75 protein-coding genes and 4 pseudogenes are annotated in these 55,210 nt (G+C 37.3%); 74 read left to right on the top strand and 5 right to left on the bottom strand.

Annotated features, from left to right (window positions below; all coding sequences use genetic code 11):
- The 49 genes from F9U64_RS01300 to F9U64_RS01070 form a co-directional block, all read left to right on the top strand.
- On the top strand, positions 1-788 hold a 788-nt coding region (locus tag F9U64_RS01300; RefSeq protein ID WP_323125810.1), incomplete at its 5' end, for an ATP-binding protein.
- Between the two features lie 204 nt (positions 789-992).
- Complete coding sequence (locus F9U64_RS01295) at positions 993-1,337, top strand: hypothetical protein (RefSeq protein WP_228275542.1); 345 nt, start codon at positions 993-995, stop codon at positions 1,335-1,337.
- 18 nt (positions 1,338-1,355) lie between these two features.
- Complete coding sequence (locus F9U64_RS01290; RefSeq protein ID WP_153400967.1) at positions 1,356-1,520, top strand: DUF6011 domain-containing protein; 165 nt, start codon at positions 1,356-1,358, stop codon at positions 1,518-1,520.
- A 5-nt stretch (positions 1,521-1,525) separates the two neighbouring features.
- Positions 1,526-1,753 (top strand): hypothetical protein, encoded by a 228-nt coding sequence (locus F9U64_RS01285; protein WP_153400966.1) that lies wholly within the window; start codon positions 1,526-1,528, stop codon positions 1,751-1,753.
- A complete protein-coding gene (locus F9U64_RS01280) occupies positions 1,746-2,177 on the top strand; it encodes a YopX family protein (RefSeq protein ID WP_153400965.1) in 432 nt (143 codons plus the stop codon). The genes F9U64_RS01285 and F9U64_RS01280 overlap by 8 nt, the downstream gene beginning before the upstream one ends.
- On the top strand, positions 2,174-2,509 hold the full coding sequence (locus F9U64_RS01275) for a hypothetical protein (RefSeq protein ID WP_153400964.1): 336 nt from the start codon (positions 2,174-2,176) through the stop codon (positions 2,507-2,509). Before F9U64_RS01280 ends, F9U64_RS01275 begins: the two co-directional genes overlap by 4 nt.
- Before the next feature lie 116 nt (positions 2,510-2,625).
- A complete protein-coding gene (locus tag F9U64_RS01270; RefSeq protein WP_153400963.1) occupies positions 2,626-2,895 on the top strand; it encodes a hypothetical protein in 270 nt (89 codons plus the stop codon).
- A complete protein-coding gene (locus tag F9U64_RS01265; RefSeq protein ID WP_153400962.1) occupies positions 2,879-3,220 on the top strand; it encodes a hypothetical protein in 342 nt (113 codons plus the stop codon). Before F9U64_RS01270 ends, F9U64_RS01265 begins: the two co-directional genes overlap by 17 nt.
- Positions 3,221-3,239: 19 nt before the next feature.
- Complete coding sequence (locus F9U64_RS01260; RefSeq protein ID WP_153400961.1) at positions 3,240-3,632, top strand: DUF1064 domain-containing protein; 393 nt, start codon at positions 3,240-3,242, stop codon at positions 3,630-3,632.
- Positions 3,632-3,838 (top strand): hypothetical protein, encoded by a 207-nt coding sequence (locus F9U64_RS01255; RefSeq protein WP_153400960.1) that lies wholly within the window; start codon positions 3,632-3,634, stop codon positions 3,836-3,838. The genes F9U64_RS01260 and F9U64_RS01255 overlap by 1 nt, the downstream gene beginning before the upstream one ends.
- Positions 3,839-3,925: 87 nt before the next feature.
- On the top strand, positions 3,926-4,405 hold the full coding sequence (locus F9U64_RS01250; RefSeq protein WP_153400959.1) for a sigma-70 family RNA polymerase sigma factor: 480 nt from the start codon (positions 3,926-3,928) through the stop codon (positions 4,403-4,405).
- Positions 4,395-4,925 (top strand): NUMOD4 motif-containing HNH endonuclease, encoded by a 531-nt coding sequence (locus tag F9U64_RS01245; RefSeq protein ID WP_194287260.1) that lies wholly within the window; start codon positions 4,395-4,397, stop codon positions 4,923-4,925. The genes F9U64_RS01250 and F9U64_RS01245 overlap by 11 nt, the downstream gene beginning before the upstream one ends.
- 184 nt (positions 4,926-5,109) lie before the next feature.
- The gene (locus F9U64_RS01240; protein ID WP_153400957.1) at positions 5,110-5,328 is read left to right on the top strand and encodes a hypothetical protein; all 219 of its coding nucleotides are present in this window, start codon (positions 5,110-5,112) and stop codon (positions 5,326-5,328) included.
- Positions 5,329-5,421: 93 nt separating this feature from the next.
- On the top strand, positions 5,422-6,129 hold the full coding sequence (locus tag F9U64_RS01235; protein ID WP_153400956.1) for a hypothetical protein: 708 nt from the start codon (positions 5,422-5,424) through the stop codon (positions 6,127-6,129).
- 149 nt (positions 6,130-6,278) lie between these two features.
- Positions 6,279-7,046 carry a phage terminase small subunit gene (gene terS, locus F9U64_RS01230; protein WP_228275541.1) on the top strand — a complete coding sequence of 256 codons (768 nt, stop codon included), beginning with the start codon at positions 6,279-6,281 and terminating at the stop codon, positions 7,044-7,046.
- Positions 7,039-8,322, top strand: a complete 1,284-nt coding sequence (locus F9U64_RS01225) for a PBSX family phage terminase large subunit (protein WP_153400955.1) — start codon at positions 7,039-7,041, stop codon at positions 8,320-8,322. The genes terS and F9U64_RS01225 overlap by 8 nt, the downstream gene beginning before the upstream one ends.
- A gap of 6 nt (positions 8,323-8,328) precedes the next feature.
- A complete protein-coding gene (locus F9U64_RS01220; RefSeq protein WP_153400954.1) occupies positions 8,329-9,675 on the top strand; it encodes a DUF1073 domain-containing protein in 1,347 nt (448 codons plus the stop codon).
- Positions 9,676-9,687: 12 nt separating this feature from the next.
- On the top strand, positions 9,688-10,485 hold the full coding sequence (locus F9U64_RS01215) for a phage minor head protein (RefSeq protein WP_153400953.1): 798 nt from the start codon (positions 9,688-9,690) through the stop codon (positions 10,483-10,485).
- A gap of 59 nt (positions 10,486-10,544) precedes the next feature.
- Positions 10,545-11,660: a DUF2213 domain-containing protein gene (locus tag F9U64_RS01210; RefSeq protein ID WP_153400952.1), complete on the top strand. Its 1,116-nt coding sequence runs from the start codon at positions 10,545-10,547 to the stop codon at positions 11,658-11,660.
- Positions 11,660-12,127 carry a structural cement protein Gp24 gene (locus F9U64_RS01205; RefSeq protein ID WP_153400951.1) on the top strand — a complete coding sequence of 156 codons (468 nt, stop codon included), beginning with the start codon at positions 11,660-11,662 and terminating at the stop codon, positions 12,125-12,127. The genes F9U64_RS01210 and F9U64_RS01205 overlap by 1 nt, the downstream gene beginning before the upstream one ends.
- Positions 12,128-12,151: 24 nt before the next feature.
- Positions 12,152-13,036 carry a DUF2184 domain-containing protein gene (locus F9U64_RS01200; RefSeq protein WP_153400950.1) on the top strand — a complete coding sequence of 295 codons (885 nt, stop codon included), beginning with the start codon at positions 12,152-12,154 and terminating at the stop codon, positions 13,034-13,036.
- Positions 13,036-13,389, top strand: coding sequence for a hypothetical protein (locus tag F9U64_RS01195; RefSeq protein ID WP_153400949.1), 354 nt, complete (start codon positions 13,036-13,038; stop codon positions 13,387-13,389). The genes F9U64_RS01200 and F9U64_RS01195 overlap by 1 nt, the downstream gene beginning before the upstream one ends.
- Before the next feature lie 14 nt (positions 13,390-13,403).
- Positions 13,404-13,739 (top strand): DUF4054 domain-containing protein, encoded by a 336-nt coding sequence (locus F9U64_RS01190; RefSeq protein WP_153400948.1) that lies wholly within the window; start codon positions 13,404-13,406, stop codon positions 13,737-13,739.
- Positions 13,739-14,353, top strand: coding sequence for a hypothetical protein (locus F9U64_RS01185; RefSeq protein ID WP_153400947.1), 615 nt, complete (start codon positions 13,739-13,741; stop codon positions 14,351-14,353). The genes F9U64_RS01190 and F9U64_RS01185 overlap by 1 nt, the downstream gene beginning before the upstream one ends.
- Positions 14,346-14,711 carry a hypothetical protein gene (locus F9U64_RS01180; RefSeq protein WP_153400946.1) on the top strand — a complete coding sequence of 122 codons (366 nt, stop codon included), beginning with the start codon at positions 14,346-14,348 and terminating at the stop codon, positions 14,709-14,711. The genes F9U64_RS01185 and F9U64_RS01180 overlap by 8 nt, the downstream gene beginning before the upstream one ends.
- Positions 14,695-15,204 carry a phage neck terminator protein gene (locus F9U64_RS01175; protein WP_153400945.1) on the top strand — a complete coding sequence of 170 codons (510 nt, stop codon included), beginning with the start codon at positions 14,695-14,697 and terminating at the stop codon, positions 15,202-15,204. Before F9U64_RS01180 ends, F9U64_RS01175 begins: the two co-directional genes overlap by 17 nt.
- Positions 15,205-15,208: 4 nt before the next feature.
- On the top strand, positions 15,209-16,210 hold the full coding sequence (locus tag F9U64_RS01170; RefSeq protein ID WP_153400944.1) for a DUF3383 family protein: 1,002 nt from the start codon (positions 15,209-15,211) through the stop codon (positions 16,208-16,210).
- Positions 16,211-16,255: 45 nt separating this feature from the next.
- On the top strand, positions 16,256-16,648 hold the full coding sequence (locus tag F9U64_RS01165; RefSeq protein WP_153400943.1) for a phage structural protein: 393 nt from the start codon (positions 16,256-16,258) through the stop codon (positions 16,646-16,648).
- A gap of 14 nt (positions 16,649-16,662) precedes the next feature.
- The gene (locus F9U64_RS01160) at positions 16,663-16,935 is read left to right on the top strand and encodes a hypothetical protein (protein ID WP_153400942.1); all 273 of its coding nucleotides are present in this window, start codon (positions 16,663-16,665) and stop codon (positions 16,933-16,935) included.
- Between the two features lie 49 nt (positions 16,936-16,984).
- Positions 16,985-17,146 carry a hypothetical protein gene (locus F9U64_RS01155; protein WP_153400941.1) on the top strand — a complete coding sequence of 54 codons (162 nt, stop codon included), beginning with the start codon at positions 16,985-16,987 and terminating at the stop codon, positions 17,144-17,146.
- 42 nt (positions 17,147-17,188) lie between these two features.
- Positions 17,189-19,225: a phage tail tape measure protein gene (locus F9U64_RS01150; protein WP_153400940.1), complete on the top strand. Its 2,037-nt coding sequence runs from the start codon at positions 17,189-17,191 to the stop codon at positions 19,223-19,225.
- Positions 19,226-19,235: 10 nt separating this feature from the next.
- Positions 19,236-19,658 carry a phage baseplate protein gene (locus tag F9U64_RS01145; protein ID WP_153400939.1) on the top strand — a complete coding sequence of 141 codons (423 nt, stop codon included), beginning with the start codon at positions 19,236-19,238 and terminating at the stop codon, positions 19,656-19,658.
- Positions 19,655-19,963, top strand: a complete 309-nt coding sequence (locus F9U64_RS01140) for a phage baseplate plug family protein (RefSeq protein WP_153400938.1) — start codon at positions 19,655-19,657, stop codon at positions 19,961-19,963. The genes F9U64_RS01145 and F9U64_RS01140 overlap by 4 nt, the downstream gene beginning before the upstream one ends.
- Complete coding sequence (locus F9U64_RS01135) at positions 19,956-20,741, top strand: phage protein (protein WP_153400937.1); 786 nt, start codon at positions 19,956-19,958, stop codon at positions 20,739-20,741. The genes F9U64_RS01140 and F9U64_RS01135 overlap by 8 nt, the downstream gene beginning before the upstream one ends.
- A complete protein-coding gene (locus F9U64_RS01130) occupies positions 20,738-21,373 on the top strand; it encodes a Gp138 family membrane-puncturing spike protein (protein WP_153400936.1) in 636 nt (211 codons plus the stop codon). Before F9U64_RS01135 ends, F9U64_RS01130 begins: the two co-directional genes overlap by 4 nt.
- On the top strand, positions 21,370-21,732 hold the full coding sequence (locus F9U64_RS01125; protein WP_153400935.1) for a contractile injection system sheath initiator: 363 nt from the start codon (positions 21,370-21,372) through the stop codon (positions 21,730-21,732). The genes F9U64_RS01130 and F9U64_RS01125 overlap by 4 nt, the downstream gene beginning before the upstream one ends.
- The gene (locus F9U64_RS01120; RefSeq protein ID WP_153400934.1) at positions 21,722-22,861 is read left to right on the top strand and encodes a baseplate J/gp47 family protein; all 1,140 of its coding nucleotides are present in this window, start codon (positions 21,722-21,724) and stop codon (positions 22,859-22,861) included. The genes F9U64_RS01125 and F9U64_RS01120 overlap by 11 nt, the downstream gene beginning before the upstream one ends.
- Positions 22,858-23,619, top strand: a complete 762-nt coding sequence (locus tag F9U64_RS01115; protein ID WP_153400933.1) for a hypothetical protein — start codon at positions 22,858-22,860, stop codon at positions 23,617-23,619. Before F9U64_RS01120 ends, F9U64_RS01115 begins: the two co-directional genes overlap by 4 nt.
- Entirely contained in the window at positions 23,619-23,924 is a 306-nt protein-coding gene (locus F9U64_RS01110; protein ID WP_153400932.1) for a hypothetical protein, read from the top strand. Before F9U64_RS01115 ends, F9U64_RS01110 begins: the two co-directional genes overlap by 1 nt.
- Positions 23,925-23,937: 13 nt before the next feature.
- Positions 23,938-25,440 (top strand): phage tail fiber repeat family protein, encoded by a 1,503-nt coding sequence (locus F9U64_RS01105; RefSeq protein WP_153400931.1) that lies wholly within the window; start codon positions 23,938-23,940, stop codon positions 25,438-25,440.
- Position 25,441: 1 nt separating this feature from the next.
- A complete protein-coding gene (locus tag F9U64_RS01100) occupies positions 25,442-26,512 on the top strand; it encodes a LamG domain-containing protein (protein ID WP_153400930.1) in 1,071 nt (356 codons plus the stop codon).
- Positions 26,513-26,526: 14 nt separating this feature from the next.
- On the top strand, positions 26,527-27,096 hold the full coding sequence (locus F9U64_RS01095) for a hypothetical protein (protein ID WP_153400929.1): 570 nt from the start codon (positions 26,527-26,529) through the stop codon (positions 27,094-27,096).
- Positions 27,096-29,144 carry an exo-alpha-sialidase gene (locus tag F9U64_RS01090; RefSeq protein ID WP_153400928.1) on the top strand — a complete coding sequence of 683 codons (2,049 nt, stop codon included), beginning with the start codon at positions 27,096-27,098 and terminating at the stop codon, positions 29,142-29,144. Before F9U64_RS01095 ends, F9U64_RS01090 begins: the two co-directional genes overlap by 1 nt.
- Positions 29,144-29,377 (top strand): hypothetical protein, encoded by a 234-nt coding sequence (locus F9U64_RS01085; RefSeq protein WP_153400927.1) that lies wholly within the window; start codon positions 29,144-29,146, stop codon positions 29,375-29,377. The genes F9U64_RS01090 and F9U64_RS01085 overlap by 1 nt, the downstream gene beginning before the upstream one ends.
- Positions 29,377-29,487: a CD1375 family protein gene (locus tag F9U64_RS23335; protein ID WP_266095229.1), complete on the top strand. Its 111-nt coding sequence runs from the start codon at positions 29,377-29,379 to the stop codon at positions 29,485-29,487. The genes F9U64_RS01085 and F9U64_RS23335 overlap by 1 nt, the downstream gene beginning before the upstream one ends.
- 43 nt (positions 29,488-29,530) lie before the next feature.
- Positions 29,531-29,671, top strand: coding sequence for a CD1375 family protein (locus tag F9U64_RS22575; protein WP_194287243.1), 141 nt, complete (start codon positions 29,531-29,533; stop codon positions 29,669-29,671).
- A gap of 161 nt (positions 29,672-29,832) precedes the next feature.
- Entirely contained in the window at positions 29,833-30,132 is a 300-nt protein-coding gene (locus tag F9U64_RS01080; protein ID WP_153400926.1) for a hypothetical protein, read from the top strand.
- Between the two features lie 16 nt (positions 30,133-30,148).
- Entirely contained in the window at positions 30,149-30,424 is a 276-nt protein-coding gene (locus F9U64_RS01075; RefSeq protein WP_228275540.1) for a phage holin family protein, read from the top strand.
- Positions 30,424-31,383, top strand: coding sequence for an N-acetylmuramoyl-L-alanine amidase family protein (locus F9U64_RS01070; protein WP_153400925.1), 960 nt, complete (start codon positions 30,424-30,426; stop codon positions 31,381-31,383). Before F9U64_RS01075 ends, F9U64_RS01070 begins: the two co-directional genes overlap by 1 nt.
- 86 nt (positions 31,384-31,469) lie before the next feature.
- Here the strand turns inward: F9U64_RS01070 and F9U64_RS01065 are convergent, their stop codons facing one another.
- The 3 genes from F9U64_RS01065 to F9U64_RS01055 form a co-directional block, all read right to left on the bottom strand.
- Positions 31,470-31,772, bottom strand: a complete 303-nt coding sequence (locus tag F9U64_RS01065; protein WP_153400924.1) for an STAS-like domain-containing protein — start codon at positions 31,770-31,772, stop codon at positions 31,470-31,472.
- Positions 31,766-32,662, bottom strand: coding sequence for an ATP-binding protein (locus tag F9U64_RS01060; RefSeq protein WP_153400923.1), 897 nt, complete (start codon positions 32,660-32,662; stop codon positions 31,766-31,768). Before F9U64_RS01060 ends, F9U64_RS01065 begins: the two co-directional genes overlap by 7 nt.
- A 132-nt stretch (positions 32,663-32,794) precedes the next feature.
- Positions 32,795-33,163 carry a YhjD family protein gene (locus F9U64_RS01055; RefSeq protein WP_153400922.1) on the bottom strand — a complete coding sequence of 123 codons (369 nt, stop codon included), beginning with the start codon at positions 33,161-33,163 and terminating at the stop codon, positions 32,795-32,797.
- Positions 33,164-33,315: 152 nt separating this feature from the next.
- Here F9U64_RS01055 and F9U64_RS01050 point away from each other — a divergent pair, with 152 nt between their 5' ends.
- The 9 genes and pseudogenes from F9U64_RS01050 (at position 33,316) to F9U64_RS01020 (ending at position 43,115) form a co-directional block, all read left to right on the top strand.
- The gene (locus tag F9U64_RS01050; protein WP_153400921.1) at positions 33,316-33,606 is read left to right on the top strand and encodes a hypothetical protein; all 291 of its coding nucleotides are present in this window, start codon (positions 33,316-33,318) and stop codon (positions 33,604-33,606) included.
- Between the two features lie 70 nt (positions 33,607-33,676).
- Positions 33,677-34,078 (top strand): annotated as a pseudogene (locus F9U64_RS22760) (copper amine oxidase N-terminal domain-containing protein); the annotation flags it as partial.
- A 39-nt stretch (positions 34,079-34,117) separates the two neighbouring features.
- Positions 34,118-34,435: pseudogene (locus F9U64_RS22755) on the top strand (NucA/NucB deoxyribonuclease domain-containing protein); the annotation flags it as partial.
- 117 nt (positions 34,436-34,552) lie between these two features.
- Positions 34,553-34,660, top strand: a pseudogene (locus F9U64_RS22750) (excalibur calcium-binding domain-containing protein); the annotation flags it as partial.
- Positions 34,661-34,885: 225 nt separating this feature from the next.
- Complete coding sequence (locus F9U64_RS01040) at positions 34,886-35,851, top strand: hypothetical protein (protein ID WP_153400919.1); 966 nt, start codon at positions 34,886-34,888, stop codon at positions 35,849-35,851.
- Positions 35,852-36,663: 812 nt separating this feature from the next.
- A pseudogene (locus F9U64_RS22745) lies at positions 36,664-39,252 on the top strand (rhamnogalacturonan lyase family protein); the annotation flags it as partial.
- Positions 39,253-40,179: 927 nt separating this feature from the next.
- Entirely contained in the window at positions 40,180-40,929 is a 750-nt protein-coding gene (locus F9U64_RS01030; RefSeq protein ID WP_153400918.1) for an SDR family NAD(P)-dependent oxidoreductase, read from the top strand.
- 252 nt (positions 40,930-41,181) lie between these two features.
- Positions 41,182-42,129: a Gfo/Idh/MocA family protein gene (locus F9U64_RS01025; protein WP_153400917.1), complete on the top strand. Its 948-nt coding sequence runs from the start codon at positions 41,182-41,184 to the stop codon at positions 42,127-42,129.
- Positions 42,126-43,115 carry a Gfo/Idh/MocA family protein gene (locus F9U64_RS01020; RefSeq protein WP_153400916.1) on the top strand — a complete coding sequence of 330 codons (990 nt, stop codon included), beginning with the start codon at positions 42,126-42,128 and terminating at the stop codon, positions 43,113-43,115. The genes F9U64_RS01025 and F9U64_RS01020 overlap by 4 nt, the downstream gene beginning before the upstream one ends.
- A 115-nt stretch (positions 43,116-43,230) precedes the next feature.
- On the opposite strand, the gene F9U64_RS01015 is transcribed toward F9U64_RS01020, so the two are convergent.
- Complete coding sequence (locus F9U64_RS01015) at positions 43,231-44,775, bottom strand: copper amine oxidase N-terminal domain-containing protein (RefSeq protein WP_194287241.1); 1,545 nt, start codon at positions 44,773-44,775, stop codon at positions 43,231-43,233.
- A 334-nt stretch (positions 44,776-45,109) separates the two neighbouring features.
- A complete protein-coding gene (locus F9U64_RS01010; RefSeq protein ID WP_153400914.1) occupies positions 45,110-45,796 on the bottom strand; it encodes a YehR family lipoprotein in 687 nt (228 codons plus the stop codon).
- Between the two features lie 815 nt (positions 45,797-46,611).
- Between F9U64_RS01010 and F9U64_RS01005 the strand changes: the two genes are divergently transcribed.
- The 16 genes from F9U64_RS01005 to F9U64_RS22735 form a co-directional block, all read left to right on the top strand.
- Entirely contained in the window at positions 46,612-47,034 is a 423-nt protein-coding gene (locus F9U64_RS01005) for a hypothetical protein (protein WP_153400913.1), read from the top strand.
- Between the two features lie 11 nt (positions 47,035-47,045).
- Positions 47,046-47,438, top strand: a complete 393-nt coding sequence (locus F9U64_RS01000; RefSeq protein ID WP_153400912.1) for a gas vesicle protein GvpQ — start codon at positions 47,046-47,048, stop codon at positions 47,436-47,438.
- A 27-nt stretch (positions 47,439-47,465) separates the two neighbouring features.
- Entirely contained in the window at positions 47,466-47,729 is a 264-nt protein-coding gene (gvpJ, locus tag F9U64_RS00995; RefSeq protein ID WP_153400911.1) for a gas vesicle protein GvpJ, read from the top strand.
- Positions 47,730-47,781: 52 nt separating this feature from the next.
- Positions 47,782-48,048 (top strand): gas vesicle protein GvpO, encoded by a 267-nt coding sequence (gene gvpO, locus F9U64_RS00990; RefSeq protein ID WP_153400910.1) that lies wholly within the window; start codon positions 47,782-47,784, stop codon positions 48,046-48,048.
- Between the two features lie 21 nt (positions 48,049-48,069).
- Positions 48,070-48,987, top strand: coding sequence for a gas vesicle protein GvpN (gene gvpN / locus F9U64_RS00985; protein ID WP_153400909.1), 918 nt, complete (start codon positions 48,070-48,072; stop codon positions 48,985-48,987).
- A gap of 6 nt (positions 48,988-48,993) precedes the next feature.
- Positions 48,994-49,761, top strand: a complete 768-nt coding sequence (locus F9U64_RS00980; RefSeq protein ID WP_153400908.1) for a GvpL/GvpF family gas vesicle protein — start codon at positions 48,994-48,996, stop codon at positions 49,759-49,761.
- Positions 49,762-49,765: 4 nt separating this feature from the next.
- Positions 49,766-50,023, top strand: coding sequence for a gas vesicle protein GvpG (locus F9U64_RS00975; RefSeq protein WP_153400907.1), 258 nt, complete (start codon positions 49,766-49,768; stop codon positions 50,021-50,023).
- A 9-nt stretch (positions 50,024-50,032) separates the two neighbouring features.
- A complete protein-coding gene (locus tag F9U64_RS00970; protein WP_153400906.1) occupies positions 50,033-50,839 on the top strand; it encodes a GvpL/GvpF family gas vesicle protein in 807 nt (268 codons plus the stop codon).
- A 10-nt stretch (positions 50,840-50,849) separates the two neighbouring features.
- Positions 50,850-51,125 (top strand): gas vesicle protein, encoded by a 276-nt coding sequence (locus F9U64_RS00965; RefSeq protein WP_153400905.1) that lies wholly within the window; start codon positions 50,850-50,852, stop codon positions 51,123-51,125.
- Complete coding sequence (locus F9U64_RS00960; RefSeq protein WP_153400904.1) at positions 51,091-51,375, top strand: gas vesicle protein K; 285 nt, start codon at positions 51,091-51,093, stop codon at positions 51,373-51,375. Before F9U64_RS00965 ends, F9U64_RS00960 begins: the two co-directional genes overlap by 35 nt.
- Before the next feature lie 22 nt (positions 51,376-51,397).
- A complete protein-coding gene (gene gvpJ, locus F9U64_RS00955) occupies positions 51,398-51,715 on the top strand; it encodes a gas vesicle protein (RefSeq protein ID WP_153400903.1) in 318 nt (105 codons plus the stop codon).
- Complete coding sequence (gvpT, locus tag F9U64_RS00950) at positions 51,715-52,320, top strand: YtxH domain-containing protein (RefSeq protein ID WP_153400902.1); 606 nt, start codon at positions 51,715-51,717, stop codon at positions 52,318-52,320. Before gvpJ (F9U64_RS00955) ends, gvpT begins: the two co-directional genes overlap by 1 nt.
- Before the next feature lie 6 nt (positions 52,321-52,326).
- Positions 52,327-52,722 (top strand): gas vesicle accessory protein GvpU, encoded by a 396-nt coding sequence (gvpU, locus tag F9U64_RS00945; protein ID WP_153400901.1) that lies wholly within the window; start codon positions 52,327-52,329, stop codon positions 52,720-52,722.
- Positions 52,723-52,968: 246 nt separating this feature from the next.
- Entirely contained in the window at positions 52,969-54,021 is a 1,053-nt protein-coding gene (locus F9U64_RS00940) for a metal ABC transporter solute-binding protein, Zn/Mn family (RefSeq protein ID WP_153400900.1), read from the top strand.
- Between the two features lies 1 nt (position 54,022).
- Positions 54,023-54,793, top strand: a complete 771-nt coding sequence (locus tag F9U64_RS00935) for a metal ABC transporter ATP-binding protein (RefSeq protein WP_153400899.1) — start codon at positions 54,023-54,025, stop codon at positions 54,791-54,793.
- On the top strand, positions 54,768-55,210 hold a 443-nt coding region (locus tag F9U64_RS22735), incomplete at its 3' end, for a metal ABC transporter permease (RefSeq protein WP_228275539.1). The genes F9U64_RS00935 and F9U64_RS22735, both read left to right, overlap by 26 nt.

Below are 55,210 nucleotides of genomic sequence, written 5' to 3'. Positions count from 1 at the left end.
AATGCGAGAACTCGAAGAAGCAGAACGAGCATGGGCAAGAACTTGAATTTGAGTGTAACGATTGTAAAGATACTGGTTCAATTATAGATCGGGTGTTTGATGATGAACTAGGTTATGAGAAAGATGTGTATCGCCCATGTCATTGCCAGGAAACTAGAAATCTAAGAAACAGATTTAAGAATGCACTAATTCCTGATGAATTTAAAAAGGCAAAATTTGATAATTATGAGATTAACTCAGAGGTGCAAGAAACTCTTTATCAAGCTATCTTGGATTACTTGCGAAACATACAAGAAATCATTGAAGAGAAGCAAGAGCAGAATAGCATAGGATTTATCGCAACGATGGGTGAAGCAAGGATAAGGAGCCTTGCACCAGAACATAGATCAAGAGCAAAAGCAGAACATAATAGTTATGGATTAGGAAAAACACATTTACAGATTGCAGCTGCACGGTGGATTATGCAAAAGGTAAAGGTTCGAGATCAGATCGAAATGAATGTGAAGTCAAGAAACAATATGCTCGAAACACGTTCACGGTTCAAAAGAGGTTGCAGAGTGCTGTGTGTTTCAGATGCCACATTTATGGATGATCTTATCAATGCTAAAAGAATGAGTGATGACAGCCATACATTCAACAAGTTGATGTTAGGTGCATTAAAAGTTGATGTGCTGTTGTGGGATGACTTAGGAAAATCTAAATGGTCGGAAGCGAAAGAATCACTCTATTACCAGATTATAAATGAACGGTATCGCAATAATAAGCCAATTATATTTAGTTCCAATTAGGATGAAGGAACATTGAGCGAAAAGATCGGTTATGCAGCATTTAGTAGATTGTCTGGCATGTGTGGAGATCGATTATTCAAAGTGGAAGGTACCGACTATCGATTAAGAAAGCAGTGATTACCGAAGAAAAGACTTATAGGAGGGATCAGGTTGGAAGTCAGATTATATAAATTAGGTCTATCACTAAAAAATAGAGAGCAAGAAATGGAACTAATAGCTAACTTAGAAAACATCAAAATGTACGAGGATTTAGAATTTGGTGGATTTATCGTCATAGATGGAAAAAGTTACAGACACTGCATGTATAACGTTAAAAAAGATATATTGTGTGTCGAACCAACAGAATTAGATGAAGATCCAGATGATGTAGACGACTGCAGCGAATTCACTTGTCCTTATTGCGGTTATAAAGATCAAGATGCTTTTGAACTTAGTGATAATGGAACAACGGAATGTTCATCTTGTGGATCGAATTTAGAGTATGAAAGGACATACACCATCGAATACAATGTGCGACCAGTTAAATGTGCACCAATTACAAGAGTTTAATTCTTAGGAGGGATAGCGATGGGAAGCAACGGAGCTTGTGCCACTTGCGGCAGAAAGCTAATCGATAAGAAAAGCATGGAACGAGGTTTTGGGCCTGTCTGTTATGAAAAATATTTGAAAGCGAAGCAGCAAGAGGATTTTGAAAGAAATCAAATTACGGTGTATGAAGCGCTGGGGGAGTGATTAAGGTGAGCAAGAAGTTAAAACGATGTGAGTCTTGCAATGATCCAATCAATTGGGATGACACAGTAATCCTTGTTGAAGATGATGTATATCACAAAGATTGCGTAGAACTTTATCCGACTGGATATTTTGCAATGATAGATGGTGAGCCAATAGGAGAAACGGAGAATGACAATGGCGGTGTAGCGTGGGAATACTTTGATGATCACGAACTGGAGGGATTAGATGAATAGACCAATTAAGTTTCGTGGGTATGCAGTGGAAGAAATGGTTGGTAGTCAGTGGTTGTACGGTACTGGAATTAATCAAATAGAATCTTCAGAAGAATATGCGAAAGAAATAGGTAAGAAACATCAATATTACTTATTTACAGAATCAGGTTGGATCGAGGTCTATGGAGAATCAATCGGTCAATATGCAGGCCTAAAAGACAAGAACGGAACAGAGATTTATGAAGGGGATATTGTAGAATATAAAGATTTTAGTGGAGGAGCTTATCTTTTTGGTAAACAACCACTAGACAGGGATGTTGTTAAGTGGAATAAGGATACAGGCGGATATAAAGTTAGGGGTCAAGGTTACACCTTTAATACTAAAAAGATGGAAGTCATCGGTAATATACATCAAAATCCTGAGTTATTGGAGGAATCGGAATGATACCAGTAATAGCATTTAAAAACAAAGCAAAGGAAGATCGTTACTTAGCAAATGGACCAGATGCAGGTGATTGGGATGATGAAGAATTAGATGTACACATTGATGATATACAGAATGCATTTCTAATTTGGAGAATCGATAAGACAAAACCAACTCAAGAGGATTTGGAAAACATCATCAAGGAATCAAGAGAGCATAAGCAGAACATGATTGAAAGATTTGGGGATGCTTCACTAATTAGTTATGACGTAGAAAAATGGCTGGAAGATTATGAGGCTGCATGGATAGAAATCACGAAAGAACAACTCGAAGCAAGTAAGGAGTGGAATTAATGTTCTGGAGTCCGCCGAAGCCAAAACCAGATACAAGCAGCATGGGAGATAGAGCAGTGCCAAACGCACAGGAAACATTGCAGATGCTTTATAAGAGTGATAAGGGAGGAAAAAACATGAGAACAACAGGAAACCCTTTGACGTTAAATCCTAAAAAAGATTGGGTGTTTTGTTTAGAAAATCTTGAATTAGCTTTTGAAAAAGATGTGCTGGAACGTATCACTGATGATTGGAATAGTGGAGTGGATATCAACACTATTGCTAAGCGAGAAAGACGGTTAGAGGATGAAATCTTTTTAGCATTATACCATCAAGCAAGACTTGGCAAGATAACAAAACCTTTTGCTTTTAAACCAGGGAGTAAGGCAAATGGAAAAGTTTCATGAGTGGCGAGCAATAGCAAAAGAAAACGGAATTTATGATGGATTATACAGGAGCAGAGTCAGACAAGGATGGGATATGGAAGATGCGGCAACTCTGCCAAAAGGGGCTAAGAATCCTAACTTAATAAAGTGCGAAAGAGATGTAGCTATTTATAAAGGTGATCAATTTATTGTCTGGGGAAAAGTATCAGAAGTGGCAGTAACTTTGAATAAGACAAATCGAGAAATAAAGCAACTATGTACGCAAAGTATAAGAAAAAGAGCAGAAGGGCGCGGTAACGAATTGTACGGCATTTACATTGAAGATGATGAGGAAGTGGTTGGATGAATAAAGAGGAATTCAGCATATGATCTTAAGGCAACAAAAGAAAAGAAGAACCAAAAGCAAGTACGGTAATCGCAAAACAAAAGTGGACGGCCATACTTTTGATAGTAAGTTAGAAGCGAAATATTACGGTGAATTGCTGCTCAGAAAGAAAGCAGGAGAAATTAAAAGTTTTAAGCTGCAGCCAAGATATGAATTGCAACCAACATACAAGAAAGATAACAAGACTGTTAGAAAAATAGAATATGTTGCTGATTTTCTAATAGAGTACGCTGACGGGTCGATAGAGGTAGTAGACATAAAAGGGCACATAACGAAGGAATTTGCTCTCAAGCGGAAGATATTTGAGTTTCAGCACGATTTAAAGTTGAGTGTGCTGGCATGGGATAAATGGAAAGGATGGTATGAAGTCTAATGGAAAATAAACAGACACAGACATTAAAAACTTTTGAGATCAATTCAACAAAAGATCAGGTCATTGTGGTGAAGGATGGAAAAGCAGCTATATTTCAACCTCAAACAGGGCATGGCACAATAAATGTGGAGTTTCGAGGTGGAAGAATAAAGGATTTTAAACCACAAACTACTTACACACACGTTGATAATGAACAATTGAATTAACTTCTACCTGCAGGAGCAGGCGAAGGGCATTAACGAAGCGGGGGCGTTTTCGTTAGTGTCCTTTTTTTATTATAAGGGGTGCTATATATGGATAACTGGGCAGATGCATTGATCATTCAGTATGAAGAAGGGCGCAGAGAATTAAGGGATATGGCGGAAAGGCTATGTTATACTGAAGATGATATATGGGATAGAAAACAATACAATAGCATGATCAGATCCATGTCCGAAGCGATAGAATGGCTCAAGACCGGAAGAGAACCTGGGGATATGCATGGAGCAGACAAACAGAATATTTACCAACATACATTAGTGAAGGATATGGATATTTTTCAGTCACTTGACATATTTCCAGAAGAAAAGAAACTAAGCGAAGAACAAAAGAGATTTTTGGTTCGAGAAATATCCAGACTATCAACAAGGGAAAGACAATGCTTCTTGCTAGCTAAAGGGTACCAATGGACACATGAAGAGATAGCAGAAGAATTAAATATAAGTATAAATACTGTAAAATCTAGCATAAGAAGAGCGAAAGAAAAATTCAGAAGGGATGAGTATGTTGCTTGATGAATCATGGAGACCAATAGAAGGATATAATGGTAAGTATGAAGTTAGTTGTTATGGAGAAGTAAGAGGATATAAAGAGTCTATACACGCAGGTCATGTGTTGTGGGAACAATTCACAGTTCCAGAACAGATTAATATAAAAAATAAATCGGCTTCGGTGAAATTGCATAAAGACGGCATAGAAAAGAGTGTCTATGTTCATAGGTTAGTAGCGCAAGCATTTATTCCTAATCCATTAGCAAAGGCTGAAGTGAATCACAAAGACGGGAATAGGTTAAATAATGAATCAATTAATCTTGAGTGGGTGACAAGAAAAGAGAACATGGATCACGCATTTGATAATGATTTAATAGATGCGCATAAAGTAATTTTGGTCGATAAACAAGATGGCAAAAAGTATTACTTCAGAAGCAAGAGGGAAGCTAGTGGATTTTTAGGGAAATATAATAATTACATTTCCGACAAAATTAAAAATAAAAAGACAGAAATAGATGGTTACTTCATTTTGACACCTAAATGACACCTAAAACTATTGTTTAGTGAAGGGGTATAAGAGCACATAATAAGGGGAGAACGTATTCTTTTATTAGACCTTCGGTCTAAAATATATGCACGTTATATATTAAATACTCTATATAGAATGATGAATATTGCAGGATTTAACTTCTTCTTGTCGAATTTAAGTAGACGAGGAGGTGTTATTTTTGCATAGAGCTAATAAGGTAGTAATTATTGAGGGAATAGACGCTGATATGCTAGAACAAGAAGTGAACAAGTATCTAAGCAAAAATAGAAATTTAGAGGTAGTAGACATTAAGTATGTCGTTTATGACGCTGATGTAAGCCCGGAATTTATTGAAGATGTCGGGAAAGACAAAGAAGTTCGATATTCAGCTATGTTGATAATAGGGGAAGAAGTTTAAAAAGAATCAAGCATCCTTTAGGGTGCTTTTTTTATTGCAGGATATTCCATTTTTTTGTCGAATATAGTAGGCGGAAGGGAGGAACTAAAATATATGAATAATATATTAGAAATTTTCTTGTCAACTGTAGTGTCAACTGCAATATTAACTTTTATTATCCAACTAATCATCAAGAATAGTCTAAATCACGTATTTGATAAGAAACTAGAGAAATTTAAAACGGACTTAAATTTGATAATTGAACAAGAAAAGTATCATTACCAAAGAAGGTTTCATGACTTCTCACTATATTCAAATAGGAGACATGAGATTTATCCAAAGTATTTTTCAATGTTAGTTAAAGCCCAATCAAGAATTACAGCTATTATAGTGGAAAACCCAGATTTCACTAAGACAACTGAAAAGAATATTAGAAGAATTTTTAGTGAGGGTGACATTGAAAAATTTAAAATTGAGGATGCTATTCAATTGTGGAAAAAAGACATACGTGCAGGATCAGAAGAACTAAGCAAGCTATATACAAAAATTAGTTTCCTTGAAACAGAGAAAATGTTTATTGAGTCGCATAATTATTTATTGTTGTCTGAATTATACTTCTCGGAAAAAACATACTTTAAGGCAAAAGAAATTGATACAATGTTAAATAAAATATTGATAGATAGAAAGATGATAATTTTTGATGGAATTAGGGAAAAAGAGATAAGACAAGATATATCGAAAACAAGAGATAGCATTAATCAAGAAATTCTAGTGTTAAAGAAACTTCTGAAGGAAGATTTAGTACATATAGAAGAGATTTAACAATGATATTTTATAAAATAAGTGCCCAATTACGGGTGCTTTTTTTATTGGTCCATGATTACAGAGCAAAATGATAGGAGCAAATGATAGTTCCTGCTCTGTAATGATTGATTAAGGAAATTGAGGTTTAGGGGGTAGGTGACTATGTAATGAATTGGAATGCAATAAAAACTGAATACGAAACTACCAAAATCACATTGAAGGCACTAGCTGAGAAGCATGATGTTAAGCTGGGAACATTAAAAAGCAGGAAAAGTAGAGAAAAGTGGTCGAGAGATGCACCGAAAAAGGATGCAACCAAAACAAAAAAGGTTGCAACCCCAAAAGAGAAAGTTGCAACTAAGAAAACACAAAAAAATAGAAGTGGTAATCCTAACCCTAAAAACCAATTTACAAAACGGAACAGTGCAGCAGTTACTCATGGTCTATTCGCTAAATACTTACCAGAAGAAACAATGGAGATAATGAACGATGTAAATAGCATGTCTCCAATAGATATCCTCTGGATGAATATACAAATGCAGTTTGCTTCTATCATTCGAGCACAACAGATTATGTTTGTTGATGATAAATATGACATGACGAAAGAAGTCAAAAAAAGAGAAACTGCTACAAGTGAAGCAATGGAAATAGAAAAGGAAGAATGGGAGATTCAATTCGCTTGGGATAAACAAGCTACTTTCATGAATTCACTAAGTAGATCCATGGCTGAATTAAGAAGCATGCTTAAACAGTTTGTAGAAATGGCAGATTATGATGATTATAGATTGCTGGAGATACAGAAAATGCAATTAACCATAGATAAGACCAAAGCTGAAATCACCAAGATCAAAGGTGAAGATGACATCGAATATGAAGACGACGGGTTTATGGAAGCATTAGGCGGTACAGCAGAGGAAGTGTGGGGCGATGAGTAAGAAAAAACCTGCACTATTTTCATTTAAGCCATTCTCTAGGAAGCAGAAAAAGGTGCTTACCTGGTGGCATAGGAAATCACCAGTTAATGATAAAGATGGCATCATATGTGATGGTTCTGTTCGTGCTGGGAAAACTGTTGTAATGTCCTTATCTTTTATAATGTGGGCCATGGAGACATTCAGTGATGAGAACTTAGGTATGGCTGGTAAAACAATCGGTTCCTTCCGTCGTAATGTGGTCACACCTTTAAAAAGGATGCTCAAGTCCAGAGGGTATAAGGTCAAAGATAAACGAGCAGAGAATTATCTTGAAGTCACAAAAAATGGTGTAACAAACTATTTTTATATATTTGGCGGTAAAGATGAAGGGTCACAGGATCTTATCCAAGGTATTACGCTAGCTGGCATGTTCTTTGATGAAGTGGCCTTAATGCCACAGTCATTTGTTAGCCAAGCAGAAGCACGTTGTTCTGTGGAAGGTTCAAAGTTTTGGTATAACTGTAACCCGGAATCACCTTATCATTGGTTTAAAGAGGAATATTTAGAGAAGTTGGAAGAAAAGAATTTAATCCATTTGCATTTTACGATGGAAGACAACCCTTCTTTATCCAAACGTATAATAGAACGTTATAAGCGTATGTTCTCAGGTGTTTTCTACCAACGATATGTTTTAGGTCTATGGGTGATAGCTGAAGGCGTTATTTACGATATGTTTAGTGCAGAGAAGCATAGTATCAAACCAGTTGAAAGAAGATACCAAAAATATTATGTATCTGCCGATTATGGTACACACAATCCTATGGCCTTGGGATTGTGGGGGAAGCTGCATGATAAGTGGTACAAGTTGAAAGAATATCATTATGATGGAAGATCAACAGGGAAACAGAAAACGGATAGTGAATATCTGATTGATTTCAAGGAATTTATCGAAGGATATGATATTAAAGGGGTTGTGATTGATCCCAGTGCATCATCTTTCATTACATTACTGAAAAAAGAGGGTTATCGAGTAATTGAAGCAAAGAATGATGTGTTAGAAGGAATAAGAAATGTTGCGTCAGCCTTAAACGATGGGCTGATTTTTTATTATGACATTTGCAAGGAAACATTCAGAGAATATTCCTCTTATACATGGGATGAAAAGGCGGTTATGCGTGGTGAAGATAAACCAATTAAAGCAAATGATCACCATATGGATGCAGACCGTTACTTCGTTAATACCATTGTATTTGGTCCACAATCAAGCATATTAGAACGCTACAAGAATTGGAGGTGATCATTCATGGTAAAAGCAAACGTAGTTACAAGGCATGACTTTTTAAGCGGTCATGGAAAAGCAAATCAAAAAGATTCTTTAACCAGGCAAACAGTTAGTGCAAGAAGAAGGTTAGCATTGACTGATTTAAAAGAGTTATATGCTGGCAATCGATTAGTACAAAACATTGTAGATATACCAGCTGAGGATATGACAAGAAACTGGTTCACATTAAAATTGGATGATGACGATCTAAGACAAGCATTAGAGGATAAAATACGCGATCTGAATGCTAAACAGGCCTTTAAGAGCATGTTGGCTTACGAGAGATTGTATGGTGATGGATTTGTGTCTATCGGAACGAAAGAAACACGAAATTGGGATCTAAAAGATGAATTAAATCCTAATAGAATTAAATCTATCGATTACTTACATCCATTTTCAAGATTAAAAGTGTCTAATTTTATTACCAATGAAGATGTATTCAGTACACGATATGGCGATGTGGAATATTTCGATATCATGAGACGTAATAACTCTGGCATTGTCGATCATAATGGGCAAATATTCGGGCAAACCAAGGTACATCATAGCAGACTATTTCATCACGTTACCAGAAGGCTAGAAGATGAATATGAAGGCCAATCAATTATGGAGCCATTATTTGATACGTATACCATCTTCGATTCAACTAAATGGAGTGTTGGTCAGATACTTTATGATCTGACGTTTAAGAAATTGAAATCTCCAGGTGTAGATCAATGGAGCCGAGAAGAAAAACTTGCTGCACAAATGGAATTAGACTTTGCATTCCGAACAGAAGCATTAGCTTTATTAGGTGTAGAAGAGGATTTAACGAAAGAGTCTACCAACGTTTCTGGTGTAAAAGATCTGATTGACTTCGTGTGGGAAGTGTTATCTGGTGAATTAAGAATGCCTAAATCCATTATTAAAGGGCAAGAAGCTGGAACGATTACTGGTGCTCAGTACGATGTCATTAATTACTACAATCGCATAGAAGCGCAGCAGGAAAATGAATTGAAGCCACATCTTGAGCGGTTGATTAGGCTGCTTATGCAAAGTGAGGAATTTGGGCGATTAGATCCTGCTTCTATTGATTGGGAATTAACCTTTAATCCACTGTGGTCCGTTGATAAAAAGACAGATGCCGAAATTAATAAAATTGAAGCTGAAACGGATGCGATTTATATTGATCGTGGTGTTGCTTCACCAGATGAAGTAAGGCAGCACCGTATTGGTGATCATGGCATGAGTGATTTAGATTTAACTAATGACGAAATGGATGATGGTATTAACTTTGTTCGTGATCAGAAAAAGAAACCATGGTGGAAAAAGATGATGAATAAAGAATAAGAGGTGATTGTCATGACGAAACCGCCAAAGACGATATTTCCAAATCATTTCACCAGACAATGGTACCAACAAGTAAGTAAGTTGATTGAGCAAGATCGTAAAGCTAATTACAAAGCGTGGTCTGAGGAAATAATGCCACTTATTCATGAATACAGAAGAATCATAGGGGATAGCACCAATTTTACTTATGATAGTCCACTAGATGAGATAATGATAATCCTTGAAAGGCTTAGACAAAGGGCAGAAAACTCTATATTTACTAATGCTTTATTAACAGCAATAGCTGATCAGTTTGTCAAAGGAATCAATCGACATGAAAAAGCGAATCTCAAGAGGCAGATAAATTCTGTTAGGGGTGTTGATCCAATTGCAAGAGAATCATGGCTAGAAGGTTTTATGAAAACAGCCATTAAAGATAACGTGAATTGGATTAAATCTATCGCAAGAGATCAACACGATAAAGTTGAAACAATTGTGATGCAAGGTGTAAGACGTGGCCAATCGATTAATGAAATGGCGAAGGAAATAAGGGAAGTATCGAAGGTTAGCAAGAAAAGAGCAAGTTTCATAGCACGTGACCAAACAGGCTCTATATTGGGTGATTTAACGAAAACCAGGCAGCAACAACTAGGATTAAAAAAATTCAGATGGTCCACAAGTGGAGATAACCGTGTTCGTGATGAACATGCCGATTTAGATGGCAAGGTATTCACATGGAAAGATGGTGCTAATGGTCTTTATCCTGGTACAGATTATGGCTGTCGCTGTGTTGCTGAACCAATAGAAGATGAATTAATGGACATTCAATGATTAATCAAGTCGCTCATATGGGTGGCTTATTTTATTTTGCTTCGGAAGGAGGTGAACATTTGAAAATTCAGCGCTATGACAAAGCAATGGTATTAGATTCATATCGTGATGATGCTGGTTACTTAACAGTTACTGCATCAATCACTAAACCGGGTGTATATCCGTACCAACGTGCAGATGGATCTGTACAGTACGAATTAAAGCATCCAGATGACATATTTAGTGATCGGGTCATTAAAGGAATTAGAGCAAAGCCAATTACAGATGGCCACCCCAGCGAAAAAGTGAACGTGGGCAACATGAGTCGTTATGGTAAAGGTATGAGTCACACCGATTCTAGGGTTGAAGGTAATGCTGTTGTAGTGACGATTACTGTTTATGATCAACAACTGATTGATCAAATCGAAAGTGGAGATAAAAAAGAAATCAGTCTAGGTTTTGAGACTGAACTAATAGCTGATGAAGGAACGTATAACGGTCAAGCGTATACGTATCGACAAACGGACATTAATCCTAACCATATTGCGGTTGTGGAACGTGGTCGAGTTGGTCCCGAAGCTAGTATACGGAATGATTCAGATGCTTGGCAAATTGATACTCAAAAAAATGAAGGAGGGCAAAAGAAAATGCCAACAATTAAATTAGATGGAAAAGAATTTGAAGTGGACAGCGCAATTAAGCAACGCATGGATGCATTGGAAACAAAAGCACAAAGGTTAGATGACAAGGAGAAGGAAATTCAAAAACTTCAAGGGAAGCATGATGCTCTTGAAGGACAGGTGGGCACTTTGGAAAAACAATTAGAAGAAGCGCAAGAAAAAGAGGTAGATCAAGAAGCGATTGATGCTGCTATTGAAGAAAAATTGGAACTTGTAGGTGATTCTAAACAATTCTTAGGTGATTCTTTTGACTTCAAAGGTAAAACACCCCGAGAAATTAAAGAGTCTGTTATCAAGTCTGTTAATCCCGAATTTAAAAGTGATGAAAAGTCTGACGAATACATCGATGCTTTTTATGATGCAACAGTTAGCCGTGTGAAAGCAGATGGATTTACATCAACAGGACAGAATAACATGCGTTTCCATGGCGATGCTTCTGCAGCAAATAAAAAGGCACAGGATGACAAACGTAAAGAGCGATTAAATATGAAAAACAGAAAGAAAGGTGATCAATAATGCCAGGAATTACAGTTTATCCTCAATACATGGAAGAATCTATTGGAAAAGGTCGTCTAGCAGAGTACCCTGAAACACGCGCAGATAGTGGAGCAGCTGCAGAATCTATTAACTGGGGTGTCGGTGTAGAATACTCCGGTGATGAGCAAGTAGTGACATATGCAGGAGGTACGTTCCGAGGTATTGCATTAGCACAAACGTTTGGAGAATATCGTGTGAACAATATCAGTGATGATATCGAAGGGGCATATGAGCAATATGATGCTGTTTCTTTCTTACGCAAAGGTATCGTATGGGTGGAAGTAGAGGAAGAAGTATCAAAAGGTGATGCAGCAGTGTGTGATAGTGCGACTGGTAATTTCCGAGCAGAAGGAACAGAAGCAACTACTATCTCTGGTGTTGTTGGGGAATTTAAATCATCTGCAGTAGCTGGGGAACTAGCAAAATTAGAAATCAATTTACCATAATAAGAAAATAGGAGAGTGATAGCCATGCCACAAGTTAATTTTCAATATAGAGACTTAGAAGCAATTGACAATACATTATACGAACCAAAATATGAAGAACTAACAGCACGACAAATCTTAGATGTAAAATCAGACGTGGATCCAGGAGCAGAAACGTATTCTTACAGTGTAATGACTCGTTCTGGTGCTGCTAAAATTATGGGTAATCTATCTGATGATATCCCATTAGTAGATGTAGATATGCGTAGAGTATTTCAACGCATTTATAGTATTGTTACCGGATTCCGTTATTCAGTTCAGGAGTTGCGTAATGCTCAGATGGCAAATGTGCCATTAGAAACGACAAAAGCAGGCGTTGCCCGTCGTGTAATTGCAGAGAAAGAAAATAAAATCACTTGGATTGGCGATGCAGTGCACAATATCCAAGGCTTAGCAAATGCTGAAGGTATTCAAACTGTTGCTGTTGAACAAGGTGCATCTGCGAGTGCTAGATGGGAAGATAAAACTGGTAAAGAAATCGTTGCAGACATTCGTTCATTACGTGCAAAAGTGGAAAAGTTACCAGGTCATACTGTTGATACTTTAGTATTACCACCAGATCAATATGAATTACTAGAAGAACCATACAACGAATACAACAATGGTACGATTCGTAATTACATTCAAAATCAAAACTGGTTTCAATCCATCGTTCGTGCACCAGAATTAGCAGGTGCTGGTGAAGGCAAAACAGATGCAATGCTTGTTTTAGATTCATCCCGAGAAGTGGTTGAATTACTAGTACCTATGGATATTACACGCCATGATCCAGAATGGGCCTTTCCTAATTACAAATTTGCAGTAGAAGAACGTTGTGGTGGTACCATTATTCGTTATCCAATGGCTATTGCGAGAGGGGATGGTATTTAATGTTAGTTCATAACAAAGGGAAATATGTCCGTCACCGTAAAAATGTCGCTATTATTCCTGGGGTAAATGATATCAGTGAGAGGGATTGGGATACTTTTAAATCCCATCCTCTCAATAAAACACTGGTAGACAAAGGAGAAATCGTTGTTGTTAAGAACGAGGAAGATCAAGAAGGAGCAGGCGGTAAAATTACTGATCTGAATGCATCACAAGCGATTGAATTAGTGCAAGACACATTCTCTATCCAAGTTTTAGAAGCACTGAAAGAGGATGAAGACCGAAAGACAGTAATTGATGCTATCGATAAGCAGATTAAAGTCATCCGAGAAGGCGAAAGTGACAATGAAGAATAAGGGTGGTAATCGCTATGCCTTTAACAGATAAAGTGAGAGTAAGGGCCATTGCTCATCATTTAAAAAGAATGGCTGACGAGGACTTAGATGTTGTTATTGAGGATGCGGAAGCAGAAGTTGCAAAGCTCTCTGTCAAAAGTGAAGATAGAGAGCGCCTTGTTAGGTATCTTGCTGCACATATGGCGACGCTGAATTATAGACGAGCAACCAGCCAATCCTTAACGGACATGAGCGAAAGTTATAATGCACCACAAGGCGATGGATTGAGCAGCACCGAGTATGGGCAAGAATATATGCGCCTTGAGAAGAAGGCGCTTGGTCCCGGTGGTTTAGGTTTGGTGGTCATTTAATGGCATTGCAAATCAAAGACGACAACAATATTCCTCAGCTAGTGAAGATCATTCATGAAATGAAGAGTAAACAGGTCGAAATCGGAGTGTTTGGTGATGATGACGAGCACATGGTAATGGTTGCTAGTGTGAATGAGTTTGGAATGGACATTAAGCCTAAGAAGTCTAAATATTTAACGATACCTGCTAACAAGAAAGCAAAAGGTAAAAGTGCTGGTGATTTCAATAACTTATTCTTTATCGAGACGGAAAATGGAAATGGTCTGCTAGCGAAAGAAAAAGGAAAAGATCAGATCGAGGTGTATTTTGTTCTGGTTAAATCCGTAACTATTCCAGAGCGTTCATTTATCCGTTCCACTTATGATGAAGAAGAAAACAAGTTAGTGCGACTGGCGGATAGACTATTAGTGCAAGTATTGGAAGGTAATCTAACTGTTGAGAATTATTACGGTAGAATAGGCGAATATTTAATTAGTAAAATTCAAGCAACCATGAAAAATATGTCATCACCACCAAACAGCGGGGCAACATCTGAAGCAAAAGGAAGTTCTAATCCTTTGATCGATACAGGAAGACTAAGACAGTCGATCACATGGAGGGTTACGAATGTATAATTTTGATTTGATTATTGATAAGTATAGTTTACCTTTCATAGCTATCATTGAAACAGATGGTGGATGGAAGGATGGGCATTATGTGGAACCATCTAAGCAACCAGTAGAACACAGGGGCGCAATCCTGCCATTAAGTGATGAAGACAGACGCTTTGATGATGGTGGTACTTTTACATTCGAAGATAAGAAAATCATCACACAAGCCAATTTAAGCAAAGGCACGCATGTGCAAACATTAGATGATGAAGGTGAGCCGATTGAAGAATATGAGATTATCAATAAACGGCCATATAAACCTTATAGCAATTTTTATGTGTATCAGTGCAAGCAGGTGAATTTAAATGATCAGACACAGTGAAATAAGTGAATTTATAAGGTCCCACTTATGGGATGATCATGAAATCTATTTTACCGATGTGGAATCTGTCAAAGAGAAGCCACCATACCCATTCGTCAGTCATAAATTCACATCACCATATATTGAACAAGCACATGGTCCAAATATCGCATTTGATGGCGCTAAGGAGATAGAAACACACACCACACAACCGACAATGACCATATCCTTTACTGTTTATTCAACAGATAGGGATGAATGTTTAGACGCAGCTATTTCCTTTCGGAATTGGGTGTCTTTTTTGTTGCCCAGATATTTGGAAGATGAGCGCTTAGATGTAGTGATAGTGAATGTGGAGCAAGTGCAGGACAGAACAGTGTTTATCGAAACAGAATACGAGTTCAGACATGGATTCGATGTCATGTTACGTACAACAAACAGTATTCAGAGACAAACAGATCGTATTGATTATGTGGAAATAAATGATCGAGTGATAAGTATTAAAGGAGAGTGAGATAATGTCCACGATTAGAGATGTGCAAGTCATAATCACAAGGGAAACACAGCAGATCACACAAGCTGGATTTGGTCGCCCGTTAATTCTTGCAACAAGCACAGACAAGCCATACACGTTGTATCGCACATTAGATGCTGTAGCAGAAGATTATGGAGAAAATACAGAAGCGTACAGAATGGCAAATCGTATATTTGCGCAAACACCAAGGCCTGTCGATATCGCTATTTTGGGTGTCACGTATGATGCGGCTACAGGTGATCCAACAACATTAACAGCAGCATTAAATGATAATGAAGGTGATTTCTATTTCTTGTTATGTGAGGAACAAGGGATTGAGGAAATTACTGCACTATCAACTTGGATAGAAGCTCAGAAAAAATTATATTTCGTATCAACAGATGATCCTACCTTACAAGATCAATTTGAAGGTTATCGAACTATCCCTATGTACCATAAGGATCCATTAAGCTATCCTGCTGAGGGTTGGGTAGGTAGATGTGCACCAACTGATCCGGGTTCTATCACATGGAAATTCAAAACAATCAACGGTGTTGTAGCAAGTGGTGCAAGTGAAACGGAAATCAGCACGATCAAAGAAGGTGGCGGTAATACCTACATTGAACAAGGTGGTGTGTTAATGACGTATGACGGACGTACTACAAGTGGTGAATGGATTGATGTCATGCGTTCTATTGACTTCTTAGAAATGAGAATTCAAGAATCTGTATTCGGTATCTTGGTTAGAAATGAAAAGATTCCTTTCACTAATAACGGGATTGCGCAAATCATCACTGGTGTTGAATCACCATTAAAGCAGGGTTATTTACAAGGTATGATTGCTGATGATGCAGACGGCGTACCTTTATATAGTGTATCAGCACCAACAAGAAGTGAAGTGTCTGCTAATGATAGGGCGAATCGCATTTTGCCAGATGTTAACTTTACTGCAGAAATAGCTGGTGCAGTACATGAAACAAGAATCAATGGAGTTGTACAAGTATAAGCGCATTAGAGCGTTTTTTTATTTTAATTATAGGGGGTAGAGAATATGGTTAGAACCTATGCCGCAGAAAATTGTACGTTAGTATTTGGTGGTGTCTACATTACCGGTTTCGGCGATGGAACTTACATCACAGCAGAAAAACAAGAGGATAGCTTTACTACTCACGTTAGTGCACAAGGCGAAATCAGCACTGCTGAAACACATAATACCTTAGGAACCATCACAGCAACACTTGCGCAAACATCACCATCATTAAAATATTTAACAGATGCACATAACCGCAAAGCAGTTGAGCCTTGTTATGTTATTGATTCAAACACAGGTGAACAAATTGGCGGTAGTGAAGCGAGAATCATTAATCCTGGCAGTCGTTCCTTTGGTGGAGAAATCGAAACAAGAGAAATTGCAATTACAGTATTTGATTACGAAGTGAAATAAGGGAGGAATTTATAATGTCAAATCAACCACGACAAAAACAATATAAATCAGAAAATGGGAAAGAGTATACATTTCAGCATCCAGGTGTTTTAAATTGGGTACGAAACAAGGACAAAATGAGAGAAAAAGATGGCAAGCCAAATGAAGAAAATTTACAAAAATATGTAATGGAAAACGTCATCGTGCAGCCGAAAGTGAGTTGGGATTATTGGGATGAACATCTCGAGGATTATGAAGAAGTGATGCAAGAAGCCACTACCTTTCTTAGAGGGCTCAAACTCAAGTAAAAGTCATGATCAGCAGAAAGCCTATTATTATAAGCGCGCGAAAGATCGCATGTGGTTTTGGAAACCAATACTAGCTGATAATGGTGTGACAATTGATATTACTACTTTAACGAATGATGAAGTTATGGAGCTCAATCACGCTATGGAAATTTATGCTGAAATGGTGGAGCGAGAAAGACAAAAGAAAAAGAATCAAAAGGCATCCAAATAAGGGTGTCTTTTTTATTTACCTCTTGGAAAGGAGGTTATTTTATTGTTAAGAGATTTAGCCGTTGGTATTAGTTTCGATGTGGACAATGGAGGGTTACGTAAGGCTGATAGCATGACCGATTCACTTGTTGATTCAATCGGATTTTTAGATGAGGATTTGAAAGATGTATCAAAATCAGCAGATAAATTAGGTGATGAATTTTCCGATTCGTTTTCTGGTGCAGAATCAAGCATGGATGACTTAATGGATGATATGAAAAAAACGGACAAAAAAATGGATGATCTAGGAGATTCCATGGATGATGCAGGCAAAAAAGGAAAAATAGGATTTGGAGCAATCGCAGGCGCAGCTGCCGCATCTATTGGAGCCATCGCAAGCGCAGGGGCAGCGATAGGTGGATTAGTGGCACATGCAACAAATGCAGCAAGTGAAATAAATCAATACGCACAAGTAACTGGTATGAGCACCGAAGCTTTTCAAGAATGGGATCATGTTATGAAAACATTCGGTCATTCTGGAGAAGCAGCAGCGGGAGATATGGCCATGTTAGCTGAGAGAGCTGTTGAAGCCGCAAGTGGTACTGGTGAGGGTGCAGAAATGTTTGATCAACTAGGAGTGTCTGTTTTAGATGCATCTGGTGAATTAAAATCACAAGGGCAATTATTTGATGAAGTTATTGCTGGATTGCAAGGCATGGAGAACCAAACAGAAAGAAACGCATTAGCAACTGCGCTATTAAGCACAACGGGGGAAGAGTTAGCGCCTGTGCTTAATATGACAGCAGAAGAATTAGAGAACATGAAAAATAGCGCGAATGTCATTGATGATGATCAATTAAATCAAGCCGAGAAATTTCGTCAAGAATGGAACAATCTCACTTCTACTTTTAGTGGAGTGGCAACAGAACTAGGTATAAAATTCATACCTGCTTTGCAAGGGGTTATGGATCTTGTGCAAGACAATATGCCGGCTATCCAAAACACTCTGGATGATTTCTTCACGTTCATAGGTGATGTATTTAGTTGGTTTGGTGATGTTGTAGAAGGTGGAATGACTGAAGCTTCTGGTGTAATTGAAGGTGTTTGGAATGAAGTAGTCCAATTTTGGAAAGAGAATGGGCAAGAAATATATAATAATGCATCCATTATTTTTAATAATATTGTTAGCGTCTTGAAAACTGCGTTTGATGAAGTATGGGCAACCATACAATTTGTTGTATCGTTAATAGCGCCATTTATTTCCCAACAGTTAGCACATATACAGTCCTTTTGGCAAACGCATGGTGATACGATCATGCAAGCCATTCAAACAGCTTTTTCTTTCATTCAAGGCACAATTCAGTTTGTCATGCCATTAGTACGTGACATTATAGGCGGAGCATGGACAGCTATATCAAGCATATTTAGTGGGGCAATAGATATTATAATGGGTTTAATCGCGACTTTCTCTGGATTGCTTACCGGTGACTTTACAGCCATTAAAGATGGGTTGTTATTAATCTGGAATGGTTTATGGAATGCAATAGGTGGCGTAGTAAGCGGTGCGTGGGAAATGTTATCAGAACCATTTGCGACTTTATGGGAAAACTTAACGGGCTGGTTTACTGGTGTGAAAGAGGATGCAGTTGGATGGGGAACTGATATTATTTTAGGATTGTGGGAAGGTATTAAGTCTATGGGCGCATGGTTAGGTGAGCAAATCAGTGGATTCATTGATAAATATATACCTGATGTTGTGACTGATACATTAGGAATTCATTCACCTTCTCGTGTAGCTATCGAACAAGGTTCCTTTTACGGTGAAGGTTTAGGGATTGGTATTTTAGATAAAGCGAATGAAGTCGAAAATGCCAGTAATAAATTAGCTAATGCTACTGTCGATGGTTATAATCCACAATCACAATCTATTACACCAAACACCTATCATGATCAACAATCAAGTAATGTATTCTCCCCGTATATAAGGATTGAAGTAAACGGCGGTAGTGAAAATGCGGGAACTAATATCAGAGAAGAATTAGAAAGATTATTCCCATCTCTGATGAACGATTTTATCAGAGTAGCATCGACAAAGAATTAGAGGTGATACAATGGCACGTTTAGGCAATGTGTCTTTTTTTATTTTATCTGAATCGCATAACTATAAAAATACCATCACGGAACATCCAGTTGAAGACGGAAACGATATAGCTGATCATGTTGGATCAACACCTACTACCTTCAACATATCGGGAATGTGTACAGGTCAAGATGCACCAAGTAAATATGCTCAACTATTAGAATTGTTTAGGAAAAAAGAACCTGTGACATATGTTGGCCGGGGTCGAATTAATACAGTAGTGATTGAGAGTTTCCCAAGTGATCGGGATGCCGACATAGCAAATGGGTTTAATTTCTCACTAACTTTAAAACAAGTCCGTATTGTTAAGACAAGCACTGTAGATTTACTTGCACCAGAAGTAAGGGCGCAAGTAAAAGATGTTGGTAACGCAGGAAGGGTGCAGGCATCATGATTATGCCTATCGAGAAAGAACGTATCCCTTATCGGTTTGAAATGCGATTTGAGGATATCTATACATTTGAGATCCATTATAATTCAGAGCATGACTTCTTTACGATTGGTTTAATGCTAGGTGATGAGGTCCTTGTCTATGGTGAGAAACTAAGCTATGGCATTCCTTTATTTGAGTATGCTGACGAACGTTTTCCTGATGTCACGATTATTCCAAAGGATGAAGCAGGAAATGAGTCAGAGATCACGTATAACAACTTTATGGACACAGTATTTTTATATATAGAGGATGCTGCCGATGAATAATTTTAAACGGGAAATAAGATTATCGATTGGTGGTTTATCCTTTGAATACCCGGGATTTACGGTTTATTTTACCGTCAATTTCGGTGATGATCCCGAATCCAATGATACCGAGATACAGATTTATAATCTATCAGAGAATACCATAAATCAAATTAGAAAACATCAACCAGTGATTTTAAACGCTGGTTATCGTGGTGATGTAGGATCAATCCATTTGGGAGCGGTGCAAAATGTATCTACTTCAAAAGAAGGAGTGGATAAGATTACAACTATCACATCAACTGATGCAAGTGAAGCGTGGAATGATTTAGATGTATCTGAGACATTTGCAGCAGGAACTACTGCAGAACAAGTGTTAAATCGTTTCTTGAGCATGACAGGATTAAGTATAGGAGCATTTGTTTTACCTAATAATGTGCAATATTTACGAGCGAGGACATTTAGAGGGAAATTAAGACAAGTTTTAAAAAATATTGCTGGCGATTGTGGTGCAAAACTCCATATTCTCAACGAGAAAATATTTATAAGACCGAAAAGTGCGGGTGACGATATTGGCTTTTTACTAGATTCAGACCATGGTCTTGTAGGAACACCAGAGCGATTTGAAGACGAAGAAAATAGTGGATATAACGTTACAGCATTATTAAATCACAGAATGACTACAGATGGATTAGTGGCAATAGCATCCTCCACTGCTAACGGTAAATTCCGTATAAAAAGTGGATCCCATAAATGTGATGCTAGTCAATTTTATTCTGAATTGAAGGTGGTCGAATGAATGAAAAGAGTAATTTCAATCAATTTATACAAGGAATGATTGGCGATGGAATAAACGGCATGCATACTGCTGCCATTGCGAGAATTGAAAATTATGATCCATCGCTAATGAAAGCAGATATCACCATCATGCAAACTGGTGATGAAGTATTTGATGTGCCTGTAAGCTATTTTCATACAAAAGATTTTATCATTCGACCACCTTACCAAAAAGGGGATTTAGTGACTGTCATATTTGCTGAAAGTTCTATCGATGAATTGATTACTACTGGCGAGCAGCAGGAACCAAGGGCAAAGGAAAAGTTCAGCATTACAGATGCCATTATTACACAAGGTGTCCAGACATTCCAAGTACCTTTGCCAATAGGCCATGAAAATGATCTGATTATTGCTAAGAAAGACTTTACGTCCAAAGTGGTTATAAAAGAATCTGGTGAGGTAGTAATCGAAAGTGATAGCAATATTTATTTAGGTGAGAATGCAACAGAAGGTGTTCCATTAGGTGATCAATTAAAACAATGGTTAGATAGCCATACACATGCTTATACATGGTCAGATCCAGGTGGAAATGGCGTGACAAGTCCTCCATTGAATCAGAGTCCAGCACCTAGTAAGAAGGTGAAAACAGAATGAAGGCATTAAAAATCAACGAAGACACCGGTGATATTGTAATGGAAAATGGCGATTTTGTTTGGGTAGAAAAAGAAGAGGAACTGATGCAGGAAATAAGAAGTGTGTTAAAGACCAATCTAATGGAATGGTTTTTGGATCCATTGCACGGAACCAGATACGAAGCATTTAGGCAAAAGGCTGTAGATGAGGAAGAAGCGACTCAAGTTATCTATGAAGCTTTAGAACAAGTGGCTAGAGTCACAAGCGTAATTGAGGTGAATGTTTCATTTGATAGAAGGATAAGACTACTTGAAATTGACTTTAGATGTGTGGCAGATGACGAAATCATCGAAGGAAGCGAGGTGATGGATGTTGCTTGATGAGAGAGGGTTTAAGCGGAAAAGATATGCAGACATTATCGCATCAATGGAACAAAGAGCAAGGGAAAAGTTCGGAGAAGATGTGAATCTTTCTGAACGGCAGTTTCTCGGTATTTTAATACGTGTTGTGGCATGGTTTATGTCTTTGTTTGCTCAAGATTTAGAAAGTGCCTATAATGCTGGGTTTGTTGAAACCTCAGAGGGTGTCGCACTTGATCGTAATGCTAAGCGACAAGGAGCCACACGACAACAAGCTTTATTTGCAAGAGGATTGCTTACCATAACCGGAGAAGATAACACTGTTATTAACTCTGGTTTTTTAGTGGAAACAGCTAGAAAAATCCAATTCCAAACCACAGAAACAGCAACTATTGTGAACGGTAGTGTGAATGTACCGATCAGAGCATTAGAGCGTGGCGTAGATGGAAACGTGGAAGCTAATAGTATAACAGACATTGTCACACCAAGAGTAGGAGTGAACAGTGTTACAAATTCGGAAGCAACCTCTGGCGGCAGAGAAAAAGAAACCGATTTAGCATTTAAAAGACGTTTGGACCGAACAAAAAAAGCTGAAAATCGCCTTGTATTTCAATTGCTTAATGTTGAAGGGGTCATTGATGCTTTCTTATATGAAAACGTAACGATGGAAGAGTTAAATGGATTACCCAAAAAAAGCATCGAACCATTAGTATGGGGAGGTAATGATCAAGAAGTTGCCCAAACTATCCTGCGTTATAAAGCTGGTGGCATGCAATCATTTGGCGAGACATATGTCGAAGTGACAGATAGTAAGCAACAGCCACAGATGATTGGGTTCACAAGGCCTGAAGAGGTTGATGTTTATGTCAATGCAACGATTACTGGAAATGTGGATTTGGATGCCGTTAGAACAAAAATCATAGAGTACATTGGCGGCCGAGATGAAGATGGTACCGAATATGATGGCTTAGGCATTAATGATAACGTCATTATATTTCAAGTGGCGACACACGCAGGAACGGTTGCTGGTGTTGAGGATGCAGTAATTCAAGTATCAATAGATGGCATTGATTATAACTCCAATAATATTGTGATTAACCGTAAACAAAGAGCCGTTACGGATTGGGAAAAGGTTGTGGTATCACAATGATTATGATTAAGAAAATCACAGACCGTTATACCCAAAATCCTAATTCTAACATTGGTAAATTAATTTCAATTTTCGAGGAAGAATTGCAAGAATTTCAAGTTACCAATGGAAAAATAAAACACTATCAAGATATCGATAATGCTGTTGGTAAGGTACTAGATAATTACGGCAATGAAGTAGGGCAACCACGTTATGGTGCAGATGATGACTTATACCGATTACTGATAAAAACCAAAGACAAAGCGAACTTCTCTGAGGGTGATATTGAAACAATTAACGAGATTATGAGCATTGTTATGGGTAATGATTACATCGGTTTGAAAGAATCATGGACATCTAATGTGTATGATCATGAGCCTGCAGCTATAGAATTGTATTTATCGGAAAATGCTTCTATGATCCCAAGTCCATGGATAAATAGAGTAGTACAGGACGGAGTAAGAATTTATTGGATGATAAAAGCGGAAAGAGAAAGTCTAGTATTAACAAGCCGCGATTACTCATTTGACATCCCATATAAGATTTGTAACACATTTCAAACAGCAGGCATGCCAGGTGGGTTGTCGAGATCACCTCTTGATATACAGGAAAACGCATATGGCTTCGATGTATATTATCCTATCTGCAATACTTTCAACACTTCTCAAATTAGTGTAGAAGAAGAACAGATAAACGTAATGTTAACGGAAGAATATCGAAATAATGATGTGCTATATAAACGCGCTGGTGAGGTTTATGTAGGAGAGGGGGAAATATAATGGCGGTTGTACAACCAATATTCATTGAAAAAACAATTAATTATTGGAATGAATTAATTAAACGAGGAAAAGTAAAATTAAATGGTCAATATGTAAATTACGATATATTCAGAACAATTCAAGAAGGTAACGAACTTCGGAAATATCTTTACCTGGAAACTGAAACAGGGCATGTGGAAGAAGCACAATTATTAACAAACATGAATGAAGTATTAGCAATAAAACCATATAAGATTGATAAAGCGGAAGATGGATTAGTTTTAGTTTTTGCATTTGAATTAACTATTAAAGAAAAAGGTAATTAAGGAGTGATAACAAGTGGCTTATACTCCAACGGAATGGAAAAATAGAGTTACAGATGGTGAAGGGAATATATTACAAGAAGGTACACCTATTCATGCTGATAATATGAATAAGATTGAAGGAGAACTTACTAGGTTATCAGAAGAATCAGAAAATATATCCCAGCATAGCAATCAATTAGCGTCAATGGAAGAAGAGATAGATGGCCATGAAATAAGAATAACATCTAATAAAAAAGAAATTGATGATCATGAGTTACGTATTACCTCTAATGAAGGAGTATTATCTGGTCATGGAAATAAAATATCTACTAATGAAAGCAATATTCAAAGCTTACAAAATGAAAAAGGGAAACCTAATGGTACAGCAACGTTAGATAACAACGGTATTATTCATAGTAGTCAATTACCTAATAATCTGAAGGAAATAAAAATAGCAGCAGATATTACAGCGCGGGATACCTTAGATAAATTTGAGGGATTACGTGTTATGGTTATTGACGCTTCTGCCGATCCAACTGTTAATAGTGGGTGGGCAGAATATGTGCATGATGGTACAAACTTTATTAAAACATCTGAGGCAGAAGGTGTAGATTTAGTTATTGATTGGTCTAATATTGTCAATAAACCTCGTGAATATCCACCTGAAGCACATAGTCACACAGAAAGTGAAATTACAGATTTAGATAAATATACTAAATCTGAAGTGGAAACTAAACTTTCTGGTAAATCTAATACTGGCCATAAACATGTGGAAGATGATATTACAGACTTGGATAAGTATACAAAGGAACAAGTAGATACTAAACTAAGAGGAAAAAGTAATACAGGACATACTCACACTGAGTCAGATATAACGGATTTAGATAAGTATACGAAAAATGAAATTGACACTCTGCTTTCAACCCATACTCATAATTTTATACAAGGGGAAGATACGAGAGATGTAGATTATACTCCATTAGAATATATGGAAATGTCTGAAGTATCAACATCATTGCAAGTTGAGTTTAAAAGGACCAGCATTATCCATGTAGATGATTTTGTAAGTGGAACCTATTGTTTCCTTGAAACATACACCCCTTGGAAAGATGGTTCAGGTGGCTATCCTAGACAAATTGTATACGGAACAAATGGTATTTTATATAGGGTAGGTACAAGTAATGCGGAGTGGGGAAATTGGAGGGAAATATCATACTTTAGTGGTTCATACAATCATTTAACTGATGTACCTGCTAATTTTCCGCCGTCCCAACATGACCATTATCCTACTGATATATTACAAAATTCTACACATCGTTTTGTAACAGATGCAGAAAAATTAAAATGGAATAATAAATCAGAATTTAGCGGTAAATATAGTGAATTAACAGGCAAGCCTACCATCCCGCATAATACTAGTGACTTAGCAAATGATAGTAATTTTATATCATCTAACGCTGGTAAAATTCATGTATCTTACAGCGAATCTGATATTCCTTCAGTGTCTCCAAATGATATTGTATTTAAGGTGATGTGATATGAAAAATGTGCAGATTGGTGACAGCTATCTAAATTTTGATGGTAATAATGATTATATTTCAATTGATGCCTATGGAGAATTATCTGAAGTAACATTTGAGATTGAATGTTTTGTTAATTCTTTTGATGAACATACATCAGTGATAGGGAATTTTAATCATAGTCTTAATAAAGGTTTAAATATTATTCCTAATAAACCAGATAGAGTACAAATCTATCATGGCGATGGAGTAAGTGATTATAATGCTACTAATTCAAGGACATATATTTATACTACTGTACAATCAAAAAAATGGATGCATTTAGCTATATCTTATAGAAATAATACGATAACAATTTTTAAAGATGGAGAAATAATTGGAGTATTAAATAAGACTGTAGATTTAACCAATTTAAGTGTAATAATTGGTAGATGGGCTTCCACATATAGTGGTTATTATTTTGATGGTTATTTAACCAACGCTAGAATGTGGAATGTTGCTAGAACTCAGCAAGAAATACAAGAAACCATGTGGCAAAAATTAAGTGGTAGTGAAGCAAATTTAATTGGCAATTGGCTAATGAATGAGGGCGTTGGTGAAGTAATTAATGATAATACTTCTAATAATAAAATTGGTACCCTTCATGGTCCCACATGGAAAAAGTCGCAGTTAGATGAAATCTCAATATGGGATGGAAATAAGTATCGGAAAGTTAGAGGTTTTATTGTTAACTCTACAGGAGAATTGGTGGAATTTTATCGACCGGTAACCAATCATACTAATTTCACTACACATAGCGGTATGGCTTTACATGCCACTCAAACATTAACTAAATCTGAAATGAATACAGGGTTTGCGGTTCTATCAGTTGCAAATGCAGCTGGTTTTTTTATTGGACAAGAAATCTCCATTAATGACGGAGATCATTCAGAAGTAGTGCGGATTATAGATATTAATGGCAATGAATTAACGATCACCCCTTTACAGAATGCATATAAAAGAAATGCCATTGTGGGGCGATCCATTGCAGAAGTAAATGACAAACTGTCCTTTAAGTCAAGAATAACTTACAGTGTATCAATAATTTAAAAGGAGTGGTGCAATTGGCTACGTTGAATAAAAATCCATACATTAGGACCAATTGGCGTGATCACATCGTAGACATCGAAAATGGACAAACAATCCAGGAAGGAACACGTTTCACAGCTGGTCGTGCAAACAATATAGAAGAAGGTATTTACAACGCTTATAACTGGCTTGTTATGTATGCTAATGACTTGGAGCGAATGCGAGTCGAATTGGAAATGGTAGGGCGATCCCCAATTAACAATGGTATATTTTATGATGCGTTAGAGGGTGATGCCAAAGCATTGGAAATGGATATAGATACTGCAGTTGCACAAAATGCTTATATAGCTGGTACAACCAACATAGAACTAGATAACGTTCCATTTAATGCCGGTGAATACGTGGCGATTTACGATGATGAACAACAGGAAAGTGTAGAGGTTACATCGGTAGGTGAAGATACCATAACTGTTTCCCCTTTAGCAAATAGTTATAAAAAAGGTGCTTTTATATCAAGATCAAATTCATTAGTCAATATCGAAGAGGAAGAGTTAGCATTTGGCCAGTGGGGAACATACACTTTAAAAATTAGTGAGGTGGTTTAATGAGTACAGTAGTAAATCAGCCATATAGCACAGAAGGCAATGGTGGAAGGAGATTAGTAAGGTTAGAAAATGGAACATTAGTTGCTGGGCTATTTAAAAATTTAGCTACTAACAGTTCAAGAGTATATTTTTATAAAAGCATTGACAACGGTAGTATATGGTCATTTTTAGGAGATGAGGTCACTAGTTCAAACTACCCTTATTATAGCTTGGCGGCTGAAGGGAATAATGTACATTATATATATGTTGCAGGAACAGACGCAATTAGGCTTATTACTATATATCCGGATGGGAGTACCTCAGGTACAACTGGTATTGCTTGGGGTCTTCATTCAGTTAATAGTGTATCTTTAGCAATCGACCCAACAAACGGATATTTACACGCAACATGGAGTGCTAAAACAAGCGCATATCCGAACAATTTTAATATTTTTTACAGTAAGTCAACGGATGGGGGTAGTACGTGGAGCGGAGTTGAGCAATTAACAGACAGTACCTTTAGTGGTTATCATAATGATAAACCTTCTATAGTTGTTAGAAACGGCTACCCTATAATATTATTTCAGTCAAATAACTCTATCCATTACATTAAAGCACTAAGATCCTATGGTACATCGTGGAATGAAACAATCGTCTATAGCGCTTATGATGATGGCAACTTTGAACAAACATCTCCATCCACAGTAGTAGATAAGGATGGTGCCATTCATGTAGCGTGGAGAGGAAGGGGAAGAACATGGGTAATAATGTATTCAAAATCAATAGATGGTGGAGTTGCTTGGACCAGCGAAAGAATTATCAGTGAAAATTTAGACAACACTTCCTCTGTACCTAGTATTACCGTAGACAAAGAAAATAACTTATTTGTACTTTATGACCATTACAGATCAGGCAGAAATACGTATTTAGTTAAATCAAGCGATTCAGGGAATAACTGGAGTAACCCAGTGAATTTAGTTGATGGCGGATATAATTCTTCTACTCTTTTTGATTCGACATTTAGTGGAGTATTTGGTGATAGGCCCCCACTTATTTATCAGACATATATAAGTGTTGAATATACTGGAACATACACGACAAACAACAATCCGACATTAACACTTAATACAACAGATAATAGAACCTTATATGAAAGTGATACCTTTACTATTGGTGGTTCTGCACAAGATGTAGACAGCGGAAATGTAGCAACAGTTAAATATCAAATTAATAGTGGTGAAGTTCGTGCCATCACAGTAAAAATATCTGATGGAGCAACCTTTCCTTTTAATCGTGTATTAACATTTAAACAAGGGAAGCTATATAACGGTGATACTGCAGTAACTGGTGACTTAGCTGAAGGTAGCCAACATGTGTTAAAGGTATGGGTAGAAGATGATCAAGGCGGTAAATCGGAAGAAGAAGTAAGAAGCTTTTATGTAGTACCAAACCGTCCGGCCACATTAACGATAGATGATTTTAGTACACGTACTGATTTAATCGATAGTGATGCAGTCACCATCAGCGGTAGTGTTTCAGATCCAGATAACAACAATGTAATCGTAAAATATAAGATTGAAAATGGCTCGTTTACCGAAGTTTATAACGGTAGTAGCGGGTCATTTTCTTTTCAAGTAACGTTAGATAGGCTGAATGAAGGTGAAAACACCATTACTGTGCAGGCAGTAGACAGTTACGGAGCGATTACTAGCAAGACTTTATCCGTAACGAAAATTGAAAATAACCAACCATTGCTCACATCTGTAGCTAGATATAAATTAACGCCTCCTAATGGTACTGCATCTGGTGCCGTCCTTTGGATCCAACGTGAAACAGGTGACTTAGTTGTAGATGCTCAAATCCATATGGGGATGAATGGAGATCCGGAAAGCTACCAGCCAATGACATTAGAAAGCACAGCTTTTGTAACTGATGGAATAGAGGAAGATGAATTCACTTTTGATAATGGTGGAGTGGAGGCTGAGAATATTATTTTAAAGCTGACCTTGACTAGAACCAGTGTGACAAGTGATAAGGGGATAAAACGAATAAGTGGGGTGCTTAGCTGATGCCAGTAGTTAGACGTAAACGATTAGCCGATGGATCTTTTGGTCCTCCTGAAAAGGTTATGGGAGAAGAGACAGACCAGGAGAAAATACAACGACTTGAGTCTGAAAATACGAGTCTCATGCTTGCATTAACGGATCAATACGAAAAGAACTTGCAGCTAGAACGGGATAATACAAATACAATGTTAGCCTTAACTGACATTTACGAGCAAATGATGGGAGGGAGCAATTAATGGATAAGATCTATGCAGCATTAATCAAGAAAGAACTAAAAACAATCGATGATGTACCTAGCAATTTAAGAGAAAAAGTGCAGGCGATCCTAGATGATCAATCTAATTAAGCGAATCTATTACGCATTTATACTTGGAAGGGAGGTGCAAGATATGGACGTAATTTATGCTACTCTAATTGTGCGCGGTTATAAAACGTATGCCGAAGTACCAAGTTTAATCCAGCCACAAGTTGCTGAAGTTTTAACAGAATTAGGACAGGAAGAATTAATCACAGAACAAGCACCTCAATAGGTGTATTTTTTTATGTCAAAAACGAGGGGTAGTGCTCACCTCTGTAACACCATACGGCATAGGTTCGCATGGTGTTAGCAACATTATACAGAGATAACCAAACAGAATCTATAGATATTGCATGCATCGCAATTATATTACAAGTCATAGGGGGTACCGGGATGTCTAATCAAACAGACGAGGGGATGGAAAATATGCCTATCTGGCAGGATCATGAAAGGCGAATAACAACGCTAGAAAATACGTTTGCAAGCTTTTCGCACGAAATGAAAGAAGTAAAAACTACCGTGCAAAAAAGTAATGACGAACAAAAAAAGTTACTGAACACTTTGATTGATCATCATCTGAATACTAATAAAACAAAATTATCAAACTTATGGAAAGTTATTATCAATATTACCGGCGCAGGAGGATTACTAACCGTAATCATCTATGCGCTTTTTCAATTCTTTGGACAATAAAAAGGAGGAATTAAGAATGGAAAATCAATTTAATCAATTAATGGAGTATGTTGCACCGGAAATGCTAATTGTAATTGCAGCTTTATGGGTGTTGGGAATGTTCTTGAAAAATACACCAAGCTTCCCAGACTGGTTTATAGTATGGGCTATATTAATTGCCGGTATTGTTGCTGCACTATTTGTTGTCGGATTCTCTGTTGAAGGGGTAATACAAGGTATAATTGCTGCTGGTGTTGCAGTGTTTGTCCACCAGTTAATAGTCCAAACCAAACACCAAGAAGGTGGTCAATAATGAGTAAAGTCGCAATATTTGCTGGACACAACCATGACACATGGGAACTGACCGGGGGAAAAGGTATTTTCACTAACTTAGATGCTGATGGAGAATATGAAGAATTCGACTCGAATTATGAAATCGCAAAAGATACAGTGAAATTATTGAGAGAACACTCCAATATTACAGTATTGTTTCCCCAAGAAGGTGGAAAACGCAAAATGTCTCTTTCTGAAAGGGTAAGATATTGTAACTATCATAAAGTAGACACAGCAATCTTTATTCACTCCAATGCAGGGAGCGCAACTGCAAAAGGTGCTGCTGGATTCTATTGGTATAACAGCGAAGAAGGAAAACATCTAGCAAATTTATATAAAGAGGAAATGGAGGCCTTCAGGTATCCGTTATGGAGTAATGGAACATACCCATGTACTCCAGGAACATGGTCAGAATTCTATGTGGTAAAAGAAACAAACATGCCGGTATTGTTAACGGAAAGTTTTTTCTTTACGAATCCCAAAGAATTAAAACAATATTTACTTGATCCAGAACAACTCGACAATCTATCTTATGTACATTACGCTCTTGTATGCCGGTACTTTGGAGTACAACCGAAGAGCGAGAAAGTAGAAACGGCGACATCTGAACCAAAAAATAAAGAGGAGGGGTTAAGCGTGAGCGCAGAAAAGGAATTACAAAAGGAAATTGATGAATTAAAGCATGAAATGAAAAGGTTATTTGAACAGAAACAGGATAAACCATCTACATCTGATCAACCTTCAGAGTGGGCAAAAGATGTGTGGAAACAACAAGTAATGCAAGGTTATTTTGACGGTTCAAATCCTAAAATGCCATTAACCAGGGAACAAGCTGCAGAAGTTTTAGATCGTTTTGCTGAAAAGATTCGTGAGTATGAAATTAATCCACTTAAGAATCGAGTTGCCGAATTAGAAGGGCGAGTAGAACAATCTAAGTAAGCAGGTTTACAATATATTGATTGGTTAACTAACTATAAAAGTTGCCATCATGAAAATGATGGCAACTTTTACGTTATAAGAGTATTCTAAGCAATGACTAACTCATTTCTTTTTTTTACTTCGAAAGCATATCTCTCTTTGATCATTTTATTTATTTGTTTTGTAGTGTGGATAAACTTAATGTTTGCCTTTATAAAATCAAAATTATAGTTATCAAGCAACTCAATAAAGGCAGTGTTTACAAAAGATGAAGTAACACCTGAAACTCCTTCAAACGAAAGCGTTAAAGAGACATTTTTTTCTAAATTAGATTTAATTAAGTTTTGTATTATTTTGCCTTCTTCGTTGGAGTAACAACGTTCTACGTGGCTAGCTATTTTTATTACCATTCGAACTCCTCCTCAATATCAGTTATATTTTGAATACTATCTGTTTTAAGGATAGTTTCAATTAGTGTTCCTGGGTAAAAGCTCCCTTTTAGGGAAGCAAACTTTTCCACTTCATTACTAACTATACCCTTTGTACAGTTTAATATACCATAATTTGAGTGTATGTGAACAGATCCGTTATTATTTTTCACAACGTTCTCAATCAAAGTGTGTAAACCAGCACCTAAGTTTCTAGGTGAAGTTTGTGAAGTGAACCCCTCTGTTGTTGCTATCATTACTGCCTCATCGTCTTGTAAAGATGGTCTTACTCTGCGTATGTTCTCAGGTATCCCTACTCCGAAATCCGATATGGTGATCTTAATTTCATTAGAACCAGGATAATGCTGAGCAAATATACAACCTATATTTTCTTGTGCATGATCTCGGATATTATTAAAAATTTCACCAAAACAAATTCTAATAGTGGCTAAGGATGTCAGAGGGATATTTAGCTGGTTTGATAACCAAAAAGAAAACTCTCTTTCTAGCCACCTGGGTCCGTCGCTATACGCCACTAATTTTAATGGAATTGTAGTCGGTCGAGGATTTGGATTCCTAGTAAGATTTTTGCCTGCATATCTCATAAAAAAATTGGAGTCATCAAGGAATTGTATTGGATTTTTTTTGCCAGAACAATTTTCTGGATAAATGATTCTGGAAGAAACCCCTCGTTTATGTAACCATTCGAATAAATTACTTAAAATTGTTACTCCTGCTGGTTCAATAAATTTCAACTTAGTAAAGTTAAAGGAAATCACAGTGTCTTTCGGATTTAAGTCATTGTCTATAACTGAAGATAGTAGATCGTACATAGTAAATCTATTGAAATTACTTGGTATCAATACTTCCATTTCTTCCACCCCTAAAACAATTAAAGATTTTTATGTCTCTTATTTTCCATATAGTTCATAATACCTTTATTGGGAAAAATTATCTATATTATTTTAGAAATTATGAATTTAACTGATTAGAGGGAAGTTAACTTAAGCCATCTTATTATCTTGTTTCATCCACTCATCCAATATATTCTCCACTTTTTTCTTTATATTTGGATTAAAATAACTTCTTTCTTCTTTTGCCCCTTTGCAAGAAAATAAGTAATAGGTAAAGGATTCCTCTTTTTTGTTTTGAACTACCCCAATATTCTCCTGATACATTTTCTTCTTTAATGCTTTTCTTTCAGCAGTACCAATCTTCTTTGTTCTCTCCAACAGAGTAATATACGGCTCACTAATTTTAAATGGTGATGACTCTTTCAGCATTTTTAGATCTCGATCGATCACTTTCAAAGTTAGATCCACAAATAAAAACCGCGAAGCAATTTGCCATTCATCTTTATCTAAATTTTTCAACCTTTCCACCCCTGTTTAGAACATTTGTTCTTATTATATATCCGATAGAGAAATTAATGCAATACCAAAAAAATTACAGATTCCTACAAGGATTATTTATTATTATGTCGAATATAGATATTATGAACTATCTAAAAGGAAGGAGGGGGAGAATGGATTCATTTATTAACAGATCGGATCGTTATAAAATAGAAACAAAGTATGACAAAAAGACAGAATTAATCATTATTAGAGTTCATGACCATTTACATGATAAAACATACGTTTACCATGAAGATGAGATATTTAACTTGCCAGCAGATCTATTTGATATGCAGTGTTATATCTATAGTGTGTGGGATCAAATAACAACAGGACATTTTAGTATAAGAAATTTTGATCCAGGCTATAACTATTGTCGCATAACGATGTTGTATCCAAGTGATAAAAACAAGTATGTCTGAATTATAGGGGTTATTTACTTACTATTTTGGTGAACAATTTTATTTATTATATTATTAGGAGGGAAAATTTATGAAGAAGCTACTAAACGCCTTAATTGCACTTGTTATGATTTCCACTTTTTCTGGAATCAGTGTATCAGCTGCTGATGGAGTATCCATTTTAATTAATGGAGAGAAACAATATTATGATCAACCACCAATCGTTCAAGATGGACGTACGCTTGTACCATTACGTGGGATATTTGAGGCATTGGGGGCAGATGTAGGCTGGGATGCTAAAAATCGAGTAGTAACAGCTGAAAAAGACGACATAGATATATGGTTAAAAATTGGATCGAAGTATACAAAAGTAAATGGTCAGACTGTAACCATTGATGTACCGGCACAAATTAAAAATGCTCGCACGTTGGTACCGTTACGATTTGTAAGCGAATCTCTTGGGGCAGATGTAGGCTGGAATGCTTCTACTAGAACAGTGGATATTACATATAATGGTGAGGTCATTGCTACTTACGATGTGACATTACATTTCCCTGTCAGCGAATATCCAGAAACTGCTGCACATATTGAAGAAGCTATCGCAAACGGAGAATCAGCTATCTGTACAATTGATCGTAACGGAGCAGATGAAAATCGAAACGATTCTTTAGCTGGAATTCCAACAAGAGATGGCTACGATAGAGATGAATTCCCTATGGCTATGTGTGAAGAAGGTGGAGAAGGCGCTAGTGTTAAATACGTAGAACCATCTGATAATCGTGGTGCTGGTGCTTGGGTAGGGAATCAATTAGAACAGTATCCAGATGGTACAAGAGTATTATTTGTATTAGATGGTGATCCTGTTGAAGTAGTTGTTCCACCTGTTACTACTCCTGTTGTAGAAGAAGGTAACAATAGTGGCTACAACGGTCCGTATAATCCAAACGGAGCAGACCGAGACTGTGGAGACTTTAACTCGCACGAAGAAGCACAAGCTTTCTTTGAAGCAGCAGGACCAGGTGATCCACATCGATTAGACGGTGATGGAAACGGATTGGCTTGTGAAAGTTTATAGAAGAAAAGCTACAAATCGTATAGGCGCTTCCTTAATTACTATGAAATACAAACATTAGTCAAGAATCAATGTATAGAATAAAAAGTTATTAAATATAAAATTCATAATATATTGAAGGGGATTAATGAAATATGTAATATTTAAATAGAAACTATTAATGGCGCCTATTCCTCCTTAAATACTCCATAAACAAAATAATTAATAGACAATACGAGGGGTAGGTAAATGGATAATAAAAGGAAAATGAAGTGGGATTTATCGTTCAAAGAAACTATAACATCTATAATTGTTCCCATAATTGTGGCGGTTATAACAGTTATTGTGGCTGGAATATTTCAATTGAAAGCAATAAATGAATCAAGTAAAGTTCAAATGGAAGCAGCTATAAAGGCGGCAGAAGCGCAAATAGAAGCTGCTGAGATCACTAAGGTCAATAAAATTGAATATGATTTTAAAGACTCCTATAAATGGAATGTAAATGAATCGGATAATTATATCCCTTTGAAAAAAGGGAATTATTGGATGTATTCAGGTGAATATTACGGATTCTCCCCAAGATATAGGGAATATTTCAAAAAAAAAATAACAATGAAATTAGAGATTTTAAAAGAAATAAAAAATGAAAAATTAAATATTAGTTTTTATATAGTGAATAATTATCCAGTTAACATAAGAAGTACTATAAAACAGAGATTTGATGAAATGAATAAGAATGAATTAACATCTGTGGAACCTATAGAATTAATAAATAATGAAAATAAATCAGGATTATTATTAGTTGCTAATAAGTTATTTCATATTCCAAATAAAGAAATACAAGGTGTAGTAGATTTTTTAAATGATCCACAAAAAGTTGTAAACCACAAATTGTCAAATCCATCCCCTTTGTTAACATATGATGACTTGCTTTTTGAGTTTCCATTGTTTGAAGGTCAAAGATTCGGAGATATTGAAACTATTACGAATCCGAATTTGTCGTATTTTTGGTACGTCAATGATGTTACGGAAATTAATGCACTAAACGAGAATAAGTTTGAAAATGTTCAGATATTTAACTTAATTTATAATACTAATCCAGATCAACAAAATATTGAATTTCGACCATACCTTGGCATTATTAGATATAGTGTTACTCATAAAGGTGTACCAGATGACTTATATCTAGACCTCGAAGAGTTTGAATTAAAGTAATTACTGATGGGTGCCATTAGAAGTTAGACTATGATAAATATATTAATTTTGCGTGCCGAAACTTGCCGACATCCTGCCGACCAACATTTACATTTCTAACATTAATGTTCTTAGTTTATTCGGTTTAATCACCTTTCATAACAAGGGTTTTCTAACTTATCAAAACGTGTACATTTGTACTTTGTCACCTTGACAGGGTGGAGGTCGCTGGTTCGAGACCAGTCGGAATCATTGTTTATAGCCCTTTAAATATAGCGATTCTTGATAAAATTCAAGGATCGCTAATTTCATTATTTAATATTCTCACAACCTGTTGATTTAAATAGATTTGCAATTTTGATAGATTGGCACATAGAAATATCTGATTTTTAAATCTTTTTCTCTGTTTTTTATATATTTTGTATACTAAATCTTTGTTAAAATTTATTTTAACTAATTATTCTATTTTTTGTTAACACATTTATGTAAGCGCTACCTAAAAAGCAGGTGGATTTGCAAACAATTTATTAGAAAAATTTCAAACTGATAATGTTTTTCCTTCATAAGAATCAACGATGAAATATGCCCCTATTGATTTTACAACAACATATTGCAGATGTTCAGGTTACTGCCAGCTCCATATAATTAAATCAAATCAATAGATGACTCAAGTCAATACCCACATACATCAAATGATTAATGTATTGAAAGGAGGTGAACTTGCTGTTTTGGCTATCGTTAGAAAATTAAAGATACCACCACCAAATACTTAATTTCATGAAGGGAACGAAGCCAGTTACTTATTTTCAATCCATTCTAAGGAGGTTTATTTTATGTTAAGACAATGGAAGAAACGATGGAAGAAAAGTGCAGTTATCGTTAGTGCTGCGGTACTTGCTACATCATTTGCTGGCACAATTTCTTTGCCATCCGTTCATGCAAATGAAGCTGGAGAAACACCATACCAAATGGAGTACCTGGAAAGAGGTGTGGTAGCTGTTCATACAAATGACGGCATCTTTGTGAGCTGGCGTTTACTAGGAACAGATTCAAAGGATGTTGCTTTTAACCTTTATCGAGATGGCGAAAAGGTAAATGAGGAGCCAATAACAACAAGCACAAACTATTTAGATAAAGAAGGAACAACTGATTCGACATATAATGTAAGCGTTATCTCTGGTGGTGAAGAGGTTAATGAATCAAACGAAGTGAAAGTATGGGGTAACCAATATCACTCCATTCCGCTTCAGAGACCAGAAGGCGGCACAACTCCTGATGGGGTAGAGTATACTTATCATGCAAATGATGCAAGTGTGGGAGATCTTGATGGTGATGGTGAATATGAAATCGTCTTAAAGTGGGAACCGTCCAATGCAAAAGATAATGCACACGAAGGCTATACTGGCGAAGTTTTTCTGGATGCTTATGAATTAGATGGTACAAAACTTTGGAGAATTGGTTTAGGTAAAAATATTCGAGCTGGAGCTCATTATACCCAATTTTTAGTTTATGATTTTGATAGTGATGGCAAAGCTGAAGTTACACTAAGAACAGCAGATGGTGCAACAGATGCTGCTGGTAATGTAATAGGAGATCCGGAAGCGGATTACCGTAACAATTCTGGATATATTTTGGAAGGACCTGAATACTTAACTGTTTTTGATGGAGCAACAGGTGAAGAACTTGCTACAACAGACTTTTCACCAGCCCGGGGAAATATGGGGGACTGGGGAGACACCTATGGTAACAGGGGAGACCGATTCCTTGCAGGCGTTGCTTACCTTGATGGACAGAAGCCTAGCATAGTAATGACACGGGGTTATTATGAAAAAACAATGCTCACTGCTTTTAACTTTAGAAATGGCGAGCTGAAAAAACTGTGGACGTTTGATAGTGATGATGCTGGTAATGAGGCATATGCAGGTCAGGGAAATCACAATTTAAGTATTGCTGATGTAGATGAAGATGGGAAAGATGAAATTATCTTTGGAGCAATGGCAGTGGATCATGATGGCAGCGGTCTGCATGCAACAGGCTGGGGACATGGAGATGCGATGCATGTAAGTGATCTAAATCCAGCTCGACCGGGATTAGAAGTTTTCCAAGTGCATGAATCATCTAATTCACCATACGGTCTATCGTTCCGTGATGGGGAGACAGGCGAAGTGATTTGGGGTGTGCATACAGGTGCTGATACCGGACGGGGAGTATCATCTGATGTGGATCCCAGGTATCCTGGTGCAGAAGCATGGGCCGTTGCTGGAGAATGGAATGACCGTAAAGGCGGTATTTATACAGCTGAAGGTGAGAAAATAGGTGATAATATTCCTAGTTCGAACTTTGCCATCTGGTGGGACGGCGATTTATCACGTGAACTGCTGGACCATGACTGGACAAATTACGAGATCGGCATTGGTACACCAAGAATAGATAAATGGGATTACGAAAATGGAGAGCTTAACAACATTCTCACATTGGAAGGAACTACTTCTAACAATGGAACAAAAGGAAATCCGGCATTACAAGCGGATATCGTTGGTGACTGGCGGGAAGAAATTATCGTAAGAGATATTGAGAGTACGGAACTGCGTCTCTATACAACAACCGATCTAACAGAACACAGGATTCCAACACTTATGCATGATCCAGTTTATCGCTTAGGAATTGCTTGGCAAAATGCTGCTTACAACCAACCACCACATACAGGCTACTTTTTAGGAAATGACATGGAGGAAGCACCACAACCAGACGCAGACTATATTGTTCCATCAACTGTCGAAATAAATCCTGAAAAACTGGCTGGAAAGTTAAAAGGAGATCTTACTATTCAGGTGAAAGTTCCAGATAATGCTGCGGACTTAGTAGATGGTGATTCTGCCAAACTTTCTATCAATGGTGAAGAAGTTAAAGGGGAAATTTCAGCAGTAAATGAAGGGTATCAAGTGAAAATGGAGCGTAGAGACTTTGCCAGGGCCCTTGAAAGACAAATCGGTGAAACGGAAGTAAGAGTTAGTATTACTTCTGCGAATGGGGAGATCTTTGTTGGCTCCGATGTGCTTAATCTTCGAACATTGGAGCCTGATTTATCTGTTCAAGAAGCAGAGGCGGTAAAAGCAGGTGATTCGTTTGGTCTTACCTATGCGATTAGCGGTGAAGGAGATAATCTCCGCTCTATTGAAATGAAGCTGAACTATGATCCAGAACAAGTGGAGTTTGTTTCTGTTGATCCTTTAGTCAAAAAGGTGAAAATAACTCATGATTCTGAGCAGCCAGGTGAGGTACATGTTATGGTTGAAGGTGCACCAAGTCGCTTTTTTCATGATCCAGAGTTGTTTAAAGTAAATATGAAAGCGAAAGAAACAGAAGCGTTGACTACTGACATTACTCTTACGGATATTGCCTATACAAGTACTAGTAAGGAAGTTGTGTCAATGATTGATATAGGCCAGTCTGTCGATTTGTATGATGATGTTGCCAATATTACAGTGAACAGTGAAGATGGTGTGCAGTCCATTAATTCAAATGGCGGGACATTAAAATTAACGTCACAGGTTTTCCCAGCAAATGCGACGCAAACTGTTGAATGGTCTGTCACTGATCTGGATGGGTCAAATACGGACATTGCTACTATTACTTCAGATGGAGTGTTGTCAGGTAATAAGGCAGGTTTAAATGGGGAAGTTAAAGTGATTGCAGAGGCGACAGATGGATCCGGAGTTGTTGGTGAGCTGGTCATTGATATCTCGAACCAGTTGGAATTAATAACAGGAGATCTTTTTGGAACAAACCCGCCATGGTCAGAAGGGACAGAGTATGATAAAGCATTTGACGGCGATACCAATACTTTCTTCGACTATAAGGAAGCAAATGGCGGTTACACAGGTATGGACGCTGGTGAAGGGAATCAAGTAGAGCTTACTCAAGTCAGATTCTTTCCACGAACTGGTTTCACCGATCGAATGACTGGAGGGAAGATCCAAGGATCAAATGTTTCTTCAGATGAAGGGTTTGTTGATCTATATACGATCACTTCAGAACCGGAAGCTGGATGGAATGCCGTGGACATAACATCTGAAGAAACCTATCGTTATTTCCGATATATTAGCCCTGATGGCGGGCATAGTAATATTGCTGAGCTTGTATTCTATACTCAATAAAAAAACTATTTGGCATAAGTTCGATTTTTCGAGCTTATGTCTTTTCCTTGTTTGCTTCCTTACTAATCTGAAGTTAAATGAAAATGTTAAAAAATTGAATTGTGTTAAATAAGTCAACTTGAGAAAAACGGTTTATACAATCATAAAAGAGAGATACTTATAAAGAAATATATTAAAATGGAGGAATCTCACATGACAAAAGCAGCCATTATTACAGGAGCTGGCAGTGGTTTAGGGCAAGCAGCTGCCACACGCTTAGCTGAAGATGGAGTGAACATCTCTGTTGTGGATATTAATGAGCAAGGTGGTAAGGAAACAGTAGAAATGGTCAAAAAGCTCGGAGCTGACGCTATTTTTATCAAGGCAGATGTATCTAAACAGGAAGATGTAAAGAACTATGTTGATAAAACGGTAGAGCATTTTGGTTCCATCGATTATTTCTTTAACAATGCTGGTATTTCGGGCAGCGGGAAGTACTATTTAGAAACAGAAATTAATGAAATTGAAAAGATTGTCGGAATTAATTTACTTGGAGCATTATACGGGGTACGTTATGTAGCTGAACAAATGATGAAAAATGGTGGAGGTTCCATTGTTAATACAGCATCAAGTGCTGGTGTTATCGGTCAGGATTCTGTTGTTACTTATTCTGCTACAAAACATGGGATTATCGGTCTGACAAAAAGTATGGTTGCAGAGTATGCGAAAGACGGGTTACGTGTAAATGCCATTGCGCCAGGACCAACAGAAACTCCGATGGTTAAAGAATTTTACGAAGAGAATCCTAAGATGAAAGAAAATGCTACAAGCGGGATACCGCAAAAACGGTTAGGTACTCCTGAAGAAGTAGCAGAGTTAGTTGCATTTTTATTAACTTCAAAGGCGGAGTATATTAATGGTGAAGTAATACGTATCGATGGTGGGTTTACAAACACGAAATAAACAAAACACTGCTTAGTTAATTCATTAATTCCTGAAGGTAAACTTTATAGGCTGTCGAGGAACATCTATACTCGACAGTTTTTTTTACTTCTTCCAAACTTTCACAATCGATAAACGGATAGTGGGGATACAAAAAACCCCACTGATCAAAGTCTCGCTTTATCTGTTAATATGTCAACGTTTACATAAACGATAAAAAAATAGTAAGATAGAATTGGAGTGAATAATAAATCTTCGAAAGAGGTGTATATTTTGATCAACCTAGCTATCATTAGTGAAAATCATGAACGTGTGCATGAATGGATGAAGATTGAGCATGTGGATATTGCTGCCATTTTACTTACAGAGGGAGTTGACAGTAATCAAATTCCAAAAGAATTAAAACATAAGTTAGTACATAAACCGGAAGATATACTTTCCATGGATGTAGATCTTGTGGATCTATGTGTCCCGGCTCAGGTGAAACCTGATATGATCCGCCAGCTTTATAAAGAGGGGTTACATATTTTTACGGAAACACCTCTTGCAACAGACGCAAATCTAGCAGCAACCCTTTATAAGGAATGTAAAGATAAAATGGTAGGTTTATATGTTGGGAATACGATCCGTTTCTCTCCCGAGTTTTTAGAGGCTAGGAAACATGTTGAAAATGGTCAGCTTGGTAGAACTGGAGTTAATCGAATCTCATCAAAAGACAAACACCCTGGAGATAACGCTGACATCTTTTTAGAGCTTGGTGCCCCTGTGTTCGACTGGTTGTACTGGACATTTGGTGAGGTGGAACGAGTGATTGCAAAACAAGTTCAAAAGCAACGTAAAGACGGATCTCCCGTTGAATATGCACTTATTGATTTAAGACATGAAGATCAAACATTTTCCCATGTGGAGTTATCCTGGGCGGGCAGTGAAAAACAAATGAGTTTTGAACTTACCGGAAATCAAGGAATGTTAGAAAATGATAGTAAAAATAGCCAGCCGATCGTTGTGGAAGGTGCAGCAGACATTGCTCTTGAAGAGCAGATTCTGGGAAAAACAGCTATACAAAGAGAATTAGACCATGTTGTGCAAGTAATAAAACAATCACAAAAACCAATCGTTACGACAGAAGATGCAATAAAGGCGGTTAAGATAACAGATGCTGTGAAGAAATCTGTCTCAACAGGACAGCCTGTTGAACTGAAAGAAGGTGTTATCCTATGAAAATAGCCATCATCAGTTTCGCCCATATGCATGCTTTGAGCTATGCTTCTGCTTTGGTGAATAATCCAGAAACAGAATTAGCTGGTATTTGGGATGAAGATCAGCAACGAGGACATAAAATGGCGGAACAATTTGGGTCAACTTATTATGCCGATTTAGATCAGCTGCTGCAATCAGACATTGATGCTGTGATCGTCTGTTCAGAAAATGTGAATCATAAAAAACATGTATTGAAGGCAGCGAGTTACCAAAAACATATTTTATGTGAAAAACCAATTGCAACAGAAATTAACGATGCGATCGAAATGATTAATGCATGTAATGAGCATGATGTAATTTTGCAAGTAGCTTATCCAGTAAGATTCGCACCATCCATCCAAAAAGTGAATGAGATTATTAAAGCAGGGAAAATTGGTGAGATTATTGCCGTAAATGCAACTAACCATGGACAAATGCCTGGAGGCTGGTTTATTGAAAGAGAACTGTCCGGGGGCGGGTCTGCAACAGATCATATTGTTCATATTATGGATTTACTTCGCTGGATGTTAGAAGATGAAGTGAGAAATGTTTATGCAGAGTTTGACACACGCTTTTATGACATCCAAGTGGAAGATTGCGGTCAAGTTTTGCTGGAATTGGAATCAGGTGTGATTGTTTCCATCGATCCAAGCTGGTCCCGTCCACAAACATACCCAACATGGGGAGATGTGACAATGGAAGTTGTAGGAACAGAGGGGACCTTATCTGTAGATGCATTTAAACAGCACAATTTATTCTATAATGATAAAGATGGAAAAGTACAGCAACAGCCATGGTCAGAGGATATGGATGAAGGATTGGTCAATGATTTTATTGCATGTGTAAAAGAAGGCAGGAAACCGTTTATTACAGGAGAAGATGGCTTGAGAACATTGGAAGTTGTAAAAGCTGCTTATCAATCAGATAAACAAAAAGAAACAGTTGTACTTACACGTCATCAATTATAAAAGAAACCAATAAATCACAAAGGTATAGAGCATTGCCTAACTATGCCATTAAGTCAAGTTTCTGTACTGAAATCCCCCGCTTTACTAATCAAAGCGGGGGAGCATACAGTGATGTTTATTTAATTGCAGCAATGTTAATCGAACTCGGCAAATATGACCCGCCTGAATGCATAATATCTAGTTCTATGGAACCTTCCTTTTTCTCTACTGTATAATCAATGACATTAACGACTTCTGTATTTGGATCTAAGGCGGAGATGTTAAATACCCCGTCTTTTGTTTTAACCGTACCGCTATAGGATCCGCCTCTGCTGGCAATCCTCACTCTAACTGTTTTTTCTTTATCCGTATGATTAATATAAGGTAATTTCACTTTATAAACAGCACCATAATGTCCTTTGTTTGAAATGGATGAGGCATTTTCTGTCAAGCTGTTTTCTTCATTGAAAATGTTATCTGTTATGCCATTTGATATGTTGTAAGATAACTCCCCATCCTGCTGGACATGATAAGTTGGCAAGACAGCAATAAGTTCTGAACTGCGCCACACCCCTCTTGGATGCATGTTCGTTCGATCAGCTGGTACAGGTGTTGATTTTATTTGTGTTAAGTCACTATTATTCTGACTTACTACTGTTCTTATAACATAATTTAACTCCCCTGTTCCTGAGGTTTTGGTAACAGAAAAATCTTGTAAAAATCCTATCATTTCATTTGGTTTTATTTCGAAACTGCCTAACATTATTGTTTCTCCTGATTCAGCTTTATTCGTACTTAGATTTACAGGCTGCAATTGATTATTTAGTACAGATTCAGAAATGGGTAGACCGATGTCATAATCATACCAGCTGTTTGAGCTGATTTTATGAATGCCTTCTAATTTTCTTACTTCAATCGTATTGGTTTTAGATAAATTTTCGATCGTAATTCCAACCGTTATTTCTTTATGTAATTTATTCATGTGCCAGCCAACTACACGGTGGTCTACTGATTCTCCATTTTCTTTGACGATATCATTCCATAAAGTAGCATTTTCCTGCTTAATAGTTTTAGAGTTTAACGTTTCCGGATTATCACTTAGCATTAATCTTCTATCACCGCTCATTCTTACTTCTTTTACATTTCTAATGTTCGAAATATTGTCTTGTTCTTTGGTTAGAAAATCAGCTGTAAGATCTGACATTGTAATAGTAATTATCTTTGATTCCGGATCATATTCAACCGTTCCGCCAAATGCTTCCCCAACCAATCGTAAAGGAATCATCGTTTTGCCATTGTAAATAACTGGCGGAACAGATATCTGCCGTGGTTGTTCATTTATCATAATTTTATGAGAATTGATTTTTAAGTAGAGATCTTTGTTTCCTTTCGTTGCAAAGACAGATCTTTCTTCCTCGTTCCACTTTACAGTCGCCCCCAGTGATTCAAATGTTTCTCTTAAGGGGACTAAAGTAGTTCCATCCTTGATAATCGGTCTGACAGGATAGTTAACTTTCATACCATCAACAAATACCACTGAAGCAGATGGAGAATATTCCTCCTCCTCTGTTATAGTTTCCTGAATACCTGCAGCTGAAGCGGAAGTATTCATAAATAGAAATGAAGCAAAAAAAGTCATAAACAAAGTATAGATAAAATTAATCCTTATTGGTAATTGCATGAAAAACAAGCCTCCCATATTAGTAGATTTTTTCTTAAGACTTCTGCTGAACTATAACACTTTAAATTAATAAATTTTCTCATATAGTAATTTAGTATTAATTTTACCAGAGAAAAACTAAACATAAAATAATGAATTTCAATAAAAATAGGATAATTAGATTATATCGAATGAATAAATTTGACTGTAAAAATGCACAAATTTGAAACTGTGTCCAAACTTTATGTTCAATTCAGCTTGTGGATTTGATGATTAGTAAAGTTTTTTTGCGAAAAGACATTTCCTTACAAATAAAAAAGCTTCTCACCATCAGGGGTGAAAAGCTTTCTAATTATTATTCTGCTACGATTTCATATCCTTGTTCCTGCAGCATTTGAACCGATCTTTGGAGACTGATACCTCTGCTTGTATCTCCTTCAACCATAGAACCTGTTAATTGGGCAATCTGCTCAGGGTCTGCTGTATCATAGTTTACTTTCGTGGATTCTATTAGCTTATCTTCTTGGTAATCAATGCTATGTGTTACACCTTCAACATTTTGGTAACCTGCTACAGCTTCCGCAAATTGTGCTTCCGCTTCTTCAGGACCTGTAAGGCCGATAGAAGCATAAGTAAGAACACTTTCTGCTGTTTGCTCAATTACCTTGTCACCTTGAGCGTAATATGTAAGGGTAGATGTTGCTCCATTTTGTTCCATTTTCAGTGTGACGGTGTTTTCTCCGGTTGGATCAATATTTAATTCAGATGCAGCACTTTCATCCGTTGCGCTACTGTTTTCACTTTCCTCTTCATTCGTTGTCTCTTCTTGTTCTGCATTCTCATCAGTATTTTCTGGAGTTTCAGCAGTCTCGTTGTCTGTATTTTCAGCAGTATCATTTTCGTTAGTTTCATTTTCTGCCGTTTCGTTAGTTTCATTTTCATTAGCTGCATCCTCTTCAGTATTGCCTGTTTCACTGGAATTACAAGCAACAAGTGTAATACTGATCAGTAATGCCATACAAAATATCATCCATTTTTTCATTTTGCAGTTCCTCTCTCTTTTTAAGTTTAATAGAATTTAATAATAAATACAATTTCCACATTTTTCAATAGGATATAAATAATGGTTCATATCTACCATCATCCTTTGTTGAAACATGCTGGTTTGGTCAGTTTGACCGCTTTTTAATCTGATCGTTACCCCTTCCCATTATGATTTTAGGTATAAAGAAGCAAGGTAAGCTTCCTTTTCATTAGTACCCTTTAGAAAAAAATGAAAACATATTTTATTATTTTTGTGCATGTTTACCACTATTCGAGGTTCTCTGCTGTCCCTGTTCGGTGTTTTCTCGCATAATGCATTGGAGTCCATGGATGTTTTATTTTTTGGATCCAATACCTGCCCTGTAACAAATAAATAATAAAAGTAAGTGATCTGTAACAAATGCTGATTTGTCAGTAGTAAGCACGCGTTGTATCTAAGATTTTATATTACAAAATGTTCTAATATTGTAAAAATAGTTGGAAAATTAGCCAGTTAAATTCCATCTTTATCCTATTGATGTTTCAAGGGGGATGTGCGTGGTAGTTATAATTAACCTCAATAATGGTTTTTGCCATTTGAAGATTAGAGGTATCTTTTGTAAAGCCCATACTAAGCGGAGGTGATTGACAGAATTCTCGATATAGGCTTTGTCATTAATGTGTTTACAGATGTATCACGTGTTTTATTACCTTTAGTGGAAAGGGAAGTTACAGTGAATACGGATAATTAATGGAAGTGGGCAAAAGCAGCAAGGGTCCTTCTTAAAAGAAAATATGCGTTTAACATTTTGAGTAATAAAGGAAGGTGAACGGATGGCTGAGCAAAAGACTCATCATGCAAGTGATAACGGTAGTTCAAACTCGATAAAATATATCTTGCTGGGTGGAGTGGCAGGTGCAGGTGTTGGATTATTATCCAATCCTGGAACTGTACAAACCCTTTATCACAAGGTTCAGGTTTCAGAGACTGGACAAAAAATAACCAAAGAACTTGGTCGGAATTTGCAGCAGCTGATTACGCAACAGGCAATAGCAGCAGTCCAGCAAGCTGCACCTGACTATTTGCACAAGGCAAAAAAGAAATTTTCAAGTTCAGAGTCTGAAGGGAATGAAAAGGAAAAAGATGCGAACTATGAAGAGATAAAACAAGAGAACAGGCAAATAAATCAACGGTTGGAAAATATAGAGCAAAAGCTCGAAGAACTGCTAAAAGCGAATGATCAGCCGGTTCGGTAAAGGAGGATTTTATGAAAAATCCAGTTAAAAAAACGGCTGTGAAAATGGCAGAAAAAGCGTTCGAAAAGGCGCCGGATTCGTTAAAAGAAAAAGCAAAAGACAAACTAAAGGAAAAGGCAAAAGAAGGAATGGAAGATAAGGTACGCGAGAATGCCGAAGAGGCAACAATGAAAGTGCAGGATGCCCTGCTTTCTGCTCGTGAAAAACTGGGCAGTGTGAAGAAAGCAGGAGAAAATTTGCAAGAGCGTATTTCTTCAAGTAACAATAACCGTCAGATAAAAAGCTATCAGGATTTGAAGGGAATTCAACATATTAAGAGCTCAAAAGATATCAAAGGTGCAAATAATATCAAAAGTTCGACGGAAATTAAGTCATCAGGGAATATCAAAAAAATCAGCTCTTAAAATCTTTACAATAAAGGAGAATTAAATATGGCTATCCAAAAAACAACAGACAGTTCAAGTTTAGCAGAGGTAATTGACAGAATCTTAGACAAGGGTATTGTAATTGATGCATTTGCTAGAGTATCCGTAGTTGGGATTGAGATACTAACAGTGGAAGCAAGAGTAGTTATCGCAAGTGTTGACACATGGCTGCGATATGCAGAAGCAGTAGGCCTGTTAAGAGATGAGGTGGAAGAAGAAGGTTTACCAGCACAGCAAAATGAACGAGGAGAAGCATCGTTTAGTGTCTGATAGTCAGGGGGCTTCTATAGCCCTCTCTCCCATCGTTACGAGGAGGTAAGGTATGAAAATAAAAGAAATCATGAAAAATGTTAATGAATTTTTCTTGGAGAATGTCGCTCCTCCACATAAGATCACTTCCGTAGAAAAAATGGAGGAAGGTGGATGGAAGATAAAGATAGAAGTAGTGGAAGAAAAAGAATATATGAAAAAATATGCCAAAGATGAAATGCTGGGCACATATGAAGTTTTACTGGATGAAGACCAAGAGATAACAGCGTATAAGAGAGTGGAGGTACGTTATCGGAGTGCGGTCGGTGTAGAGAGCTAGAAATAATGGAGGGATCAGAAGATGACCGTTTTAAATGAAAAAGTGACGACAGACTACAAAGCTCTAATCCAAGATAACGCAACGAAATCATTAATAAACAGATCTGTACAATATATTAAAGCAGGTTATCCTGTTCATTTTACAGGTCCCTCTGGTTCTGGTAAAACGTCGATCGCGTTAGCATTGGCTAAAAAGATTAAACGGCCAGTTATGCTGATGCATGGTAATCATGAATTAAACAATAGAGATTTAATCGGAACTTTTAATGGATATACAAGTGAAAAGGTAGTTGACCGGTATGTCCGGTCTGTTTATAAAAAGAATGAGACCGTAACAGAATCATGGAAAGATGGACGTTTACTAGAAGCAGTCAAACACGGGTATACCCTTATTTATGATGAATTTTCCCGTTCTCAGCCAGCAACAAATAATATCTTTCTCTCCATTCTGGAAGAAGGAGTCCTGCCACTATATGGTTCAAAATTAACAGAGCCTTTCATAAAAGTACATCCCAAGTTTTCGATGATCTTTACTAGTAATCCTCAGGAATATGCAGGAGTCTATCAAACGCAAGAAGCATTATTAGATAGATTGATAACATTACATGTTGGCTTTAAGGATAAAGATCAAGAAGCTGTCATTATAAGTGAAAAACTGGGGTTAGATAAGAAAGCGGCAGAAGTAATCTCAGAGATTGTTGATGATTTGCGCCAGAAATTCGGTGACAGAAAAGGAGCTCCCAGCCTCAGAACATCGCTCCAAATAGCACAGATGGTGAAAATGGATGATATACCTGTCGACGGAACTGACCGGGACTTTCAACAGCTTTGTCAAGATGTGCTAGGCCACTCTGTAATGCAGGGATTAGAACTTTCGATTACAGAGACAAATGATCTTATCCTGGAATGCTGCAGGAAACTGAAGGAAAGAGAAAGGTGATAAAAAATGATAGAGGAACAAGAGAAAGGTATCTATATTTTCTGTGCTGTACAGACTGATGAAAAAGAAGAGTTTGCCCCCATTCTTTTTGATAATCAAGAGAGGTTTGTTTTTACCATTCACTATAAGGATGCAGCAATGGTTGCGGCTGAAGTGCCGATGAAGATCTTTCATCCCAATAAGGAAAACCTGTTGATGCATCAACAGCTTGTTTCAAAGGTAATGGCTGACAAAGATACGGTTATTCCGATTAGCTTTGGAAATGTATTTCATTCAGTCGAAGACGTAGAAGTTTTACTTGAGAACCTTTATCCCCAGTTTGAAAAACTATTCCCTGCAATCAAAGGGAAAATGGAGCTTGGTCTGAAGGTTACAGGAAAAACTGATTGGCTGAAATCGCAAGTTTATGCAAATGAAAAAGTAGGACAGCTGGCTGGACAATTGCGCGGCAAAACAGAAATGGCAGGATACTATGACAAGATTCAGTTAGGCGGGGCAACACAGGAGATCTTTTCATCAATTATCCGTGAAATAGAAGAGGATATTTATACTCCGCTTAAGGGAAGCGCAGAAGCAGCCAAGGTAAATGATCCTGTTGGAGAGAAAATGCTCTTAAATGCTTCCTTTTTAGTTGATCGCGAGAAAGAAGCAGAATTTGATGAGCTTGTAAATGCAGCACATGAAAAATGGCAGGATAAAGTTGATTTTAAATACAGCGGGCCATGGCCGGCTTACAATTTTGTCAATATTCGATTAACGGTTGAGGAGAGTTGATCATATGCTCCACAAGATAGTGACAGCACCAATGAATGTCATGGTCAAAATAGGAGAAAAAGTGAAGGAAGAAGCGGAAAAAGAATTATATGACCTTCCAACAATTCAGCGCAAACTTATCCATTTACAAACAATGTATGAGCAAGGAGAGGTTGCGGAAGATGATTACAAAAATAAGGAAGAGGACTTGCTGTATCGCTATGAACAGGCAAAACTGATCGAAATGAAGCAGTGGCAGGACATGGCAAGCAGGAAAAAGTGAGGTGGCAGTATGGAGCAATTAATCTATCTATACGGATTTATCCCGGGAATTGAAGCGAAACAAAATCCCTTATCAGAAATGAAAGGATTTGATGGTGAAACTAGTATATATACGGTTTCTGCAGGTAATATGGAAGCCGTAGTCTGTGCGCTGGATGAAACAGAATTTTCAGAGCAGGCGCTCCAGGAAAAGACAGAAAATGATATAAAGTGGCTTCAGCAAAAAGCTTTGCATCACCATCATACAATCATGAATCTTTATAAGCAATATACGTTAATTCCATTAAAATTCTGTACAATTTATAAAAGTGAAGCAAGATTGCATCAGACAGTGGAGCCAAAAATGAAGCAGATGGAAACAGCTTTAGAGCAGATCAAAGGAAGAGAAGAGTGGAATCTGAAAATCTATTGTGAGGATGCGCAATTAAAAGAAGAGATAAGCAACAACAGCTCTGTAGTAGGAGCAAAGAAAAAAGAAATCAGCCAGCTGTCACCAGGTCGCCGTTTCTTTGAAATGAAAAAAATAGACAGTTTAATTGAGGAAGAACTGGATAAGGAAAAGAACAACATTTGTGAAGACATACATGGCCAGATGAAACAGTACGCAACAGATGCAACCGTCAAAATGAATTGGAGCAAAGAAATGACAGGCCGTAAGGAGAATATGTGCTGGAACAGTATATATTTCCTTGAAAAGCCACATGTTGAATCATTTCTCAGAGAAATGGAACAAAAGGAAAATGCATTTGCAGATAAAGGCTTTACATTAGAATTAACAGGACCTTGGCCAGCATATCACTTTGCAGGTTTAAAGTGAGGGGATAAAGATGCCGATAAGGGAATCTGTCGAAAACAAAGATATCGCATTGATTGATATTTTAGACGTGATACTGGATAAAGGAATTGCAATTAAAGGAGACCTGATTATTTCCATAGCAGGAGTAGACCTTGTTTATTTAGATTTACGGGTGTTGATCTCATCCGTTGAAAAGCTGGTGCAAGCTCGTGAAAATAATCCAAGTGTCTTATCTTCTCAATTATTGGACACGCAAAGGAGGGAATTGTCTGATGCAACAAGCGAATCAGAACACCGGCCGGATTAATCTTGATCCAGATAATGCCGAAGATGGACTTGCACAGCTGGTCTTGACAGTAATCGAGCTCTTGAGACAAATTGTGGAACGTCATGCCATGAGGAGAGTGGAAGGTGGCAATTTAACAGAGGAGCAGATTGAAGACCTTGGTGTTGCTTTAATGAATTTAGAAGAAAAAATGGAAGAATTGAAGAACATATTTGGATTGGATGCAGAAGATTTAAATATAGATTTAGGACCATTAGGCAAACTTATGTAAATGAGATGGAGGTGCAGAGTGTATGCCTGTCGAACATCCGGTACAATCCAACACGATTGTTGATGTGTTGGATAAAATTCTCGATAAAGGTGTCGTAATAGCAGGTGATATATCTGTTGGAATAGCAGACGTGGAACTATTAACAATAAAAATAAGATTAATAGTTGCCTCTGTCGATAAAGCCAAGGAAATTGGGATGGATTGGTGGGAGACGGATCCCTATTTAAGCTCAAAAGCAAATGAAAATAATAAGGTGTTAGAAGCAGAAAACAGACAGCTTAAGGAACGACTGAATCAACTGGAAGAAAGAATAAATACAAACATTGGGAGTGTGGAATAATGACTGAAAAACAAACAGTAAATGAGAATAAGAAAATGCCGCTCACAAGAACGATCTCTGGAGGTGTCTTGGGTGCGACCATCGGCTATCTCGCAACACCGGAGAACAGGAAAAAGCTTATTGCCGGAATCAATGATTCAGAATGGAAGGAAAAAGGGCTGGATCTTGGAAAAGCAGCAAAAGGAAAAGTTTCAAAGCTGAAGGATGCCGGGAAAAAGAAATCCCAAGCAGCATACCAGCGTGTCAAAGATGCTAACGTCTTTTCAAACGGCAAAAACGATTCAGATCAGGAATCGGATGATAATGTGACAACAGAATTAGTGAATGAAGAGAGTTTTATGGAATTAAAAGAAGAAAACAAGTTGCTTCAAGAAAGATTGAAGAATCTTGAAGAAAGACTTAATAAAATAGCTTCCTGCAACGAAGAGGAAAGTAATAATTCTCCGAAAGCCCAGAATAGTCAGCATGCTGACAGCAACAATCAGAATTTCTCATCTAATCAAAAGGAGAACTCGATGAATGATAACCAATCCGAGGATTCCGGATCAATGACAACAGCCATTTCCAATAATGATGATACAAACACACAGAGAAATAAGGAGTGAAATAAAATGAGTAAGGAGACAAGTGATGACATTCTTGCTTTTTTTGTCAAAGCAGCTAACCAAAATGATCTCAACTTGGATATTACGTTAAATGTCAAAGGAGCGATCGTTTCAGGTACAACCATTTCCGCACAGGAATATTTTTCCGAACTAAGTGAAGTGTTCGAAGATGGAAATGATATCTCAAAGAAAATCAGTGAACAGTTAATGCATGCAAGTGAAGGAGCAGAATCACATGTTGAAGAACCTGCTCATTATATTCACTTAAAGCATACGAAAGTATTTTGCGGTGATAGCAAATCTACACCATCAAAAGGCAAAATACTGTGGCGGGGAAATTTAAGCGATATTGATGGTTTCTTTCTGGGAAAGATCGCTGAATCCACCTCAAGCTCCAACTGAAAGATTAAGCTTATCGTTTTTCTAACTAGGGCAACCATTGAAAAATGGCTCTAGTTTTTTTTGTGTAAAAAAGTTAATGAAATCTCACATATCTGTTATTTGCGGCATATGATTAAATCGTTCGAAAAAAGTTTGCTCAAGGAAACTTATTATCGTTTAAGAAATTTACTTGACAAAAGGAAAATTATCCATTAAATTTTTACTTGTAACAAAAAGTTGTATAAGGGAAAAACGGGAGGGAAAAATATGAAAAAAATATTCAGCTTTATACTGGTAGCAGGTTTTGTACTGTTTTTGGCAGCATGTGGTGATAACGCAGACACGTCCGGTGATTCTAACGGTGAATCAAATAATGAAACACCAACTGAAACAGCAGCAGATGATGCAAGTGAAGAAACACCTACTGAAACTGCAGCCAATGAATCAAGTAATGACACAGAGAATTCCAACTCAGACAGTGAGAAAATTAACGTTGTAACAACAATTGCCCAAATCGGGGAGCCATTATCCTTGATAGGTGGAGATCGTGTAAATGTTCAAAGTTTAATGGGACCATCTGTTGACCCTCACTTATATAATCCAACACAAAGTGATGTTACAACAGTAGATGGAGCAGATCTGATTTTTTACAATGGCTTACATTTAGAAGCCAATATGGAGAAAATGTTCGAAGAAATTGGAAACTCTAAGCCGGTTTTAGCAATTGGTGAGGCCATTCCAGAAGACTCTTTATTAGAAGATGAAGAGGGTGTAGTGGATCCGCATATCTGGTTTGATATCGATCTTTGGAAACAGGCGTTAGAAGCAGCTGTGGATGAATTAAAAGAATTCTCACCAGATGATGCTGATTATTTTGAAGAAAATAAACAAACATATTTTGCTGAATTAGATAAAGTGAAAGAAGAAGCAGCAGTCTTGCAGGAGATACCGGAAGAACAACGAGTACTGGTAACTGCCCATGATGCATTTGGTTATTTTGGTGCGATGCATAATATGGAAGTGATCGGACTGCAAGGATTAAGTACAGAAGATGAAATCGGTGTCTCAGATATCAATGATACGGTGCAGATTATTCAAGAATATAATGTACCAGCAATCTTTGTTGAAAGCAGTATTAATCCTGATTCAATTGAGGCGGTAATTCAAGGTGCAGCAGATCAGGGTATCGAACTTTCACTTGGCGGCGAGTTATTTTCTGATGCAATGGGAGATCCGGAATCAGAGGAGGGTACATACCTTGGAATGTACCGTCATAATGTAAATACAATCTATGAAGCTTTGAATAAAGGGGAGGAGTAATTTGACACAGCCAGCACTAAAGGTACAAGATTTAGCTGCCTCTTATCGAAAAAATAAAGTATTATATGATATTAATTTCGAAGTAGAAGTTGGCTCATTAACAGGAGTAGTCGGTCCGAATGGTGCAGGCAAGTCTACGCTAATAAAGACGCTTCTGGATCTTCATCCAGCATTGACTGGTGAGAAGGAATTTTACGGTCTGCCGCTTAAAAAGGCAAAAAAGAAAATCGGTTATGTTCCTCAGCGCGGTTCGGTTGATTGGGATTTTCCTACAAATGCGCTGGATGTTGTGACAATGGGTCTATATGGTAATGTAGGCTGGCTGAAAAGACCAACACGTAAGGACAAACAAAAAGCCTATGAATCTTTGAAAAAAATGGGGATGGAAAGCTATGCTGACAGACAGATCAGCGAGCTTTCCGGCGGCCAGCAGCAGCGAGTGTTTCTCGCACGTGCATTAGTACAGGATGCAGATTTATATTTTATGGATGAGCCGTTGGCGGGTGTAGATGCAGCTACGGAAAGAGCGATCATGAAAATCTTGCAGGAATTAAAGTTCTTAGGGAAAACCGTCCTTGTTGTCCATCATGATTTGCAGACAGTGGAAGACTATTTTGATCATGTGCTTCTTTTAAATAAAACGGTTATCCATCATGGCAAAACAGAAGATACTTTTACACCTGATAATATTGCCGAAACATATGGCGGAAATATGAAGTGGATTACCTCCAGGAAGGAAGACAATCATGTGGTCGGCCCTGTTAACGAGTAATACTCAGTGGGTGCTTATAAGTACAATGGTTCTGGGAATTGCAGCTGGTACGATTGGTTGTTTAGCTTATTGGAAGAAGCAGAGCCTGATGAGTGATTCATTGGCTCATGCTTCTCTCCCTGGTGTTGTTATTGCCTATATGTTATTTGCAGAAAAAGATTTATACATTCTAATCGCTGGAGCAGCTGTTAGTGCATTGCTGGGGGCGGCTTTTATTCAGGCAATCCGCCAAACGACAAGGATTACAGAAGATACGGCAATGGGCATGATTCTGTCTGTGTTTTACGGACTGGGAATCATGCTGCTGACCATTGTAAATCGTTCTGCAGGAGGAAACCAGGCTGGACTGGACAGCTTTATCTACGGTCAGGCGGCTGCAATGGTTCGTTCAGATGTCTGGACAATGATAATCCTTGC

The sequence above is a fragment of the Gracilibacillus oryzae genome, from assembly GCF_009498735.1.
GTDB classification, from domain to species: Bacteria; Bacillota; Bacilli; order Bacillales; family Amphibacillaceae; genus Gracilibacillus; species Gracilibacillus oryzae.
Note: the sequence above shows the minus strand (reverse complement) of the source record. Positions and strands in the feature narration are given on the sequence as shown.

What these genes read in the sequence shown, in the direction of transcription:
- F9U64_RS01020 (WP_153400916.1), top strand. Translation starts at nt 42,126, where the DNA reads ATGAAAATAGCCATCATCAGTTTCGCCCATATGCATGCTTTGAGCTAT.
- F9U64_RS01140 (WP_153400938.1), top strand. Translation starts at nt 19,655, where the DNA reads ATGATTATGCCTATCGAGAAAGAACGTATCCCTTATCGGTTTGAAATG.
- F9U64_RS01235 (WP_153400956.1), top strand. Translation starts at nt 5,422, where the DNA reads ATGAATAATATATTAGAAATTTTCTTGTCAACTGTAGTGTCAACTGCA.
- F9U64_RS01275 (WP_153400964.1), top strand. Translation starts at nt 2,174, where the DNA reads ATGATACCAGTAATAGCATTTAAAAACAAAGCAAAGGAAGATCGTTAC.
- F9U64_RS01205 (WP_153400951.1), top strand. Translation starts at nt 11,660, where the DNA reads ATGCCAGGAATTACAGTTTATCCTCAATACATGGAAGAATCTATTGGA.
- F9U64_RS01155 (WP_153400941.1), top strand. Translation starts at nt 16,985, where the DNA reads ATGTGGTTTTGGAAACCAATACTAGCTGATAATGGTGTGACAATTGAT.
- F9U64_RS01115 (WP_153400933.1), top strand. Translation starts at nt 22,858, where the DNA reads ATGATTATGATTAAGAAAATCACAGACCGTTATACCCAAAATCCTAAT.
- gvpT (WP_153400902.1), top strand. Translation starts at nt 51,715, where the DNA reads ATGACTGAAAAACAAACAGTAAATGAGAATAAGAAAATGCCGCTCACA.
- F9U64_RS01085 (WP_153400927.1), top strand. Translation starts at nt 29,144, where the DNA reads ATGCCAGTAGTTAGACGTAAACGATTAGCCGATGGATCTTTTGGTCCT.
- F9U64_RS01165 (WP_153400943.1), top strand. Translation starts at nt 16,256, where the DNA reads ATGGTTAGAACCTATGCCGCAGAAAATTGTACGTTAGTATTTGGTGGT.
- F9U64_RS01090 (WP_153400928.1), top strand. Translation starts at nt 27,096, where the DNA reads ATGAGTACAGTAGTAAATCAGCCATATAGCACAGAAGGCAATGGTGGA.
- F9U64_RS01070 (WP_153400925.1), top strand. Translation starts at nt 30,424, where the DNA reads ATGAGTAAAGTCGCAATATTTGCTGGACACAACCATGACACATGGGAA.
- F9U64_RS01060 (WP_153400923.1), bottom strand. Translation starts at nt 32,662, where the DNA reads ATGGAAGTATTGATACCAAGTAATTTCAATAGATTTACTATGTACGAT.
- F9U64_RS01100 (WP_153400930.1), top strand. Translation starts at nt 25,442, where the DNA reads ATGAAAAATGTGCAGATTGGTGACAGCTATCTAAATTTTGATGGTAAT.
- F9U64_RS01130 (WP_153400936.1), top strand. Translation starts at nt 20,738, where the DNA reads ATGAATGAAAAGAGTAATTTCAATCAATTTATACAAGGAATGATTGGC.
- F9U64_RS01125 (WP_153400935.1), top strand. Translation starts at nt 21,370, where the DNA reads ATGAAGGCATTAAAAATCAACGAAGACACCGGTGATATTGTAATGGAA.
- F9U64_RS01220 (WP_153400954.1), top strand. Translation starts at nt 8,329, where the DNA reads ATGGTAAAAGCAAACGTAGTTACAAGGCATGACTTTTTAAGCGGTCAT.
- F9U64_RS01180 (WP_153400946.1), top strand. Translation starts at nt 14,346, where the DNA reads ATGTATAATTTTGATTTGATTATTGATAAGTATAGTTTACCTTTCATA.
- F9U64_RS01030 (WP_153400918.1), top strand. Translation starts at nt 40,180, where the DNA reads ATGACAAAAGCAGCCATTATTACAGGAGCTGGCAGTGGTTTAGGGCAA.
- F9U64_RS01010 (WP_153400914.1), bottom strand. Translation starts at nt 45,796, where the DNA reads ATGAAAAAATGGATGATATTTTGTATGGCATTACTGATCAGTATTACA.
- F9U64_RS01290 (WP_153400967.1), top strand. Translation starts at nt 1,356, where the DNA reads ATGGGAAGCAACGGAGCTTGTGCCACTTGCGGCAGAAAGCTAATCGAT.
- F9U64_RS01000 (WP_153400912.1), top strand. Translation starts at nt 47,046, where the DNA reads ATGAAAAATCCAGTTAAAAAAACGGCTGTGAAAATGGCAGAAAAAGCG.
- F9U64_RS01080 (WP_153400926.1), top strand. Translation starts at nt 29,833, where the DNA reads ATGTCTAATCAAACAGACGAGGGGATGGAAAATATGCCTATCTGGCAG.
- F9U64_RS00970 (WP_153400906.1), top strand. Translation starts at nt 50,033, where the DNA reads ATGGAGCAATTAATCTATCTATACGGATTTATCCCGGGAATTGAAGCG.
- F9U64_RS00965 (WP_153400905.1), top strand. Translation starts at nt 50,850, where the DNA reads ATGCCGATAAGGGAATCTGTCGAAAACAAAGATATCGCATTGATTGAT.
- F9U64_RS01295 (WP_228275542.1), top strand. Translation starts at nt 993, where the DNA reads ATGGAACTAATAGCTAACTTAGAAAACATCAAAATGTACGAGGATTTA.
- gvpN (WP_153400909.1), top strand. Translation starts at nt 48,070, where the DNA reads ATGACCGTTTTAAATGAAAAAGTGACGACAGACTACAAAGCTCTAATC.
- F9U64_RS01215 (WP_153400953.1), top strand. Translation starts at nt 9,688, where the DNA reads ATGACGAAACCGCCAAAGACGATATTTCCAAATCATTTCACCAGACAA.
- F9U64_RS01040 (WP_153400919.1), top strand. Translation starts at nt 34,886, where the DNA reads ATGGATAATAAAAGGAAAATGAAGTGGGATTTATCGTTCAAAGAAACT.
- F9U64_RS01065 (WP_153400924.1), bottom strand. Translation starts at nt 31,772, where the DNA reads ATGGTAATAAAAATAGCTAGCCACGTAGAACGTTGTTACTCCAACGAA.
- F9U64_RS01135 (WP_153400937.1), top strand. Translation starts at nt 19,956, where the DNA reads ATGAATAATTTTAAACGGGAAATAAGATTATCGATTGGTGGTTTATCC.
- gvpJ (WP_153400903.1), top strand. Translation starts at nt 51,398, where the DNA reads ATGCCTGTCGAACATCCGGTACAATCCAACACGATTGTTGATGTGTTG.
- F9U64_RS01170 (WP_153400944.1), top strand. Translation starts at nt 15,209, where the DNA reads ATGTCCACGATTAGAGATGTGCAAGTCATAATCACAAGGGAAACACAG.
- F9U64_RS00960 (WP_153400904.1), top strand. Translation starts at nt 51,091, where the DNA reads ATGCAACAAGCGAATCAGAACACCGGCCGGATTAATCTTGATCCAGAT.
- F9U64_RS01110 (WP_153400932.1), top strand. Translation starts at nt 23,619, where the DNA reads ATGGCGGTTGTACAACCAATATTCATTGAAAAAACAATTAATTATTGG.
- F9U64_RS01280 (WP_153400965.1), top strand. Translation starts at nt 1,746, where the DNA reads ATGAATAGACCAATTAAGTTTCGTGGGTATGCAGTGGAAGAAATGGTT.
- F9U64_RS01185 (WP_153400947.1), top strand. Translation starts at nt 13,739, where the DNA reads ATGGCATTGCAAATCAAAGACGACAACAATATTCCTCAGCTAGTGAAG.
- F9U64_RS01120 (WP_153400934.1), top strand. Translation starts at nt 21,722, where the DNA reads ATGTTGCTTGATGAGAGAGGGTTTAAGCGGAAAAGATATGCAGACATT.
- F9U64_RS01250 (WP_153400959.1), top strand. Translation starts at nt 3,926, where the DNA reads ATGGATAACTGGGCAGATGCATTGATCATTCAGTATGAAGAAGGGCGC.
- F9U64_RS23335 (WP_266095229.1), top strand. Translation starts at nt 29,377, where the DNA reads ATGGATAAGATCTATGCAGCATTAATCAAGAAAGAACTAAAAACAATC.
- gvpU (WP_153400901.1), top strand. Translation starts at nt 52,327, where the DNA reads ATGAGTAAGGAGACAAGTGATGACATTCTTGCTTTTTTTGTCAAAGCA.
- F9U64_RS01190 (WP_153400948.1), top strand. Translation starts at nt 13,404, where the DNA reads ATGCCTTTAACAGATAAAGTGAGAGTAAGGGCCATTGCTCATCATTTA.
- F9U64_RS01075 (WP_228275540.1), top strand. Translation starts at nt 30,149, where the DNA reads ATGGAAAATCAATTTAATCAATTAATGGAGTATGTTGCACCGGAAATG.
- F9U64_RS01265 (WP_153400962.1), top strand. Translation starts at nt 2,879, where the DNA reads ATGGAAAAGTTTCATGAGTGGCGAGCAATAGCAAAAGAAAACGGAATT.
- F9U64_RS01175 (WP_153400945.1), top strand. Translation starts at nt 14,695, where the DNA reads ATGATCAGACACAGTGAAATAAGTGAATTTATAAGGTCCCACTTATGG.
- F9U64_RS01050 (WP_153400921.1), top strand. Translation starts at nt 33,316, where the DNA reads ATGGATTCATTTATTAACAGATCGGATCGTTATAAAATAGAAACAAAG.
- F9U64_RS22575 (WP_194287243.1), top strand. Translation starts at nt 29,531, where the DNA reads ATGGACGTAATTTATGCTACTCTAATTGTGCGCGGTTATAAAACGTAT.
- F9U64_RS01015 (WP_194287241.1), bottom strand. Translation starts at nt 44,775, where the DNA reads ATGCAATTACCAATAAGGATTAATTTTATCTATACTTTGTTTATGACT.
- gvpJ (WP_153400911.1), top strand. Translation starts at nt 47,466, where the DNA reads ATGGCTATCCAAAAAACAACAGACAGTTCAAGTTTAGCAGAGGTAATT.
- F9U64_RS01005 (WP_153400913.1), top strand. Translation starts at nt 46,612, where the DNA reads ATGGCTGAGCAAAAGACTCATCATGCAAGTGATAACGGTAGTTCAAAC.
- F9U64_RS01200 (WP_153400950.1), top strand. Translation starts at nt 12,152, where the DNA reads ATGCCACAAGTTAATTTTCAATATAGAGACTTAGAAGCAATTGACAAT.
- F9U64_RS01260 (WP_153400961.1), top strand. Translation starts at nt 3,240, where the DNA reads ATGATCTTAAGGCAACAAAAGAAAAGAAGAACCAAAAGCAAGTACGGT.
- F9U64_RS00940 (WP_153400900.1), top strand. Translation starts at nt 52,969, where the DNA reads ATGAAAAAAATATTCAGCTTTATACTGGTAGCAGGTTTTGTACTGTTT.
- F9U64_RS00980 (WP_153400908.1), top strand. Translation starts at nt 48,994, where the DNA reads ATGATAGAGGAACAAGAGAAAGGTATCTATATTTTCTGTGCTGTACAG.
- F9U64_RS01195 (WP_153400949.1), top strand. Translation starts at nt 13,036, where the DNA reads ATGTTAGTTCATAACAAAGGGAAATATGTCCGTCACCGTAAAAATGTC.
- F9U64_RS00975 (WP_153400907.1), top strand. Translation starts at nt 49,766, where the DNA reads ATGCTCCACAAGATAGTGACAGCACCAATGAATGTCATGGTCAAAATA.
- gvpO (WP_153400910.1), top strand. Translation starts at nt 47,782, where the DNA reads ATGAAAATAAAAGAAATCATGAAAAATGTTAATGAATTTTTCTTGGAG.
- F9U64_RS01245 (WP_194287260.1), top strand. Translation starts at nt 4,395, where the DNA reads ATGTTGCTTGATGAATCATGGAGACCAATAGAAGGATATAATGGTAAG.
- F9U64_RS01255 (WP_153400960.1), top strand. Translation starts at nt 3,632, where the DNA reads ATGGAAAATAAACAGACACAGACATTAAAAACTTTTGAGATCAATTCA.
- F9U64_RS01145 (WP_153400939.1), top strand. Translation starts at nt 19,236, where the DNA reads ATGGCACGTTTAGGCAATGTGTCTTTTTTTATTTTATCTGAATCGCAT.
- F9U64_RS01160 (WP_153400942.1), top strand. Translation starts at nt 16,663, where the DNA reads ATGTCAAATCAACCACGACAAAAACAATATAAATCAGAAAATGGGAAA.
- F9U64_RS01270 (WP_153400963.1), top strand. Translation starts at nt 2,626, where the DNA reads ATGAGAACAACAGGAAACCCTTTGACGTTAAATCCTAAAAAAGATTGG.
- F9U64_RS01225 (WP_153400955.1), top strand. Translation starts at nt 7,039, where the DNA reads ATGAGTAAGAAAAAACCTGCACTATTTTCATTTAAGCCATTCTCTAGG.
- terS (WP_228275541.1), top strand. Translation starts at nt 6,279, where the DNA reads ATGAATTGGAATGCAATAAAAACTGAATACGAAACTACCAAAATCACA.